Genomic DNA, 57,671 nt, shown 5'->3' with positions numbered 1-57,671 from the left:
TCCTCCTCGACGTCGACGCGCTCGCGGCCGCCGAGGACGAGAAGTGGGTGTGGGCCGGCGCGCGGGTCCGCCGCCCCGACCTCGACCGCGCCCTGGTCATGCTCTCGCGCGACGGAGGCGACGCCGTCGTGGTGCGCGAGTTCGACCTCGCCACCCGTGCCTTCGTCGAGGACGGCTTCCAGGTCCCGGAGGCCAAGACGCGCATCGGCTGGATCGACGCCGACACCGTCCTCCTCGGCACCGACCACGGACCGGGCTCGCTCACCGACGCCGGCTATCCCCGGACGGTCCGCCGGTGGCGGCGCGGCACCCCCCTGGAGGAGGCCGAGACCGTCTTCGAGGCCGAGGCCTCGGACGTCTCCGCCTGGGGCCGGTACGACACCACGCCCGGGTACGAGCGCGCGTTCGTCGGCCGCTCCCTGGACTTCTACCGCAGCGAGACCCACCTGCTGCGCGAGGACTCCACCCTCGTCCGCCTCGACGTCCCCGAGGACGCCGAGGCGTACGCGCACCGCGACCACCTCGTCGTCACCCTGAAGTCCCCCTGGCTCGGACAGCCGGCGGGCGCGCTCCTCGCCTTCGGTTTCGACGCCTTCCTCGCCGGCGACCGCACGCCCCGGGTCCTCTTCACCCCGGACGAGCGGACCGCGCTCGCCGGCCACGTGTGGACCCGGCACCACCTCGTCCTGGAGGTGATGCGGGACGTCAGCACCCACATCGAGGTGCTCACCCCCGTCCCCGGGGGCGAGTGGACCCGCGAACCCCTCGCGGACGTACCGCCCTTCTCCGCCGTCGGCGTCGTGGACACCGACCCGGACGTCTCGGACGAGTACTTCCTCGACGTGTCCGGCTTCCTCCAGCCGTCCACCCTCCACCACGGGCACATCGGCGGCGGTTCGGAGGTCCTCAAGCAGGCCCCCGCCCGCTTCGACACGTCGGGCCTCTCCGTCCGCCAGCACTTCGCGCGCTCCGCCGACGGCACGCGCGTGCCGTACTTCGTGATCGGCCCGGACCCCACCGCCACCGGGCCGGGCCCCACCCTCCTGTACGGCTACGGCGGCTTCGAGGTCTCCCTCACCCCCTCCTACGGGGCGGTCACCGGCCGCGCCTGGCTGGAGCGGGGCGGCACCTACGTCATCGCCAACATCCGGGGCGGCGGCGAGTACGGGCCGGCCTGGCACCAGGCCGCGCTCCGCGCCGAACGCCCGCGCGCCTTCGAGGACTTCGCGGCCGTCGCCGGCGACCTCGTGGCCCGCGGCATCACCACCCCGGCCATGCTCGGCGCCCTGGGCGGCAGCAACGGCGGCCTGCTCATGGGCGCGATGCTCACCCGGTACCCCGAGCTGTTCGGCGCGATCGTCGCCCAGGTACCGCTCCTCGACATGCTGCGGTTCCACAAGCTCCTCGCCGGAGCCTCATGGACCGCCGAGTACGGCGACCCCGACGTGGCGGCCGACCGTCCGCACCTGCGGGACCTCTCCCCGTACCACCAGCTGACGGCGGACCGGAGCTTCCCGCCGGTGCTGCTGATGACGTCCACCCGCGACGACCGGGTGCACCCGGGGCACGCCCGCAAGGCGGCGGCCCGGCTCCGCGCCCTCGGCCACCCCGTGCTGTTCCACGAGAACACGGGGGGCGGCCACGCGGGAGCGAGCGACAACGAACAGGCCGCCCACAACCGGGCCCTGGTCCACACCTTCCTGTGGCGCCACCTGGCGCCGGCCGGGGCGTAGGCACGGAACCGGCCCCGGGGCGCACGAGGCCGCAGGGGGCGGAGGACGGCGGAAGGGGCGGCCCCGGCACCGGGGACCGCCCCTTCCGCCGCGGCGGCCGTCAGCTCGTCGGCACCGCGGCCGCGTTCCGCCAGACGGTCAGGTCGAGCGTCAGGTACTTGCTGGGGGAGTCCTTCGAGGAGAAACCCCTGATGGTGACCAGGCCCATGTGGCCCGAGCCCGTGGTGACGCAGATCTGGCGCCCTTGGGACAGGCTCTTGACGTAGACGTCCTGCGCGAAGCGGGTCTCCGGGCGTCCGTCGGTCCGCGTCCGCCCCGCCCCTCCGAGGCCGCTCCCGGCCGGGCACCCCGCGCCCGTTCCCGTACGGACCGGGAGACAGGCGCCGCGCCTGCCCCGCCCCTCCCGGCCTCCCGGCGTCGGCCGCCCCGCCCGGCCCGGGGTCCTCCGTGAGCCGTGTCTCACCGGTCCGCCCTCCCTTGCTATGCAACTCGTTGCATAGCAAGATCGGGGCCATGGCGCTCGAACACGCGATCCTCGTGTCCCTGCTCGAGAAGCCGGGCTCCGGCTACGAGCTGGCCCGGCGCTTCGAGCGGTCCATCGGATACTTCTGGACCGCCACCCACCAGCAGATCTACCGCGTCCTCAAGCGCATGGAGAGCGACGGCTGGATCGACGTGCGCGACGTGGCGCAGCAGGGCAGGCCGGACAAGAAGGAGTACTCCGTCGCCGGCCCCGGCCGGGACGCGCTCGCCGCCTGGCTGCACGCGCCCATCGAGCCCGAGAGCGTCCGGCACGACCTCGCCGTCAAGATCCGCGGTGCCGCCTTCGACGACCCGGCCGCCCTCATCCGCGAGGTCGAGCGGCACCGGCAGGCCCACACCGACCGGCTCGCCCACTACCTCTCCGGCGAGGTCCGCGACTTCACCGGCCCCGAGGCGCGGGCGGCGGTGGACCCCCTCGGTCCGCCCGACCCCGAGCGGGAGCTCCAGCACGTCGTCCTGCGCGGCGGCATCGCCTACGAACGCATGATGATCGCCTGGCTGGACGACGTCCTCGCCACCCTGGCCCGCTTCGACGCGCCCGGCCGCTGACCCGCGGGCCACCGGCCGGGCCCGCACCCCGGAGCTCCCCGCCCCCGCCTCTTCACTTTCCGCCCTCCACCCGTACCTCCCAGCCGAAAGGCGGCGCCATGACCGACCCGCTGCTGTTCAACCCGCGCACCTACGACCCCGCGCACTTCGACCCGGAGACCCGCAGGCTGCTGCGCGCCACCGTCGACTGGTTCGAGGCGCGCGGCAAGCGGCAGATCATCGAGGACTACCGGACCCGGGCCTGGCTCGGCGACTTCCTCGCCTTCGCCGCGGAGGAGGGGCTGTTCGCGACCTTCCTCACCCCCTCCTCCGCCGCCGGCGAGGACGGGACCGACAAGCGCTGGGACACCGCTCGCATCGCCGCCCTCAACGAGATCCTCGGCTTCTACGGGCTCGACTACTGGTACGCCTGGCAGGTCACCATCCTCGGCCTCGGCCCGGTCTGGCAGAGCGACAACGCCGCCGCCCGCGCCCGCGCGGCCGAACTCCTCTCCCAGGGCGAGGTGTTCGCCTTCGGCCTCTCCGAGAAGACCCACGGCGCCGACATCTACTCCACCGACATGCTCCTGGAGCCCGACGGCCGGGGCGGCTTCCGCGCCACCGGATCCAAGTACTACATCGGCAACGGCAACGCCGCCGGCCTCGTCTCCGTCTTCGGCCGCCGCACCGATGTCGAGGGCCCCGACGGTTATGTCTTCTTCGCCGCCGACAGCCGTCACCCCGCCTACCACCTCGTGAAGAACGTCGTGGACTCCTCCAAGTACGTCAGCGAGTTCCGCCTGGAGGACTATCCCGTAGCCGCCGAGGACGTCCTGCACACCGGCCGCGCAGCCTTCGACGCCGCCCTCAACACGGTCAACGTCGGCAAGTTCAACCTGTGCACCGCGTCGATCGGCATCTGCGAGCACGCGATGTACGAGGCCGTCACCCACGCGCAGAACCGCATCCTGTACGGCCGCCCCGTCACCGCCTTCCCGCACGTGCGGCGCGAACTCACCGACGCGTACGTCCGCCTCGTCGGCATGAAGCTGTTCAGCGACCGCGCCGTCGACTACTTCCGCACCGCGGGGCCGGACGACCGCCGCTACCTCCTCTTCAACCCGATGACGAAGATGAAGGTCACCACCGAGGGCGAGAAGGTCATCGACCTCATGTGGGACGTCATCGCGGCCAAGGGCTTCGAGAAGGACAACTACTTCGCGCAGGCGGCCGTCGAGATCCGCGGCCTGCCCAAGCTGGAGGGCACGGTCCACGTCAACCTGGCGCTGATCCTCAAGTTCATGCGCAACCACCTCCTCGACCCGGTCGCCTACGAGCCCGTCCCCACCCGGCTCGACGCCGCCGACGACACCTTCCTCTTCCGCCAGGGGCCGGCCCGCGGCCTCGGCTCCGTGCGCTTCCACGACTGGCGTCCGGCCTTCGACGCGTACGCCCACCTGCCCAACGTGGCGCGCTTCCGCGAGCAGGCCGACGCCCTCTGCGCGTTCGTCGCCACCGCCGCCCCGGACGAGGAGCAGAGCCGCGACCTCGACCTCCTCCTCGCCGTCGGCCAGCTGTTCGCGCTCGTCGTCCACGGCCAGCTGGTCCTGGAGCAGGCCGCCCTGACCGGGCCCGACACCGATGTCCTGGACGAACTGTTCGCCGTCCTCGTGCGGGACTTCTCCGCGCACGCCGTCGAGCTGCACGGCAAGGACTCCGCCACCGGGCCGCAGCAGGAGTGGGCCCTCGGCGCCGTCCGGCGCCCGGTCGTCGACGAGGCGCGCTCGGGCCGCGTCTGGGAGCGCGTCGAAGCCCTCTCCGGCGCCTACGAGATGAAGCCGTAACGGGTCACTCCGCACGGGTTCGCGGCCGGGGCCGGCCGGGACGTCCACCGTCCCGGCCGGCCCCGGCCGCCACATCTCCACGCCACCCTTCGTGAGAGCGCGCCACCCTTTGCGAAAGAAGGGCGAGTGCCCCGGAGAAGTCGGGGTACGCGAGGCGACACAGGCCAACGTTCGGCTAGGAACAGGAGGTTGTCCCCGTGCGGACCGAGGTGGCGAAGGCGACGACGACGGACACCGAGCGCGAGACGACCGGCGGCCTGCCCGTGGTCGAGGCTCCGCACGAGGTCGCACCGCGCGATGCGCGCGAACTGTCCAAGGTGTTCTTCCGCGAACTCGCGGAGCGCGAGGAGGGGACGGCGGAGTACCAGTACGTCCGCAACACCCTCATCGAGATGAACATGTCCCTGGTCCGGTACGTGGCCCGGCGGTTCCGCGGCCGCGGTGACGACATGGAGGACATCGTGCAGGTAGGCCTGGTCGGCCTGATCAGGGCGATCGACCGCTTCGACATCTCGCGCGAGGTGGAGTTCACGACCTTCGCGGTGCCGTGCATCGTGGGGGAGATCAAGCGCTTCTTCCGGGACACGACCTGGGCCGTACATGTCCCGCGCCGCCTCCAGGAGGCCCGCGTCGAACTGGCAAGGGCCACCGAGGCGCTCGGCTCGCGCCTCGGCCGCTCCCCGCGCGTCGCGGAACTCGCGGAGCACATGGGCATCTCCGAGGACGAGGTGGTCGAAGCGCAGATCGCCTCGAACGGATACCACTCCACCTCCCTCGACGCCGCCGTCGGCAACGACTCCGAGGACGTGGACGCCGCCCTCGCCGACTTCATCGGTGAGGAGGACCCGGCCCTCGGCCTCTTCGAGGACTTCCACACCCTCGCCCCGCTGGTCGAGCGCCTCGGTGAACGCGACCGGCGCCTGCTCCACCTGCGGTTCGTGGAGGAACTGACCCAGGCCGAGATAGGGAAGCGGCTCGGCATCTCGCAGATGCACGTCTCCCGGCTCCTGTCCCGCAGCCTCACCCGGCTGCGCGAGGGGATGCTCGCCGGCGACGACGCCTGACGCGGCGACCGGCCCGACCCCGCCCCGCGCTCGGCTGCGACCCGCATCCCGGGACGGGCACACGGTCGGTGCCCGGACGCGCCCGTCCCCGCGATCGCCGCGGCCGCCGGAGGGCGGCCGGTGGCTCAGCCGAGCGGGGTGGCGTCCCGCGCGGCGATGAACGAGGGGCGCCGGACCGGCGCCGCGAAGGGCAGTTCGGGCCGGTTCTCGACGCTGTTGAAGACCAGGAAGACGTTGCTGCGCGGGTACGGCGTGATGTTGTCGCCCGAGCCGTGCATCGCGTTGCAGTCGAACCAGGTGGCCGAGCCCGCGGGACCGGTGAGGTGCCGGATGCCGCAGGCCTCCGCGAAGGTGGTCAGCGCCTCGTCCGAAGGCGTTCCGGCGTCCTGCATCCGGAGCGACGTCTTGTAGTTGTCCTCCGGGGTGGCGCCCGCGCAGCCGAGGAAGGTCCGGTGCGAACCGGGCATGATCATGAGGCTGCCGTTGGTGGTGTGGTTGGGCGTGAGCGCGATCGACACGGACACCGTCCGCATCTGCGGCAGTCCGTCCTCGGCGTGCCAGGTCTCGAAGTCGGAGTGCCAGTAGAAGCCGTGAGCGCCGAAGCCGGGCTTGACGTTGACGCGCGACTGGTGCACGTACACCTCGGAGCCCAGGATCTGGCGGGCGCGGCCCAGGACACGCGGGTCGGCGGCGAGCCGGGCGAAGACCTCACTGATCCGGTGCACCTCGAAGACGGAGCGGATCTCCCGCGAACGCGGTTCGAGGACGGCCCGCTCGTCCTCCCGCACGCGCGGGTCGGAGACCAGCCGGTCCAGTTCGTCCCGCAGCGCGGCCACCTCGCCGGGGGAGACCAGCTCGTCGACGGTGACGAAGCCGTCGCGTTCGTACGCCTCCAGTTCACGGGCCCAGAACGGTCCGGGAGTACCGGGCTCGGACCAGACCACGGGGTCCTTGCGGCCGATCAGCACCTCCTCGGGGCCGCGCGTGGGGTAGAGGTCGACGGGGCGGGCGGGGGCGGAGGTCATGCGGGAGTGCCTTCCTTTCTCGTACGGAGCCGGGGGAGGGCCCGGCGTGCGCGGGTCCGGGGCCGGGCGGCCCGGGTCAGGCGCGGCCGGTGCCGGGCGTGGGGCCGGGCTCGGTGAGCAGCGGGTAGACGCCGTTCGCGTCGTGGTCCTCCCGGCCGGTGACCGGCGGGTTGAAGACGCAGAGGCAGCGGAAGTCCCGCTTCACCGCGAGACTGTGGCGCTCGTGCCCGTCGAGCAGGTACATCGTGCCGGGCACGATCGTGTACGTACGGCCCGTCTCGTGGTCGGTCAGGACGGCCTCGCCCTCGGTGCAGACCACGGCCTCGACGTGGTTCGCGTACCACATGGAGGTCTCGGTGCCGGCGTACAGCACCGTCTCGTGGAGGGAGAAGCCGACCCGCTCCCGGGCCAGGACGATGCGCCGGCTCTCCCAGGTGCCCGACGCGGCCTTCACGTGCCGTTCGGTGCCGTCCAGTTCGTCGAAGGTGCGCACGATCATGGGGGTGCCTTTCCTCGGAGGGGGATGCGTGGGGGTGCCGGCCGGTTCAGGCCGCGCGGCCCGTGGTGCGGCGCTCCGCCGCGTGGCGTACGGAGCGGGCCAGGATGCCCAGGCCCTCGTCGAGTTCGTCGTCGGTGGCCGTCAGCGGCGGCAGCAGCTTGACCACCTCGCCGTGCGGGCCCGAGGTCTCCAGGAGCAGACCGAGTTCGAAGGCCCGCCGGCACACGGCCTCGGCCCGCTCCCCGTCGGCGAACTCCAGTCCCCACACCAGGCCGCGTCCCCGGCAGGCGACAGCGGAGCGGCCGTCGTCCCCGCACAGGTCGAGCAGGGCCCGCTCGACGCGGGCGGCCCGGCCCAGGGTGCGGCTCCGGAGGGCGCCGTCGCCCCAATAGGCGTGGAGCGCGGCGGTGGCGGTCACGAAGGCCGGGTTGTTGCCGCGGAAGGTGCCGTTGTGCTCGCCCGGCTGCCACAGGTCCAGTTCGGGGCGGAACAGGCAGAGGGCCATGGGCAGGCCGTACCCGCTGATGGACTTGGAGAGCGTGACGATGTCGGGGGTGATGCCCGCCTCCTCGAAGGAGAAGAAGGCACCGGTGCGGCCGCAGCCCATCTGCACGTCGTCCACGATGAGCAGCATGTCCCGGCGGCGGCACAGCTCCGCCAGTTTCCGCAGCCACTCGGCCCGGGCGACGTTGACCCCGCCCTCGCCCTGGACCGTCTCCACGATCACGGCCGCGGGGTGGTCGAGGCCCGAACCCGGGTCCTCGAGAAGGCGCTCGAACCAGAGGAAGTCCGGGACCTGGCCGCCGAGGTAGTGGTCGAAGGGCATCTGGGCGGCGTGGTTCAGGGGGACGCCCGCGCCGGCGCGCTTGGCGGCGTTGCCGGTGACGGCGAGCGAGCCGAGCGACATGCCGTGGAAGGCGTTGGTGAACGAGACCACCGTCTCGCGACCGGTGACCTTGCGGGCCAGCTTGAGCGCGGCCTCGACGGCGTTGGTGCCGGTCGGGCCCGGGAACATCACCTTGTAGGGCAGGGCGCGCGGCTCCAGGACCGTATCCCGGAAGGCCTCCAGGAAGTCGCGTTTGGCGGTGGTCGACATGTCGAGGCCGTGGGTCACCCCGTCCCGGGCCAGGTAGTCGAGGAGCGCCCGCTTGAGGACCGGGTTGTTGTGGCCGTAGTTCAGCGAGCCCGCTCCGGCGAAGAAGTCGAGGAAGGGCCGTCCGTGCTCGTCGTAGAGCCGGCTGCCGGCGGCACGTTCGAAGACGACCGGCCAGGCGCGGCAGTAGCTGCGGACCTCGGACTCGACGGTCTCGAAGACGGACGGGGCGGTGGCGATGTCGGTGAGGGTGGTCACGGTTCTCCAGGTTCGGGCCGGGCGGCGGGGGCGCGGGCGCGCGGAAGCCCGGCGCGGTGGTGGGCTGGGGGATGTGCGAGGGGGCGGGTGGACGGGCGGAGCACCCCCCGAGGGGTGCGTCAGTTCGTCAGGGGGCCGATGCGGTAGAGCACTTCGGGCTCGTGGCCGGACGCGGCGGAGGTGCCGTGCGGTGCGGAGGCACCGGGGAAGGCCTCGGCCGGGAACAGGACCTCCCGCGTCACGGCCGCGCCGTGGCGGCGCGCGTACGAACGGAACAGCCGGTCGGAGGGCGTGTTCCCGGGCGTTACGGTCGCCTCCAGCCGGTTCAGCCCGCGTTCGGCCGCCACGCGGGCGGTGAGGGCGTCGAGCAGCGCTCCTGCCGTCCCGGTTCCCCGGTGCGAAGCGTCGACGGCCACCTGCCAGACGAACAGGGTCTCCGGCGCGCCCGGCCGCAGGTATCCGGTGACGAAGCCGACGGGCCGCCCGGAGCGGTCACGGGCCACGGCGGTCGTCCCGGCGAAGTCACGGCACCACAGCAGATAGCTGTAGGGCGAATTGAGGTCCAGCCCGCCCGCGTCGCGGGCGAGCCGCCAGAGGGCGGCGCCGTCCTCGGGGCGGGCGGGGCCGATGGTGACGCCGGGGTCGGACGGCGTGATCAGGGCGGTGGCTCGGGCACTGGTCATGGGCGCCGAAGCTACCGATCCGGTCGTGGAACTTCCTCGGGCCGAGGTCTTGTGCACCGCCTGCCGCCATGATAGGTACCGCGACCGGTCCGAGGGGTGAAAACCTCCCTGCGGGCGCCCGGAAAATCAGTCGAAACCGGTTCGTAATGACCGTTTATAACGGCTGGATAACGTCTTGATCTTCTTTGGTGGCTCCGTCTCACGACGTGACGGACCCCCGCCGGAGAGGTTTGCGCCACGAGCGACGGGAAAGGCGCCCCAGTTCACGACCGGGCGGCGACCGGCTTGTTTCAGCCTGCCCCCAGGGGGCAGCCGCCTCATGCCGAGAGCCGGCCCCGGAGAGCCAAGGGGGCGAAGCGGATGTCGACGGGCACACTTCTCACCATCGTCATTGCCCTGGCGGTGGTCGTCGTGCTGATCGCCCTGGCCGTGACCCTGGACCGGCGCCGCCGTCGCCGGCTGCGGGAACGCTTCGGCCCCGAGTACGAGCGCGCGGTCGAGGACGCCGGCGGCCGGCGGGCCGCCGAGAAGGAACTCGACGCCCGGGCGAAGCGGCACGACTCCCTGGACATCCGCCCCCTCCCGGGCGAGGCCCGCGAACGGTACGCCGCGGAGTGGCGGAGCGTCCAGGAACAGTTCGTGGACCGCCCGGAGGGCGCCGTGCACGCCGCCGACCGTCTGGTCACGGCGCTCATGCGCGACCGCGGCTACCCCACCGAAGGCTTCGAACAGCGGATGCGGGACCTCTCCGTCGAACACGGCCGCACCCTGGAGCACTACCGCGCGGCGCACGCGGTCCACACCCTCGGCGCCGACCACCGGGCCACCACGGAACAGCTCCGCGGAGCGATGGTCCACTACCGCGTCCTCTTCGACGAACTCCTCTCCGAGGGCGGCCCCCCGGCCGCCGGCGACCTGTGACCCCTCCGCACCCCGCCGGGCCGACCCGGCCGAGGCGTCGTGGCAGTGGAGGCGGGGACCCGGTCGCCGCGGACGGCCGGCAGGATCTCACCGTCCCTCGCCCCGGCCGCCGGACGGGAGCCGCAGGCTCACCCCTCGACGGCCATCCGGACGCCCAGCAGGAGCAGGACGCCTCCGGACACCTGCTCCAGGCGCCTGCGCACGCCCGCGCGGGAGAGCACCGCCCGCAGCCGGCCGACGAACCACACGTACATCCCGTAGTACCCCACCTCGAAGACGGCCCAGACGGCCGCGAGCGCGATCATGGCGGGCAGCGGGGGCACTCCGGCGGGGACGAACTGCGGGAGGAAGGACATCGCGAAGACCGCCGCCTTCGGATTGGCCAGATTGAGCAACAGGCCCGAGCGGTAGGCCGCCCCGCCGGACCGGGCCACCGGTTCGTCCCGCCCGTCCTCCTCCACCCCGTGCCCCCGGCGGGCGTCCAACAGGGCCTTGACGCCGAAGACGACGAGGACGACGGCACCGGCGATCCGCAGGACGTCGTACGCCACCTGGGAGGCCGCGAGCAGCGCCGTGAGGCCGAGCGCGGCGGCGACGCCCCAGACGAAGACGCCGGTCTCGTTGCCGAGCACGGTGAGGAAACCGGCGCGCCGGCTCCGCAGCGACTGACGGATGATCAGCATCGTGCTGGGGCCGGGCGAGGCGGCGATGAGGGCGCAGGCGCCGAGGAAGGCGAGGAGGGTGCTCAGCATGCGGCCATCCTGTCGAGCGACGCCCGTCATGTCCATGCGGTGATGTCACTGCTGACGGGAGCGCGGAAGCGCGGCGTCACGGAGGCCCCGGACCCCCCGGCGGGGGCCGTCTCGATTGCGGACCCCGGCACCGGAGGGGAGAGTGCGGAGAGGACGAAAAGTGCGCGCCGGGATGTTCGGCGCGCTCGTGATCGGGCACGCGCAGAAGCACGTGCGCATCCGATCCGTCCGCGCGGCAGGCCGTGCGGACGGACGACGCGCCGCTCGACGCATCCGATCCCCACTCATGTACAGGAGCGACGCCCGTGACCGCGAATCACGCACCTCACGAGCCCACCGAGCCGCACGAGCCCCGCGAACCCCACACGCCGCTGCCCCCGCCGCCCGACCAGGAAGGCCCCGAGACGGTCAGCCCCACCGGCCAGGCGACGGGCGAGGACCCCGCCCGCGTGGCGCAGAGCGGCGCCTACCTCACCACCGCGCAGGGCGCACGCCTCTACGAGAGCGACCACTCGCTGAAGGCCGGTGCGCGCGGCCCCGTCCTGCTCCAGGACCACCACCTGCGCGAGAAGATCACCCACTTCGACCACGAGCGCATCCCGGAACGCGTCGTGCACGCCCGGGGCGCGGCGGCCCACGGCGTGTTCCGCAGTTACGGCACGGCCTCCCGGGTGACGAAGGCGGCCTTCCTCGCGCCGGACGTCGAGACACCGGTCTTCGTCCGGTTCTCCACCGTCCTCGGCTCACGCGGCTCCGCCGACACCGTCCGGGACACCCGGGGCTTCGCCACGAAGTTCTACACGGAGGAAGGCACCTTCGACCTCGTCGGCAACAACATCCCCGTCTTCTTCATCCAGGACGGGATCAAGTTCCCCGACATCATCCACGCCGGCAAGCCCCACCCCGACCGCGAGATCCCCCAGGCCCAGAGCGCCCACGACACCTTCTGGGACTTCGTGACCCTGCACACCGAGGCCACCCACCACACCCTGTGGAACATGTCCGACCGGGGCATCCCGCGCTCCTACCGCATGATGGAGGGCTTCGGGGTGCACACCTTCCGCCTGGAGGCGGAGGACGGCGGGACCACCCTGGTGAAGTTCCACTGGAAGCCCCGGCTCGGCGTGCACTCCCTGGTCTGGGAAGAGGCCCAGATCGCCGGCGGCGTGGACCCCGACTTCCACCGCCGGGACCTCTACGACGCCATCGAGGCCGGTGCCTTCCCGCAGTGGGAACTCGGCATCCAGACCTTCCCCGACACGCCCGAGCAGACCTTCGAGGGCATCGACCTCCTCGACCCCACGAAGATCGTGCCGGAGGAGCTCGCGCCCGTACAGCCGATCGGCCTGCTCACCCTCAACGCGAACCCCAAGAACTTCTTCGCCGAGACGGAGCAGGTCGCCTTCCACCCCGGCCACCTGGTACCCGGCATCGACATCACCGACGACCCCCTGCTCGCCGGCCGTCTCTTCTCCTACCTGGACACCCAGATCAGCAGGCTCGGCGGCCCCAACTTCGCCCAGCTCCCCATCAACCGGCCGCACGCCCCGGTCAACGACATGCACCGGGACGGCATGCACCAGACCGCCGTCCACACGGGCATCGCCCCGTACCGGCCCAACTCCCTCGACGGCGGCTGCCCGTTCCTCGCGAGCGCCGAACAGGGCGCCTACGTCGAGGTCCCGGTCGCCGTCCCGGAGTCGGCGAAGCGGCGGGTGGCCCCCGAGTCCTTCTCGGACCACTTCAGCCAGCCCCGTCAGTTCTGGCTGAGCATGACGCCGACCGAGCGCGAGCACATCATCGCCGCCTACACCTTCGAACTGGGCAAGTGCGCCGTCCAGGCGGTCCGCGAACGGGCCCTCACGGTCCTCGCCAACATCGACCCGGTCCTCTGCGAGGGGGTAGCCGCCGGGCTCGGCCTGCCCGTGCCGCCCGCGACCGTGCCCTTCGCCGACGTCGAACCGAGCCCCGCGCTCTCCCAGCTCGGCGCGGTGTGGCCGCTCGACGGACGTACCGTCGGCATCGTCACCGACGGCGCCACCTCCACCGACACGGTGCGCGCCGTCCACGACGCCGTCGACGCGGCCGGCATGGTGCCCCTGATCGTCGGCCCCACGGGCGGCACCCTCGACGCCACGGGCGCCCCCCTCATGGTGCGGCGCACCTTCGCCACGGCCCGGTCCGTCGAGTTCGACACCCTGTTCCTGGTCGGTGCGCCCGCCCCCGGGCTCGACGCGCGCGGCTCGCTCGACGCCAAGGCCGGCCACCTGCCCGCCGACACACCCCCGGTCGACCCCCGCGTGACCCTGCTGCTGAACGAGGCCTACCGCCACGGCAAGGCCATCGGCGGCACGGCCGGCGCCGCCGGGGCCCTGCGGGCCGCCGGACTGCCCGAGGACGCCCCCGGGGTGGTCCTCGGCGACGACACCGGCGCCGTCCTCGCCACGCTGACCGAACTGCTCGGCAAGCACCGCGTCTGGCAGCGGTTCCCCTCCGCGCTCTGACCGCGGCGGCACCCTCGACGAGCACTCCGAGACCGCACCGGCCCCGCCCCTCGCGGCGGGGCGGAAGGAGGAACACCCATGACCGACTCCGCGCCGAAGGCCGCACCCGGGCGCTTCCGCCCGCTCACCGCCGTCGTCACGGGGTCCGACTCCGGCATCGGCCGGGCGACCGCCGTACGCCTCGCCGAGGCGGGCCTCGACGTCGGCATCACCTGGCACACCGACGAGGAAGGGGCCCGCGCCACCGCCGAGGAGGTCACCCGGCTCGGCCGGCGCGCCGCGGTCGCGCATCTGGACCTGACGAAGCTGCCCGAGGCGGCGGACGTCATCGACCGGCTCGCCGACGAACTGGGCCGCATCGACGTCCTCGTCAACAACGCCGGCACCGGGACCGCCACCCCCTTCCTCGACCTCGACCTCGGCACCGTCCGCCAGGTCCTCGACGTCGACCTCGTGGGGCCGCTCCTCTGTTCCCAGCGGGCGGCCCGGCGCATGATCGGCCAAGGGGGCGGGGGCCGGATCGTGAACGTCACCTCCGTGCACGAGCACCAGCCCCGCGTGGGCTCCGGTCCCTACTGCGCGGCCAAGGGCGGCCTCGGCCTGCTCACGCAGGTCATGGCCCTGGAACTCGCCGAACACGGCATCACGGTCAACGCCGTCGCACCCGGCGAGATCGCCACCCCCATGACCGGTCAGGAGGACACCGACGTACGGGGCCAGGACAGGCCCGGCATCCCGCTCGGCCGCCCCGGGGACGCCCGGGAGGTCGCCGAGGTCATCGCCTTCCTGTCCGGGCCCGGCTCCTCCTACGTCACGGGCGCCTCCTGGGCCGTGGACGGCGGCATGCTCCGCATGGGCCCCATGGCCGGCTCCCACCTGGAAGGCAACGACTGGCGCCGGCCCTGAGGCCGGACCGCGCTCGTACCGGCGTCCCTGGTCGAACGTGACGAAAGTCGCCGGGGCCCCGGACCTCCGGTCGGCATGACCCGCCGCTTCCCGGGCACGAGCGGCTCAGGAACGAGGGATGACCTTCGCGGGACGGCGGCCAACCGGGCCGGCCGTCCCGGCGGGGGGCGGGAGCGACCATGCGCACGGTAGGAGTCGAAGAAGAGCTGCTGCTCGTCAGCGAGCGGACCGGAGAGCCCCTGGCGGTGTCCTCGGCCGTCCTGGCGTCGGCGGCCGCGGAGGGCGACGACGGGGAGGACGTCCTCGAGAAGGAGCTCCATCAGGAGCAGGTGGAGTTCGCGACCCGGCCCCTGGCCGACATGGGAGCCATGCGCGAGGAGATTGTGCGCTGGCGCGGCGAGGTCGGACGCCACGCCGAGCGGGCCGGCGCCCGGGTCGCCGCCCTCGCCACCTCGCCCCTGCCGGTGGAACCCTCCCGGAACCTGGGCCGCCGCTACCGCTGGATGGCCGAGCAGTTCGGCCTCACCACGCAGGAGCAGCTCACCTGCGGCTGCCACGTCCACGTCTCGGTCGAGTCCGACAAGGAGGGCGTGGCCGTCCTGGACCGCATGCGTCCCTGGCTGTACCTCCTCAACGCGATCAGCGGGAACTCCCCGTTCTGGCAGGGTGTCGACAGCGGGTACAGCAGCTACCGCAGCCGCGTCTGGAACCGCTGGCCCTCGGCCGGCCCGTACGAGCCGTTCGGCAGCGCGGAGGGCTACCACTCCCGCGTTCGGGACATGCTCGACACCGGCGTCCTGCGCGACCCCGGCATGATCTACTTCGACGCCCGCCTCTCCCACAACTATCCGACGGTGGAGATCCGCGTCGCCGATGTCTGCCTGGAGCCCGACACCACGGTCCTGGTGGCCACCCTCGCCCGCGGCCTGGTGGAGACCGCCGCCCGCGCCTGGCGCGAGGGCGAACCGGCCCCGGACTTCTCCGCCGGCCTCCTCCGGCTCGCGTCCTGGCGGGCCGGTCGCTCCGGACTCCAGGGCCCGCTCCTGCACCCCGTGACGATGCGCGAGACCTCGGCCGAGACGGCCCTCGGCGCCCTCCTCACGCACACCGAGGACGCCCTGCGGGACACCGGGGACCACGAGGCCGCCGTCAAGGGCATCGAGACCCTGCTCGCGCACGGAGGCGGCGCCCAGCGGCAGCGTGAGCTGTACGAGGAGGGCCGCGACCTCGCCGAGGTGGTACGGGCCTGCGCCCGCATCACCACCGGCGAACTCTGACCGCCCCGGCCTTTCGGCCGGCCGGGGCACCGCCCGTTTCGGAGCGGGCACGCGGGGCAGCCGCCCGTCGTGCCCCGCCGGGCGGCCGGGGCACCCCCGAGGACCGGCCGCCCGCCCCGGACGACCCGATGGGCCCGTGCCACCCCACGAGCCCGTACGACCCCATGAGGGAGAGACCATGACCCAGGACGAGACGCGCCACGACGACGGCGAGCAGCCGCGCACCACCCCGTCCCAGGCCGTCGGCGAGAGCGGCGACGAGGAGGCGCGGCGTCAGGCGGAGGACGCCGTCCAGCACCGCTCCCGGAAGGACGCGGCGGACGAGGGCGGCAGCACCGCCAAGGACCAGATCCCCGGCCTCGGCCGCGAGGAGCAGCGCGCCCCGCACCCCGGCGACGGCACCGGGGAACCGGCCTAGCCGAGGGCCGGCGGGCGGAGCGGCGGGCCCCACGGTGCCCGGGCGGCCGGCGCGCCGCGAGGGCACCCGCCCGGCGGCCCCGTGAAGCCTCCGGCCCCGCCACGTGACCGGCCCTCCGTACCGCCCTCCGCCTCCCGCCCTGCTCCGCCCCTTCCGACCCCTTCGGGACGGCCCCGCCCAGGCGCATACTGGGCTCATGGTCCGGCGGCCGCGGCTCCTCGGTGAACTGCGGGGGCGGGCCGGTGAGAGCCTCCTGCACCGCGTCGCGGGGCCGGACGCCCACCGGACACGCGCCCGGATCCACGGCACGCCCGGGCCCCGCTGGTTCGCCCCCGGGAGCGCCGTGCGGACCGTCCACGCCGACGCCTCGATGTACGTCGGCGGTCTGGCGGCCCTCCTGCTCCAGTCGCTGCACCCCACGGCCATGGCCGCGGTCGCCGCGCACTCCGGATACCGCTCGGACCCCTGGGGCCGGCTCCAGCGGACCAGCACCTTCCTCGCCGTCACCACCTTCGGCACCGCCGAGGACGCCGAGCGGGCGGTCGCACGGGTGCGGCGGACCCACGCGGCGATCCACGGCCGCACCCGCGAGGGCGTCCCGTACCGGGCCTCTGACCCGCACTTGCTGACCTGGGTGCACATCGCCGAGACCGAGTGCTTCCTCCGGGCCCACCAGCGGTACGGGCGCCGGCCGCTCGGCCCCCGGGAACAGGACGAGTACGTCGCCCAGATGGCCTCGGTCGCCCGGCGGCTCGGCGCCGAGGACCCGCCGGTCACCCGCGCCGGGCTGACCGCGCGGATCGCCGCGTACCGGCCGGAGCTCCGCTCCACCCCCGAGGCCCGGGCCACCACCCGCTTCCTCCTGGTGGAACCGCCCCTCCCCGCCCCCGCGCTCGCGCCGTACGCGCTCCTCGCCGCCGCGGCCGTGGAGCTGCTGCCGCCCTGGGCGCGGGGCCCGCTCGAACTGCCGTACCGCACACGGCTCCTGCTGCCCCTGGGCCGGGCGGGTGGCCGCGCGGTCACCGGGGCCGTCCGCTGGGCCGTGCCGCCCCCGCCCGCCTCCCCGGGCGCCTGACCGCCCCCTTCCCGTGCGCCCGCGTGCTCCTTTCGATGCGATCGCGTCAACTTGAGGCTGGTTCCGGTCGGAAATGCCCTCTGTTCATGGGGTGTTGCACGGCAGTCCTCACATGCGCGTATTACTCTCCATTGACCTGCTCTTGAACTTGCTTTGGTGAATTCCGGCGTCCGTGCCGTCCGAGGGGAGGGGAAACCATGTCCGCGTCCACCCGCCCCTCCGGCACGCCCCGCGCCACCGTCGCCGTCCTCGTCGGCCTGGTCCTCGCCCTCCTGTGCGGAGGCCCGGCCGTCGCCGCGACCGGAACCGCGTCCGGCGTACCGCCGCGCGCCCAGCCCGTCCTCGCCCCCGCCCCCTACGAACTCTCCCCGGCCGAGGAACGCGAACTGGCCGCCGCCCACCGGGGTGGCGGCATCCGCGACGGCGACCGCCGGCGCACCACCGGCCGGCCCGCCGCCCACCGCGCCTTCCCGTACCCGCCCGCCACCGCGGACGGGGCCGTGCCCGAGCCCGCCGCGACGCGCGCACCGCGCCGCCACCCACGGGCCGGGCCCCTCCCTTCGCTCACCCCCTCCGCGCTCCAGGTGTTCCGCTGCTGAGAGACGGCCCGCCCCCGTCGTCCTGCCCGTCCGACGCGTCCCCCACGACGCGCCAGGAGGAACTTCATGCAGCCCCTCATCGACAACGCCCGCAGGTTCGGGCAGCGCCCCGAGGAACTGGCCCCGCTCGCCGCGGGCCAGTCACCGACCGCTCTCTTCATCACCTGCTCCGACGCGCGGGTCGTCCCCGCCCTCATCACCGGGGCCCGCCCCGGCGAGCTCTTCGAACTGCGCACCGCCGGCAGCATCGTCCCGCCGTACGCCTCCGACCGCCCCACCGGCGAAGCCGCCACCATCGAGTACGCCGTCGAGGTCCTCGGCGTCCGGGACGTCGTCGTCTGCGGCCACTCCCACTGCGGCGCCGTCGGCGCCCTCGTGCGGGGCGACGACCTCAGCGGCGTCCCCGCCGTCCGCGACTGGCTCGCCCACGCCGCGCCCGACGGCGTGCCCGGCCGGCCCGACGACCCGGCCGTCGCCGACGCCGTCCGGTCCCACGTCCTCGCCCAGCTGCTCCGCCTGCGCTCCTACCCGTGCGTCGACCGGCGCCTCACGGAAGGCCGGCTGCGCCTGCGCGGCTGGTACTACGAGGTGCACACCGGCGTCGTGCGGGAGTACCGGACGCGGACCGACTCCTTCGACATCCTCTGAGGGGAAGATCCGTATGCCGTTCTCCCCTTCCGCGCTCCTCTCCCGGGCGCCGTCCACCCTCCGGTACGACTTCGCCGCCTCGCTGGTGGTGTTCCTCGTCGCCCTGCCGCTCTGCATCGGGGTCGCCGTGGCCTCGGGTGTCCCGGCCGAACTCGGCCTGATCACCGGAATCGTCGGAGGAATCGTCACCGGCCTCATGCGCGGCAGCAGCCTCCAGGTGTCCGGACCGGCCGCCGGCCTCACCGTGCTCGTCCTGGAGGCGGTCCAGGCCTTCGGCCTCGCCGTCCTCGGCGTGATCGTCCTCGCGGCCGGCCTGCTCCAGATCGCCATGGGCGCCCTGAAGTGGGGCCGCTGGTTCCGCGCCATCTCCCTCTCGGTGGTCGAGGGCATGCTCGCCGGCATCGGCCTGATCATCGTCGTCGGGCAGGTCTACGCCGCCGCGGGGCTCGCCGCCCCCGCGTCCGGCCTCGACAAGATCTCCGGACTGCCGGCCGCCGCCGTGGACGCCCTCGGCGACAGCACCGCGCTCGCCTCGGTGGCCGTCGCCGTCGCGACGATCGTGGTGATGGTGGGCTGGCGGCGGATGCCCGGCGCCGCCCGGGCCGTGCCAGGTGCCCTCGTCGCGGTCGTCCTCGCCGCCGTCGCCACCGCGCTGCTCGGCCTGCCCGTGGCCACGGTGCGGGTGGGCGCCGTCCTGGACGCCGTCCACCTGCCCGGCACCGACGCGCTGTCGGCCCTGGCCGAACCGGCGGTCATCGGCACGGTCCTCGCCTTCGCCCTCATCGCCTCGGCGGAGTCGCTGTTCAGCGCGGCGGCCGTGGACCGGCTGCACGCCGGCCCCCGCACCTCGTACGACAAGGAACTCGTCGCCCAGGGCGTCGGCAACACCCTGTGCGGTGTCCTCGGCGCCCTGCCGATGACCGCCGTCATCGTCCGCAGCTCGGCCAACGTGCAGGCCGGGGCCCGGACCAAGGCCTCCCGCGTCCTGCACGGGGTGTGGCTGCTGCTGTTCGCCGCGCTGCTCCCGGCCACCCTCACCTACGTGCCGCTGCCGGCGCTCGCGGGCGTACTGATCCACGCCGGGTGGAAACTGATCCCCTTCCGCGGGGTGGTGACCCTCTGGCGCGCCCACCGGGGCGAGGCGCTGGTGCTCGCCGCGACCGCCGTCGCGATCGTGACGGTCAACATGTTCGAGGGCGTGCTCATCGGGCTCGCGCTGTCGATCGCGAAGGCGGCCTGGGACGCCTCCCACCTGCGGGTGGAGTCCTCCGAGGACGAGTCGGGCACGGTGCACATACGGCTCTCGGGGAACGTCACCTTCCTGCGCCTGCCGAAGGTGCTGGACGCCCTGGAGTCCCTGCCCCGGGACCGGCCGGTCGAGCTGGACCTGTCCGGGATCCAGCTCGACCACGCCTGCCGCACGGCCCTGGAGAACTGGGCCGAGCGGCACTCCACGGCGGGCCCGGACGCCATCCGGCTGCACGACCTGCCGGAGCGCCCCGGCGCGGAACGGGTCAGAGCCCCGGCGGGCTGACCCGGCCGGCCTCCGGTGCCGGTGCACCACCGGCACCGGAGGCCGTCAGGCGCGCGGTCTCGCGGAGCAGCCCCGCCCGGTCGATCGCCTCGGCCCGCGTCGCCGGGACGGTGCACGCGTACGCGCCGGCCACCGCCCCGTAGAGGGCGCAGCGCGGCGGGTCCTCACCCGACAGCCGGCCGAAGAGGAACGCGGCGGCGAAGGCGTCCCCCGCGCCGTTGGAGTCGACGACCGGTCCCGCCGGGGCGACCGCCGGCACCCGGGTGAGCCCCTCGGCGGTCAGCAGGTACGCGCCCTCCGCGCCCGCCGTCGCGACCACCGCCTCGGCCCGCCCCCGCTCCATGATCCGGCGCATCGTCCGCTCCGGATCGCCGAGCGCGGCGCAGGACACGAAGACCACGTCCGCGCCGTACGCGAACGGTTCGTGATGGGGATTCTCCCCGTCCCAGTCGTGCAGGTCCGTCGAGATCGTGACGCCCGCGGCGCGCAGCACGGGCAGCGCCTGCGCGCACGCGTGGGTGATCGAGACATGGGCGTGCCGGCTCGCCGCCGCGAGGGAGCCGACCAGTTCGGCGGGCAGCCGGTCCTCCGCCGCGGCGCGGCTCCCGTCGTACAGCGAGAGCCTGCGGCCGTCCGGGCCCACGAGATTGACCGCCCGTTTGGTCCCCGCCGTGGCCGGCACACCCGTGAAGGGGAGCCCCCGGTCGCGGTGGAAGGCCCGGACGAGGTCACCGAACGGATCGTCACCGACCAGGTCCAGGTGGTGGGTCCGCAGGCCCAGAGCGCTCAGCCCGAGTGCCACGAAGTCACCGGTCTGCCCGGCGCGGGCCTCGATGCCACGCTCGACGAGATGGCTGTCCGCCCAGGGGAGGGGCAGTTCGGGGACGTACACGATCGTGTCGACCCCGCCCCTCCGAGGACCAGGACGTCGTACGTGGCGTTCATCGCCGCTCCCTCCCACCGGCCGGGCCCGCCGCCCGGACGCGACCGCCCCGGACCGACGCGGCCGCGCCGAGTCAAGCAGCCGCGAACCCCCGCCCGCAAGATCTTGCGAGATCTTTCGCAAAAGAGTGAGGGTGTGGGCCGGGAGGAGGGGGCGCCCGCCGTGCGGCGGACGCCCCCGCGCCCCCTCAGCGCAGGTCGAACCGGTCCAGGTTCATCACCTTGTTCCACGCGGCCACGAAGTCACGGGCGAGCCTCTCGCCGCCGTCGGCCGAGGCGTACACCTCCGCGAGGGCCCGGAGCTGCGAGTGGGAACCGAAGACCAGGTCGACCGGGGTCGCCGTCCACCTCGGCTCGCCCGAGGAGCGGTCCCGGCCCTCGAAGACGTTCTCCTCCTTCGCCGAGGTCTTCCACTCCGTGTCCATGTCCAGGAGGTTGACGAAGAAGTCGTTCGTCAGGGTCCCCGGCCGGTCGGTGAACACCCCGTGCGAGGACCCCCGGAACCCGGTGCCCAGCACGCGCATGCCGCCGATCAGCGCCGTCATCTCCGGGGCGGTCAGGGTGAGCAGGTTGGCCCGGTCCAGGAGCAGCGTCTCCGGGGACAGCTTCTCCCCGTCCTTCACGTAGTTGCGGAAGCCGTCCGCCCGCGGCTCCAGGACGGCGAACGTCTCGGTGTCGGTCTGCTCCTGAGTGGCGTCGGTACGGCCCGGGGCGAACGGCACCGTGAGCTCGTACCCGGCGGCGCGCGCCGCCTGCTCGACCGCGGCGCAGCCGCCCAGGACGACGAGGTCGGCCAGGGAGATCCTCTTCCCGTCCGTCCGCGAGGCGTTGAACTCCTCCTGGATGCCCTCCAGCGCCCGCACGGTCTCCTTCACCTCGGGCGAGTCGTTGACCTCCCAGTCCTTCTGCGGCGTGAGCCGGATCCGCGCACCGTTGGCACCGCCGCGCTTGTCCGTGCCGCGGAAGCTCGCCGCCGACGCCCACGCGGTGCTGACCAGCTGGGACACCGACAGGCCGGAGGCGAGGACGGTCCGCTTGAGGTCGGCGACCTCGGCCTCCCCGACGAGCTCGTGGTCGACCGGCGGGACCGGGTCCTGCCACAGCTGCGGTTCGGGAACCCACGGCCCGAGGTAGCGCGAGACCGGGCCCATGTCACGGTGCAGCAGCTTGTACCAGGCCTTGGCGAAGGCCTCCGCGAACTGGTCCGGGTTCTCGTGGAAGCGCCGCGTGATCGGCCCGTAGACGGGATCCACCTTCAGAGCGAGGTCCGTCGTCAGCATCATGGGCGCGTGCCGCTTCGACGGGTCGTGCGCGTCGGGCACGGTGTCCCGAGCCGCGGGGTCCTTCGGTTTCCACTGGTGCGCCCCGGCCGGGCTGGTCGTCAGCTCCCACTCGTACCGGAACAGGTTGTCCAGGTAGCCGTTGTCCCACTTGGTGGGCTCCGTGGTCCAGGCGCCCTCGAGACCGCTGGTCAGCGCGTCGGCGCCCTTGCCGGTGCCGTACGTGTTCCGCCAGCCGAGGCCCTGCTGCTCCATGGGGCAGCCCTCCGGCTCGGGGCCGATGTACTGGGGGTCGACGGCGCCGTGGCACTTGCCGAAGGTGTGTCCGCCGGCGATGAGGGCGACCGTCTCCTCGTCGTTCATCGCCATGCGCCCGAAGGTCTCCCGGATGTCCCGGGCGGCGGCCAGCGGGTCGGGATTTCCGTTGGGGCCCTCGGGATTGACGTAGATGAGTCCCATTTGCACGGCGCCGAAAGGACCGGTCAATTCCCGGTCGCCGCTGTACCGCTCGTCGCCGAGCCAGGTGTCCTCCGGTCCCCAGAAGATCTCCTCCGGCTCCCAGGTGTCCTCCCGGCCGAAGGCGAAACCGAAGGTCTTGAATCCCATCGACTCCATGGCGCAATTGCCCGCGAAGACGAGGAGATCGGCCCAGGAGATCTTCTGGCCGTACTTCTGCTTGACCGGCCACAGCAGCCGGCGTGCCTTGTCGAGACTGGCGTTGTCCGGCCAGCTGTTCAGCGGGGCGAAACGCTGGGCGCCCGCCCCGGCGCCGCCCCGGCCGTCGGCGATGCGGTACGTCCCCGCGGAGTGCCAGCTCATGCGGATGAACAGGGGCCCGTAGTGACCGTAGTCGGCGGGCCACCAGTCCTGGGACGCCGTCATCACCTCGAAGACGTCCCGCTTCAGGGCCTCGACGTCGAGCGAGGCGAATTCCCTCGCGTAGTCGAAATCCGCGCCCAGCGGATCGGAGAGCGGGGAGTGTTGGTGGAGCACCTGGAGGTCCAGCTGATTCGGCCACCAGTCCTGATTCGTCCGGGGACGAGTCGTCGTGGGGGTCGGAGAGGGGATCGCCGGGTTCTCGCTTTCGCTGGCGGACACGTTCGGCCTTCTTCCTGTCTCGGTGTTTCCTTCGGCTTGCAACTGTCGACGACGGCGTCTGTCCGGCTGTTCACGAGCGCGGTGTACCGCGCCAGGCGTCCGTATGGTCGCGCACCTCGGACCGCGCCGCACGGGAACACGCAGAGCGCCGCGCGGAACGGACCGACGAGCGCGCGCAGCGCCGCTCGCGTTCCCGGTGGGTTTTCCCGGCCCGCGTTCCCGGATCCGCCGCCCCCAACCCCTGCGTGCGCGCTCCGCGCGGGCGGGCTCGTCGCGCGGCCGGGGGCGGGCCGACGTAAGGTCCGAATATGCGTGACCTGCCCTCCCGCCGTGACGGGGACCGGCCGCGGGGCGCCGGCCCGGCGCGGAGCGGCCGGTGCGGATCCGCGCGCGCCGGGGCGGGGGAGTGAGCGGCGTGGGCGCCCCGGGAGGACCCACGGACGACAACGCCGCGCTGCCCGGTCCCACGGCAGGGGCTTCCGCCGACCGCGCCCTCACCGACGTGTTCGAGGACGGGCGGATGGACGCCGTCCTCGCCGACGTCATGCGGGACACCGGCGCCTCGATCGGCCTCCTCTACCTGCTGGTGCCGCGGGAGCGCTCCCTGCGTCTCGCCCTGATCTCCGGTGTCTCGCCCGAGATCGCCGCCCCGTGGGTGCGGGTCCCGGCCGACGCCCCCATCCCGGTGGCGGACGCCGTTGGGGACCGGCGCTTCGTCTGGCTCGGCAGCCGGCAGGAGATCGCCCACCGCTACCCCCGCCTGGGGATCGTCCTGCCGTACGAGTTCATGCTGGCCGCCGCCCCCGTCACCGACGGCGACACGGGCCCCGTCCACGGCGGCATCGTGCTGCTCTGGCCCGTCTGGCACCCGCCCCGGCTCGACGACCGGGAACGCGCCTTGCTCGACGACTGCTGCCGGCGTGCCGCGCGCCTGCTCGCCCCCGCGGCCGGGCAGCCCCCGCCGTCCCTGCCGGCCGAGCCCCGCGCGGTGCACGCCGCGCGCCCCTCCGAGACGGACCCCGCCCTCGGGGCCGCCGCCGTCGAGTTCGCGGAGCGGCTGTCCGTGGGCTGCTGCGCCCTGGATCTCGACGGGAGGGTCACCTTCCTCAACAGCGCGGGCGCCCGGCTGGTCCACGCGGGCGCCGCCTTCCTCCTCGGCCGGCGGCCCTGGGAGGTGCTGCTGTGGCTGGACGACCCGGCCTTCGAGGACTGCTACCGGGAGGCGGTGATCACCCGCCGCCCGACGTCGGTGACCGTCGTCCGCCGCCCGTCCACGCGGCTCCGCTTCGACCTCCATCCCGACCCCACGGGGGTCAGCGTCCAGATCACCGAGGTCGCGGGCCCGCCGCCCGCAGGGCCGTACGCGACGACCGCCGCCGCCACCGCCCCCGGCGCGGGCGGCCCGGCCACGGGCGCGGTGGAGGCGGACGCTCCGGGCCCGGCCGCGGTTTCCGGGACGGCAGCCGCGGCGGTGGTCGGGGAACGGGCGTGGGCGGTGCCGGAACCGGTCGCCGAGCCGGTCGGGGCGGGTGCGGTGTACCGCCTCATGCACCTGGCGGCGAGCCTGGCCGAGGCGGCCGGGGTCCGCGAAGTCGTGGAACTCGTCGCCGACCAGATCGTGCCCGCCTTCGGGCCGCAGGGCCTCGTCATGATGAGCGCCGACCAGGGGCGGCTGCGCATCGTCGGGCACCGCGGCTACCGCCAGGACTTCGTCGAGCGCTTCGACAACACACCCCTGACCGCGGACGTGGCCGACGCCCAGGTGCTCGCCACCGGCGTGCCCCTCTTCTTCACGGACGTCGACGACCTCCTGCGCGCCCACCCCCACGCCCCCCGCTACGAGGGCCGCAACGCCTGGGCGTTCCTCCCCCTGATCGCCTCCGGCCGGCCGGTGGGCTCGCTGATCCTCTCCTACGAGCAGCCGCGGCCCTTCCCGCCCGCCGAACGGGCCCTGCTCACCTCCCTGGCCGGGCTCATCGCCCAGGCCGTCGCCCGCGCGCGCCTCTACGACGCCAAGCAGTCCCTCGCCCACAGCCTCCAGACCGGCCTGTTGCCGCACAGCCTGAACCCACCCCCGGGGGTGAACGTCGCCGCCCGCTATCTGCCCGCCGGCCACGGCATGGACGTCGGCGGCGACTTCTACGACCTCGTCCGCGCCACCCCCACCACGGCCATCGCGGTCATCGGGGACGTCCAGGGCCACAACACGGCCGCCGCCGCCCTGATGGGGCAGGTCCGCACCGCCGTCCACGCCCACGCCACGGCCGGCGCCTCACCCGGCGACATCCTCGCCCGCACCAACCGGCTGCTCACGGACCTCGATCCCGACCGGTTCACCAGCTGCCTCATCGCCGAGCTCGACCTGGCCCAGGGCCGCCTCCGGCTCGCGACCGCGGGCCACCCGCCGCCGCTCCTGCGCGGGCCGGACGGCGGCGCCCGCGTCCTCGACGTCGAGCCGGGGCTCGTCCTCGGGATCATCCCGGACGTCACGTACCGCACCACGGAGGTGCCCTGGGAGCCGGGCTCCGTGCTCGCCCTCTACACCGACGGCCTCGTCGAGGCCCCCGGCACCGACCTCGGGACGGCCATGACGGACCTGGCCGGCCGGCTCGCCCGGTCGCGGTTCGGGGACGACCCCGACCGGCTGGCCGACGAGCTGATCCGCCACGTCGAGGACGCCACGCACCGCACCGACGACGTCGCCCTGCTGCTCGTGCACCGCTCCTTCTGACACGCCCGCCTTCTGAGACGGGCGACTTCGAAACGCGCGCGCACCACCGGACGACCCCCTTGCTTCTCCTATCGAAAATCGATAGATTCACATCGCTTCTCGATGGAAAGGTGTTTCGATGGGAAAGTTGGCCGTGCTCGCGCTGCGGGCCGTGCTCGCGGTGCTGTTCACCGGATCGGTCTTCGTGGAGGCGGTGATGGTGCCGCTCCTCGCCTCCGACCTGAACGGGTTGAACGCGACGTACGCCTATCTGCGGACGCCGCTGCTCGTGATCGTCGTCCTGGGCGTCGTGACCGCCCAGGTCGTCCTGGTCTGCGTCTGGCGGCTGGTCACGATGGTCCGGCGCGGAACGGTGTTCTCGTACGGGGCCTTCCGGTACGTGGACGTCATCACCGGTGCCTTCGCCGCGGGCGCCGCCGTGGTCTTCGCCCTCGCGGTCCTGCTCGCCCCCGGCGAGGCGGTGGCCCCCGGGATCGTGCTGTTGATCTGCGGAGCGAGCCTCGGGGTGCTCGGCGTCGCCCTGATCGTCCTCGTCCTGCGCATGCTGCTCGCCCAGGCCGTCGCCCGGGACATCGAGGCCGCCCGCATGCGGGACGAGCTGGCCGAGGTGATCTGATGCCGATCGTCGTGGAGATCGACGTGATGCTCGCCCGCCGAAAGATGTCCGTCGGCGAACTCGCGGAACGCGTCGGCATCACCCCCGCCAACCTCGCCGTCCTCAAGAACGGCCGCGCCAAGGCCGTGCGCTTCACCACCCTCGCCGCGCTCTGCCAGGTCCTCGACTGCCAGCCGGGCGACCTCCTGCGCTGGGAGGCGGACGGCCCCGAGCCCGGTGACGAGGGCCCGCCGACCGCCGAGGAGGACCCCGCGGCCGCGACCGTACCGGCGGCGGGCGGACCGGCCTGAGCCGTACGGGTGAGGCGGCGGCCCTCCGCCCGCGGACACCGCCCCGGCGCGCATGATCCGCCGGGGCGTGGGCAGCGGCGCACATGGCGGCACGCCGCGCACGCCGCCGGGGGCGCGGCGCCCCGAGGTGTGTGCCGCCAGGGAGGCGATCATGAGTTTTCCGCTGCCCGACAGCGTCGACGACCTGAAGGACCTCATCGGGCGGGAGGTCGCCTCCCTGCGCGCGTCGGTCCGCCGGACCGCGGAACAGCCCTCCGCCCCGCCACCGGGGGAGGAGGTCACCACACCGGTACAGCTGTTCGCCGCCCCGGCCCCCGCCCCCGCCTCGCGCGACGCCCGGCCCCGCTGCCTGTGCAGCACCCACGACCCGGGAGCCTCCGGCACGTGCTCCGCGCTCAGCGCGATCCCCGCCTCCGCCGTCCTCCTCGAACCCGTCTACGACGAGGCGACCCGGGGCGTACGCGACTTCCTCATCGTCGCCGGAAACCGCATCCGCTCCGCCGACTGGCTGGAGGCCCCCGACCAGCAGGTCGGACAGCGCTTCCTGGAAGCCCGCCCGGGCGCCGCCAACAGCGGACTGCTGCCGGCGCTCGCCGACCTCGTCACGCGCGGCGGAACGATGGAGGGACGGGTCGTCGACTACACCGAGCAGCGCCTCGGTCGCCTGCACCGCGCGCCGCTCCTCTACTCCGCCGCCCTCTGCGGCGAACAGGTGCTGCTCACCTGGCGGCCCGTCCAGAGCCAGACCGAACTCCTCACCATCGACGCCCAGTACCTCGCCTCGATGGGATGGGGGCACTGGGACCTGCTCTCCGGGAAGGTGACCTGGTCCGAAGGGCTCTGCAGGATCTTCCACGCCGACGTGCGCATGCCCTGGTCGCTCGAACAGCTCTGTGACGCCCTGCTGCCGGACGACCTGACCGCCCTCGCCGAGTTCCTCACCTCCGTCCTGGCCGGGGAGGAGCCCGCCTGGACCCGCATCCGGTTCGTCGTCCTCGGGGAGGTACGGACCCTCGACCTGCTGGGCCGCCCCGTCACCGGCACCGACGGCAGGCCCTGGGCCGTGAACCTGGTCGCCCGGGACCTCACGCCCCAGATCCGCAGCCGCCGGCGCCTCGCCGAGACCGAGCGCGAGTCGGACCGCCTGCGGCGCCAGACCCAGGCCGAACGACGGGTCGCCGACGCCCTGCGCGAGGCGCTGCTGCCCACGCACTCCCAGGCCCTCGCCGCCGTCGGACTCACCGTGGCCGCCTCCTACCGCCCCGCCGAGGCCGACGCGGCCGTCGGCGGCGACTGGTACAAGTGCCGGCTCCTGCCCGACGGCCGGGTCCTCGTCGCCATCGGCGACGCCGCAGGACACGGCCTCGACGCGGTGGCCCGCATGTCCCAGCAGCGCCACGCCCTCGCCGGCCTCGCCCAGACCGGCGCCTCCGCCGGGGAGATCACCACCTGGCTCAACGAACTGATCTGCAGCGAGCCCACCGGCCAGACCGCCACCGTCATCGCCGGCCACATCGACGACTCCCACACCCTCCACTGGGCCGACGCCGGACACCCCGCGCCCCTGCTGCTCCGCGACGGCCGCGCCCGGCCGCTCCACACCGGCCGGCGCGGCCCGCTCCTCGGCGCGCTCCCCGGCTACGCGTACGAGACGACCTCCACCCCCCTCCGGTCCGGCGACCTCCTCCTGCTGTACACCGACGGCATGGTGGAACGCCGCGGCGAGGACATCAGCAAGGGCATCGAGCGCCTCGCCGAGACGATGACCCGCGCCGCCGGCAGCGGCCCGCAGGAGCTGATCGACGCCGTCCTCGCCGACCCCGACCAGGCAGGACACGAGGACGACGCCTGCATGCTCGTCATCCGCGTCGACTGACCCCACGCGTCCCACCCGGCACACACGCGCCGGCCGCCCCGGGTCATGAGCCGGTCGTTCAGGGGTAGGCGCGCAGTCCGCGCGGTGCGCCGGGAGCCCTGGCGCCCGCGCGGATGGCAGGCTCGAAGCGGACGGGACACCGTGATCGGAACGAGGAGGCACGTGACGCAGCGCAGCAGTCGGAGCGCCCGGTACGACGATCTCGTGAGGAGGATGCGACGGGACCCGTTCGCGGTCCAGACGCTACGGTCGACGGCGGCGGCGACCCTCTCGTACGTCGCCGCGCTCTGGCTCAGCAGTGAACCCGCGCCGCTGACCGCGCCCCTGACGGCCCTGCTCGTCGTGCAGGTCACCCTCTACTCGACCCTCACGACCAGCCTGCGCCGGGTCAACTCGGTCGTCGTCGGCGTGCTCATCGCCATCGCCTTCAGCGTCCTGGTCGGCCTCTCCTGGTGGAGCCTCGCCCTGGTCATCCTGGCCTCGCTCGTCGTGGGCCGGTTCGTGAAGGTCGAGGAGTTCATCCCCGAGGTCGCGATCAGCGCCATGCTGGTGCTCGGCGTCACCCAGGTCGCGCACACCGCCTGGGACCGGGTCCTGGAGACCCTCATCGGCGCCGTCGTCGGCATGCTGTTCAACCTCCTCCTCGCGCCGCCCGTCTGGGTGGACACCGCCGGCGCCTCCATCGAGGACATGGCCCGCCGCATGCGGCAGCTGCTCCTGGACGTGTCCGAGGAACTGACCGGCGCGCCCCCCGTGGAGCAGGCCGCCGCCCGCCTGCACGAGGCCCGGCGGCTGGACAACGACGTGGCCGACGTGGACGCCGCGCTGCGCACCGCCGAGGACAGCCTGCGGCTCAACCCCCGCGTCAAGGAAGGGCTGCTGCACCGCATCGTGCTGCGCACCGGCCTCGACACCCTGGAGATCTGCGCGGTCGTCCTGCGCGTCCTCACCCGCACCCTGACCGACCTGGCCAAGGAGCGCGACGGCGACGACCTCCTGCCCCGCGACACCGCCCTCGCCGTGCGCGAGACCCTCCAGTATACCGCCGACACCCTCGTCAGCTTCGCCGTCCTCGTCACCGCGCGGGGCAGCGAGGACGCCGAAGCGGCGGAGAGCCGCCTGGCGGGCGAACTCCGGGCCGCCCGCGCCTGCCGTGAGCGCGCCGCCCCCCTCCTGCTCGCCCTCGCCCTGCGCGAACCGGGGCACTGGCAGCTGTACGGGGCGATGCTCGCCGAGATCGACCGCGTCCTCGACGAACTCGACCCCGAGCACCGGGGCCTGCGCCTCATGGAGGAGCTCGACCGGCACACCCGGGAACGCGCCGAACGCCGCCGGCGCCGCCGCCGGCTGCCGCCGCGCCCCGCCCGCGTCCCCGCGGAGAACTGAGCGGCGCGCCGGGCCGAGCCCGCCGGCCCGCCCCCGCGAACAGGCCGCCACCTCTCGCGCGTTACCCGTCGGTAGGGAATGATGGGGCACCATCCACACGGCGGAGGGCGGGGACAGCGGTGACGGTTTTCGGGGAACGGACCACGGTGCACGCCTTCCGGGACGACGCCCTGGGGGAGCACGACGCCGTCGGGCTCGCCGAGGCCCTCCGGCGGGGCGAGGTCGGCGCCGCCGAGGTCGCCCGGGACGCGGTCGCGCGCGTACGGGCGGTCGAGGAGCGGCTCCGTGCCGTCCACACCTTCCTCGACGCGCCGGCCGCCGCCCCCGGAACGAGCGGCCCCCTCGCCGGTGTCCCCACCTTCGTCAAGGACAACACCGACTACCGGGGACTGGCCACCGGCCACGGCAGCGCCGCCTTCACCCCGAGGCCGGCGCGGCGGCACGCCCCCTTCACGCGGCAGCTCCTCAGCACCGGCGTCACCGTGCTGGGCAAGACCCGGCTGCCGGAGTTCGGCTTCAGCCCGACCACGGAGTACGAGGACGCCCCGCCCGTCCGTAACCCGTGGAACACCGGCCACTCGGCGGGCGGTTCCTCCGGCGGCGCCGCCGCGCTCGTGGCCGCGGGGGCGATTCCGATCGCCCACGCCAACGACGGCGGGGGCTCGATCCGCATCCCGGCCGCCGCTTGCGGTCTCGTCGGCCTGAAGCCGACCCGTGGCCGGGTCATCGGCAACGAACAGAGCCGCCGGCTGCCGGTGGACATCTTCTGCGAGGGGGTCGTCAGCCGTTCGGTGCGGGACACCGCCGCCTTCCTGGCCGCGGCGGAGAGGTACTGGCGCAACCCGGCGCTGCCACCGGTGGGCCTGGTCGAGGGGCCGTCGGAGCGGCGCCTGCGCGTCGGGTTCCTGCTCGACTCCCCGAACGGCGTCCCCTGCGACCCCACCACCCGGGCGGCCGTCACGGAGACGGTGGCGACGCTCGAACGGCTCGGCCACACCGTGGAGCCGGTGACCCCCGCCATCGACCCCCGCTTCACCGACGACTTCCTCACCTACTGGGGCCTGCTCTCCTTCCTCCTCGGCGCGACCGGCCGCGGCCTGGGCGCGGACTTCGACCGGCACCGGATGGACGGCCTCAGCCGCGGCCTGCGCGAGACGTACCGGGAGAACTGGCGCTCCACCCCCGCCGTGCTGCGGCGGCTGCGACGGACCAAGGTGGCCTACGCGGCGGCCTTCCGCGGCCTGGACGTCCTGCTGTCGCCCGTCCTGGCCCACACCACACCGCTGCTGGGGCACCTCGCGCCGTCGGTGCCGTACCCGGACCTGCTCGCCCGCATCCTCGCGTACGTCGCCTTCACCCCGGTCGACAACGTGGTGGGCACCCCCTCGATCTCGCTCCCTTCCCCCGTCACCACCGGGGAAGGCCTGCCGGTCGGCGTCATGTTCGCGGGCCGCCCCGGAAGCGAGCGCACGCTCCTGGAACTCGCCTTCGCCCTGGAGGCGGACCGCCCCTTCCGGCGCCTCCAGGACGCGTGACGCGGCCCGTACCGGCCGCGATGTGAAGCTTCTGCGGAGATCCCATAGAGGAGTTCCGAGGTGATCGTGAGTTTTTGACGCCAATTCACGACATCCGTCATGTGGCCGGAACGGCCGCCGTCGAGCGAACTGATCAGTAACCCCATTCTGGCCTGCCGGAATTCCCCGACGAGGGCCTCCCGGCCCCGGGCAAGGCGTCACGGAGCCGGGGTATGGTCGGCCCGGTTCACCCATCCGGGTGAACATCGCGTGGGGGAGGTGACCACGGCCCACCGGCTTCGATGGAATGCTGTGCATCATTTCCCTCCCGATGGGTACGCGGCGTCGGGGCGTCAGGGTCTTCCGCGCGCCGAGACCGACCGAAGACGTTCGAGGCGAGGCACAACGATGGATGGTCCGACCACCACGTCCGCCGAAGGCGGCAGTCGGGGCGGAGGCTGGTTCGACGGCGGCCCCGAGGCGCACGACGGGGCACGTACCGACGAGCCCGGCGACGCGGGCTGGTTCGGACGGAGCCCCCGGACCGACCGGGTCCCGAACCAGCGGCAGAACGCGCAAGCGGCGTCCCCCGGCCCGGTCCACGGCCCGGCACCCGCTCCCGGCCCCGCGCCGACCCAGGCCCCGGCTCCCGCCCAGGCGCCGGCTCCGGCCCCCGCCCCGGAGCCCGAGGACACCTCCGACGTCGCGCTCCTGCGCCGTACGATGGCCGAGATCGAGCCCATCGCCGACAAGGTGACCTCCTACTTCTACGCCCGGCTGTTCCTGGGCCACCCCGAGGTGCGCGACCTCTTCCCGGCCGCCATGGACGCCCAGCGCGACCGCCTCTTCAAGGCCCTGCTGACCGCCGCCACGCACGCCGACGACACGGCCACGCTGACGGCCTACCTCAGCCGGCTCGGCCGCGGCCACCGGAAGTACGGCACCCTCCCCGCGCACTACCCGGCCGTCGGCGAAGCCCTCATCGGCGCCCTCTCCCGGTACGCCACCAAGACCTGGGGACCGCGCACCGAGGCCGCCTGGGTCAGCGCCTACACCACGATCTCCCAGATCATGATCGACGCCGCCGCCGAGGACGAGCTCCTCTCACCCGCCTGGTGGCAGGCCGAAGTGGTCGCGCACGAGATGCGCACCCCGGACATCGCCGTCGTCACGGTCCGGCCCGACCAGCCGTACCCCTTCCTCGCCGGCCAGTACGCCGCGCTGGAGACCCCGTGGTGGCCGCGCGTCTGGCGGCACTACTCCTTCGCGTCCGCCCCCCGCTCCGACGGGCTGCTCTCCTTCCACGTGAAGGCCGTGCCGGCCGGCTGGGTCTCCAACGCCCTCGTCCACCGCGCGCGGCCCGGCGACGTCATCCGGCTCGGACCGCCCGCCGGTTCCATGACCGTCGACCACGCCACCGACGCCGGTCTGCTCTGCCTCGGCGGCGGCACCGGCATCGCCCCCATCAGGGCGCTCGTCGAGGACGTGGCCCGGCACGGCCGACGCCGGACCGTGGACGTGTTCTACGGCGCCCGCCGCGACGACGACCTGTACGACATCGACAGCATGCTGCGGCTCAAGCAGTCGTACCCCTGGCTCTCGGTGCACCCCGTCGTGGACGAGGGGCCCGCCGGACTTCCCACCGACGGCCTGCCGCGGGCCGTCCGCGAGTCCGGGCCCTGGCACGCCCACGACGCCTACCTGTCCGGCCCGCCCGGCATGATCCGCCGCGGCGTCGACGCCCTCGTCGGCCTCGGCATCCCCGCGCACCGCATACGGCACGACTCCATCGACGAACTGGTCGGGGCAACCAATTGAGCACTTTCGAACAGACCGGGCACCTCTACGCGACGCCCGTCCGCACCACCCGCCCTGGCAGCGACGGCGAACACCACGTCCAGCAGCGCATGGGCACCACCGAACGCGCCGACAAGTTCTACGCCGACCAGGTCCTGGACCGGCTGAACACCCGCATGCGTGAATTCGTGGCGCGCCAGGAGATGTTCTTCCTCGCCACCGCCGACCGGCACGGCGAATGCGACAACACCTTCCGCGCCGGCCCGCCCGGCTTCCTGCACGTCCTCGACGAGACGACCCTCGCCTACCCCGAGTACCGGGGCAACGGCGTCCACGCCAGCCTCGGCAACATCGAGGAGAACCCGCACGTCGGCATCCTCATGATCGACTTCCTCCAGGACCGCATCGGCCTCCACGTCAACGGCCGCGCCCGCGTCGTCGGCGACGACGAGATGCGCCGCGCCCACCACGGGCTGGCGGCCGACCCCGTACCGGGCCGCCGCGCCCTCGTGTGGGTGGAGATCGACGTCGAGGAGGCGTACGTCCACTGCGCCAAGCACATCCCGCACCTTCAGAAGGTCCCCCGGCAGAGCCGCGGCGAGGGACGCCCCTGGGGCACCGACGACTTCCGGCGCAAGGGCGGCGACTTCTTCGGCGCCGCGGCCGAGGCGCCCGAGCGGGGCCCTTTCGTGCCGCCGCCGCGCGCCGACGCCGGAACCTGGCGGGCCGAGGCCCAGCGGATGCTGGAAAGGGCCGAGCGGCGCCCCCGCGCCACCCTCACCGGCAGTGGACCGGATCCCGAATCGCCGGAGTTCAGCGGCTGGTTCAGCCGGAGCGCCGGCGCCTGATCCGGCGTGCGGGGAAGGCCCGGGTCCTCACGGAGCGGGCCTCCTCCGTCACCCCGGTGCCCGGCGGCGCCGGCCCCATGGCCGCCGCCGTACTCCTCGCGCGGACGACCGAGGCGGCGCAGCGCCGGCGGGTCCCGTAGCACGCCGGACGGCGGGGGAGGGGCGCCTCCGGCGCCGGAGTTGGTCACGATTCGGTACAGGGCCCGGTCAACGGCCCGAGATCGCTCGCCACATGGCCGAGAACAGGCGACGCTGGACCCGTGCCGCACCAGCCGATCGTTCCTCCACCGCCGGGCCGCGGGCCGGGCGTGTCGGACGCCTCCGACTCGACACCTCCCGCCCCGCGCGCGCCGTACCGCGTCTCCGTCCCGGACGGCGCGTCCGTACCCGCAGGGACGCCCTCCGTTCCCTCCCGCGCGGCGCGCCGGGCACGCCGCGTCGGCGTTCCCCTCGTCCCGCTCCTGGTGGCGGGACTGGTCGTGGCGGCCTTCACGGCGCTCGGCGGCGAGGCGGAGCGGGGCACGGCTGCCGCACCGTCGGCGGCCGGCGACGCGCCCACCCCGACCACCGGCCCGGCGGAGGCCGACACGCCGGTGACCGGCACTCCCGTGCCGCCGCCGGCGGACCGGCGCGCCGACCCGCACGAGGAGAGGGCCGTCCCGATGCCCTCCCCGACGCCCACCGCCACCGTCCCCGCCGTCGCCACGACCGCCCCGGCTACCGCCCGCCCGCACCGGGGCGGCTCCACCCCGGCCTCCCGGACCGGCACCCCCGCACCGACCCACCGGACGCCCCGCGCCCCGGTCGACGCCCCCGCCCCCGGCCGTGGTGTCTCCTTCGAGGACCTGCGGGTCGGCGACTGCTTCGACATCGACCGCGCCGCGCCCGGCACCGTCGTCCGCCGCGCCTGCGACGCGCCCCACGACGCCGAGGTCGTCGCCCGCCCGCTCCTGCCCGGCCCCTACGCCGACGACGGCGCGGTACGGGAGGCGGCGACCGCGCTCTGCCGCCTCCCCCTGCGTCACAAGGCGGACCTCCAGCCGGTGGGCACCCGCTGGACCACCTTCGTCCAGTACCCCTACCGCACCAGCCACCTCCTGGGCTCGGACCGGGCGGCCTGCAGCCTCGCCACCCCCTCGGGCACGGAGACCCGCCTGACGCGGCCGCTCCGGTAGCCGGGCCCCGGCGGGTGGCCCCGGGGGCCGGGCGCGGTTCGTGACGCGGCGGCGGGCCCGGCCGCGTCCGACGCCGGGAGATCCCCCGCCGCCGGACCGGCACCCGTCCGTCAGCCCGTGCCCGGCTCCCCCGCCAACACGGTGAACGCCACGGCCGGATCGTGGTCCGGCGGGCCCGCGGGGGTCCAGCGCGTCCCCGTCCTCCGGTACGGCCACCAGCGGCCGTCCGGGCCCAGGCGGAGCTGCGCGTCCGCACCCGTCACCGTCCAGCGGGCGCCGCCCGTCCGGCGCAGCGGCGGGCGCTCACCGTCCTCCCAGGCCCGCGCCAGCCGCGCCGCGGCACCCGCCAGGGTCTCCGCGTCCGGGTTCCACTCCTCCTCCAGTACGGCGAGGCCCGCCGCGCCCCCGAGCCGCCAGGCGCGCGCGGCCAGATCCAGCTCCGCCGGTGTCCGGCCAGAACCGGCGGCGAGACGCGCCGCCACCCACGGTGCGGGGGAGGCGGCGGCGGCCAGGCGGGCCGCGTCCTGCGCCACCGTCAGCGTCTCCGCGCCGGCAGCGGCACCGGCGCCGCCGCCGTCCGCCCCCGCTCCGCCGAGGAGTTCCCCGAGCAGGCGGTGCGCGCGGGCCGCCGCGTCCGCCGCGAGGAACTCCAGGGCGGCGGGCTCGACGCCCGGCTCCGGGTCGGTCCCGGTGTCGAGCGAGGGCGGCTCGCCCGGTTCCGCGCGGCCGGCCGGCGGGGCGGGCAGCGGCGGCAGGATGTCCCGTGCCGCGTACGCCTCCGCAGCCGGCACGCCCGGCGTGCCGTCCGATCCGGCCACGGGGCCGGACCCGCCGGCCGTGCCCGCCGCCGCGGCCGCACGGCGTGTGCCCCGCGCCTGGAGTTCGTCGAGAACGGCCCGCTCCCCGCGCCCGCGCATCAGGAGCAGCACGAACGGGTCCTCGTCGAGCAGCCGTGCCACCTGGTAGCAGAGCGCCGAGGTGTGGGCGCAGTGGTCCCACGCCTCGCACCCGCACTCTGGTTCCAGGTCGCCGATGCCCGGCAGCAGTTCCAGTCCGGCCGCCGCCGCGTCCTCCACGAGGTGTGGCGGCATCTCCCGTTCGAGGAGCGCCGCGACGTGCCCGGCGCTGTCCACGGCCAGGTCGAGCAGCCGCTCCCACTCCTCCCCGGAGAGTTCCCGCACCAGCACGTCGGCGCGGTGCGCCGTGCCGTCGCGATCCTGCACCAGGGCGGTGATCCGCCCCGGCCGCACCGACACCGCGCCGACCGCCCCGGCCCGGGCGTGCCGCCGCCCCGCCTTGAGCTGCTGCCCGTCGAGCGCCGTGTCCTCCAGTGCCTTCAGCCACGCCCGGCCCCACCAGGTCCGGGCGAACGCGGCGCCCCGCGCGGCAGGCAGCGCCGCGAACGTCCGCTCGTCGCCCCCGTTCCCGTACGCGCTCATCGCCCGTCCCCTCCGTCCCCTCGCAGTCGTACGAGCTCCGCCAGTTCGGCGTCGGTCAGTTCGGTCAGCTCGGTCGGCGTGTCGCCGCCGCCGAGCACGGCGTCGGCCAGCTCGCGCTTCCGGTCCAGCATCGCGGCGATCCGGTCCTCGATCGTCCCCTCCGCGATCAGCCGGTGGACCTGGACCGGCCGGTCCTGTCCGATCCGGTAGGCCCGGTCGGTGGCCTGGGCCTCCACGGCCGGGTTCCACCAGCGGTCGTAGTGCACGACGTGTTCGGCCCTGGTCAGGTTGAGTCCCGTGCCGGCCGCCTTCAGGGAGAGCAGGAAGACCGGCACCCCTCCGTCCTGGAAGCGGGCGACCATCGCCTCCCGCTCGGCCACCGGCGTGCCACCGTGCAGGAACTGGGTGCGCACGCCGCGCGCGGCGAGATGCGTCTGCAGAAGCCTCGCCATCGCCACGTACTGGGTGAAGACGAGGGTGCTCGCCCCTTCGGCGAGGATCGTGTCGAGCAGTTCGTCGAGCAGTTCGAGCTTGCCCGACCGGCCCTCGATGCGGGGATCCTCCTCCTTCAGGTACTGGGCGGGGTGGTTGCAGATCTGTTTGAGCGCGGTGAGCAGCTTCACGACCAGGCCGCGCCGCTCCATGCCCTCGGCCGCGGCGATCGCCTCCAGGTTCTCCCGGACGACCGCCTCGTACAGGCCGGCCTGCTCGGGGGTGAGCGAGACGGTCCGGTCGGTCTCCGTCTTCGGCGGCAGCTCGGGCGCGATGCCCGGGTCCGACTTGCGCCGGCGCAGGAGGAAGGGGCGGACGAGCGCGCCGAGCCGCTCGGCGGCGGCCGGGTCGCGTCCGCCCTCGACGGCGGAGGCGAAGCGCGTGCGGAAGGCGCCGAGGGAACCGAGCAGCCCCGGCGTCGTCCAGTCGAGGATCGCCCACAGCTCGGAGAGGTTGTTCTCCACCGGCGTGCCGGACAGCGCCACGCGCGCGCGTGCCCGGAGGGTGCGCAGCTGCCGGGCCGTCGCCGAGTAGGGGTTCTTGACGTGCTGGGCCTCGTCCGCGACGACGAGCCCCCAGTCCTGCCGGGCCAGCCGCTCGGCGTCCAGCCGCATGGTGCCGTACGTGGTGAGGACGACGGTGCCGGCGGCCAGTCCGTCCAGGTCGCGCGTGGCGCCGTGGAAGCGGCGCACCGGCGTGCCGGGCGCGAACTTCTCGATCTCCCGCTGCCAGTTGCCCATGAGCGACGTCGGGCAGACGACGAGCGTCGGCCCCGCCGAGGCGGGGTCGGTCTGCCGGTGCAGGTGGAGGGCGATGACCGTGATGGTCTTGCCGAGGCCCATGTCGTCGGCGAGGCAGCCGCCGAGGCCCAGGGAGGTCATGCGGTGCAGCCAGTTCAGGCCCCGCAGCTGGTAGTCGCGCAGGGTGGCCGCGAGCGCGGCGGGCTGCTCGATCTCTCGCAGGCCGCCCTCGGGGTCGGCCAGGCGTTCCCTCAGCCGCTCCAGCGGGCCGGTCGCGGTCACCTCGACGGTCCGGCCGTCGACCTCGGTGGTGCCGGTGAGGACGGCCGCGAGGGCGTCGACCGCCGTGACCTTCCGGTCCTGTCGGCCGGCGGCGCGCCGCACCTCGCCGGGGTCGACGAGGACCCACCGGTCGCGGAGCCGCACCAGGGGCCGCCCCGCCTCGGCGAGCTGGTCGAGCTCGGCCCGGGTGAGCCGGTGGCCGCCCACGGCGAAGCGCCAGTTGAAGGCGAGCAGCGCGTCGGCGGAGAGCAGCGGCGGCGGACCGGAGGAACGTCCCTCCCCGGACCCTTCGCCGCCGACGCCTCCACCGGCCGGGGCGTACGGTTCCCCGGCCGCGTCCCGCGCTCCGGTGACAGCCCCGTGGCCGGCCGTCCCGGCGTCCCCGTCGCCTTCCCCGTCCGGGGGGCCGATGACCGCCACCGCGGTGAGTCGGTCCGTCAGACCGCGCGGCCAGTGGACCCGTACCCCCACCGCGGCGAGCGCGTGCGACGCGGGCCCGAGGAGCTCCGTGACCTCCTCGTCGGCCAGTTCGACGGCGTCGGGCACGGCCGCCGCGAGCAGCGGGGACAGCGGCGCCCAGGCCCGTGCGGCCCGGCGCAGCGCGAGCAGGGCGTCCATGCGGGCGCGCGGCCCGAACGACGCGGCGGCCCGGCCGGAGCCCGTCCACAGGTCGGCCGCGTCCGCGACGAGGGCGGGGTCGGCCGCGCCGTGGACCTGGAGGACGGCCCGGAACGTAGGTGCCTCCCGCGACTCGTCGGTGAACCCGGGCAGTTCGAGGCGGAGGGACAGCCGTACGCCGGCGTCGTGGACGGCCGCCACCTCGGCGGCCCAGGCCCGCTGTCCGGGGACGGTCTGCGGGGCCTCGTCCGCGAAGGCCGGACCGCCGGCCACCAGCGGGGCGGCGGGGGTACGGGGGAGGGTGTCGGCGACCGCGTCCGCGAAAGGGCGCAGCAGCGCCTCGGGTTCGGGCAGCAGCGGCGGCCCGTCGGCCGTCAGGGGCACGGCGTGCGCGTCCGGCGGCATCGAGGCGGCGAGCGTCCGCAGCTCCGTCAGCTCGCCGGGGCCCAGTGGTCCGGCCCGCCAGGCGTCGTGGTCCGCCGGACTCAGACCCGGGAGGACGAGGCCCCGGGCCACCAGGTCCAGGGCGAGGAGCGCGGCGGCTCCCCAGAACGCGGTCGCGGCCGGCGCGCCCCCGGCGAGGCGGGCGGAGGCGAGGAGCGGCAGGGCGTCCCGCACCGCGAGGAAGCGGGCGGGTACGGTCACCGGGCGCAGGCCGTCCCCGTCCACGACCGTCATCTCCCCGGCGGTGAACGGCGCCGGGAGACCGGTGTCGTTCGCGGGGGAGCGGGACGGGTCAGGGGCGTCGGGCAGGGGTGCGCCCTCCGGTGACCAGAAGGCGATCCGGCCGGCGCGCGGCGGGTCGGAGGGCAGGAAAACGGCGGAGTGGCAAGCGAGTTCGCGGGCGGATTCGAGGGGACCGTGCGACAGCGACAACGCATTCCTCAAATTTGACTACTGGGCGGAGCCGCCGACCTTACCCCACCCGTGACGCCCGCGGGGATGCCCGAGGAGTGATCCGCGCCACACCTCCGTGGGCCGGGTGGGGCGGGCCCCACCCCCGCACCCGGGCGCGCCCCCCGCCGGGGCCGGGTGGTGCCGTCATGGCTCCGGCCGGGCCGGGATCCGTACGTTCTGAGGAGCCGGCGCACCGCGGTGCGGACCGCCGCCCCACCCCACAGAAACCGGAGCCCGCCCATGTCCCAGGCCACCGCCCCGCCCCCGCTCCCGGCGCCCGCGCCGCCCCGGCACGGCACCCGCGCGCCGTCCGCGCCCACCGCCCCGCCCGGGGCCGCGCGCGGCAGCGAGTTCGCCCCGCTGCTGCGCACGGTCAGGGAGCAGGGGCTCCTGGACCACCGGCCGGGCTGGTACGCCCGGGCGATCGCGGTCAACCTGCTGGGCATCGCCGCCGTCGTCGCCGGACTCGCCCTGCTCGGGCCCTCCTGGTGGGCCCTCCCGCTCGCCGTCCCCCTCGCCCTGTTCTCCGCCCGCGCCGCCTTCGTCGCCCACGACGCCGGCCACGCCCAGATCACCGCCGACCGCCGCACCGGCAGGATCATCCAGCTCGTCCACGCCAACCTGCTCCTCGGTATGAGCCGGGAGTGGTGGAACGACAAGCACAACCGCCACCACGCCCACCCCAATCACCTCGACAAGGACCCCGACGTCGCCGCCGACGTGCTGGTCTTCGCCGCGCACCAGGCCGCCGACCGCCGTACCGCCCTGCGCCGCTTCCTCACCCGCCACCAGGCGTGGCTGTTCTTCCCGCTGACGACGCTGGAGGGCATCGCCCTCAAGGTCTACGGGATCCAGGCCCTGCTCGCGAAGGACGGCCCCTACCGGGGCCCGCGTGAGCGCCGCGTCGAAGGAGCCCTCATCGCCGCTCACCTCCTCGGCGGCGCGGCCCTGCTCCTGCTCCTCCTCACCCCCGCCCAGGCGCTCGTCTTCGCCCTTCTCCACCACATGGTGCTCGGTGTCCACCTCGGCCTCGCCTTCGCCCCGAACCACAAGGGCATGGACCGGCCCGACGAACACGCCGACGGGGACAGCTGGGGCCATCTGCGCCGCCAGGTGCTGACCTCGCGCAACATCCGCGGCGGCGCCCTGACCGACTGGTTCCTCGGCGGACTCAACTACCAGATCGAGCACCACCTCTTCCCCAGCATGCCGCGCCCCCACCTGCGCCTCGCCCAGCCCGCGGTACGCGCCCACTGCCGGGCGCTCGGCGTCCCGTACACGGAGACCGGCTTCGTCGACTCCTACCGGCAGGCTCTCGGACACCTCCACGACGTGGGCGCGCCGCTCCGCGCGGACCGGGACGAGTAGGGTGCGAGGGGATCACATGAGGTGATCATCCGGCCGGGCAGGGTGCGGTGCGCACGCCCCCGGACAGGGGAGAAGGGGACTCCGACATGAGCGACGCCATGGTCCTGGCGGTCAGCAGCAACGGTACGTACGCGTTCACCAAGCCCAACCGGGAGGCCGTCACCCTCCTCGCCGGGCTCGGTGTGGAGGGCGACGTCCACGCGGGCGAGACGGTCAAGCACCGGTCCCGCGTCGCCCAGGACCCGACGCAGCCGAACCTCCGCCAGGTCCACCTCATCCACGCCGAACTCTTCGAGGAGGTCGCGGGCGCCGGATTCGAGGTGGGCCCCGGCGACCTCGGCGAGAACATCACCACCCGCGGGATCGACCTCCTCTCCCTGCCCACCGGCACCCGGCTGCACCTCGGGGCGGAGGCCGTGGTGGAGGTCACCGGCCTGCGCAACCCCTGCGTGCAGATCGACCACTTCCGCGGCGGACTGCTCAAGCAGGTCCTCGGCCGTGACGAGGACGGCGGGGTCGTCCGCAAGGCCGGGATCATGAGCATCGTCCTGACCGGCGGAGAGGTGCGGCCCGGCGACCCGATCCGGGTCGAGCTCCCGGAAGGCCCCCACCGCCCCCTCGAACGGGTCTGACCCCGCCCCCACCGGACCCCCTCACGCCCCCGACCCCTCCTCCAAGGCGCAGGAGTTGACGACGTCGCCGTGGGCCGGCCGGGCGATCGTCCGGTCACGCGGCGGTGCCTCGCCCCGCTCGACCCAGCCGAGCAGCGCGTCGAAGGCGGAGCGGTAGCAGGGCAGGATCGGGCGCAACCGGTCCGGATAGGTGTCGTACAGGCCGTCCGTGTGGGTCCCGTCCCGCACCGTGTAGTACCGGTGCAGCCCGCCCCGGCCCCCGGCCTCCACCATCCGCGCGTACACGTCGGAGCCGGTCGCCACGGGCAGCAGCGAGTCCAGGTCTCCGTGGAGCGTGATCAGCGGCTTGCCGATGCGGCCGGTCAGCGCGATCCCGGCGACCGCCCGGTGGACGGACGCCGGTCGCGACGCGTAGTCGTAGGAGGCGTCGGAGAGGCACGGCGCGAGGATCTCCTCGACCGTCCGCCCCGCGGTGGCCCCCGGGCAGCCCGGGTCGTACGCCGGGTCGAACTCGGCCCGGAAGATCTTCTGCGTCAGCCCCCAGTACCCCTTCTCGTGGTACGGCCAGAGGAACCGCGAGCCGGGGGCGAAACCGGCGCCGATCAGATCCTCGTCGGTGGCCCGCCCGAACGTACGGGCCACCGTCACCGGCAGCCCGGTCAGCGGGTTCGGCCCCTTCGCCGTCCACAGCACCCCCTCCCAGTCGACCCCGCCGTCGTACAGCTCCGGCCGGTTCTCCAGCTGCCAGCGCGTCAGATAGCCGCCGTTGGAGATCCCCGTCATGTACGTCCGCTCCGGGGCGTGCCGGTACCGCTGCCGTACCGCCTTCTTCGCGGCCCGGGTCAGCTCGGTCACCCGGCGGTGCCACTCGGCGACCGCGTCGCCCGGCGCCCGTCCGTCGGTGAAGAAGTCCGGGCCGGTGTTGCCCTTGTCGGTGGCGGCGTAGGCGAATCCCTGGGCCAGCACCCGGTCCGAGATCAGCGCGTCCGTGGCGTACTGGCGGCGCGTTCCGGGCGCGCCGGTGACGACGAGACCGCCGTTCCACCGGTCGGGCAGCCGGATGACGAACTGCGCGTCGTGCGTCCAGCCGTGCGTGGCGTTGAGGCGCGAGTCGTCCGGGAAGTACCCGTCGATCTGGATGCCCGGCACGCCCGAGGGGTGACGCGAGCCCCGGGCGGCGAGACCGGCCTGGTCCGCCATGTCCGTGTACCGGGTCCCGGCGAGAGCGGCGGTGGTCAGATCGGGCAGGCAGGCCACCTCCTGGTGCGCGGCGCCGGGCACGCGCACCCGCTCCTGCCCGGCACAGTGCGCGGCCTCGGGCGCGCCGCGCGCCGCCCCGGCGGGATTCGCCGGTGCCAGGACGCCGACGCCGGTGAGCAGCACGGTGAGCAGGGCGACGCCTGGGAACAGGCGCATGGGGGCCTCCGGGGGACGGCGGTACGAGGTCGTGGCGCCCCATCCTCCGGCGCGCCCCCGCCCCGGACCATGGGCCGGGACCACACCCCTGGCCGCTGAGCCCTGTGGGCCGGGCGGAGGTCAGGACGGGCGTACCGCGATCGCGTCCAGGGCCTGCAGGAGCGAGGGGAGCCGCGGCCCCCGGGCCACCGGGAAGACCTCGCGGGGCCGGTCGTCGAGAAGCACGAAGGCCATGTCGTCGGTCCGGGCGACGAACGACCAGCCCGGCCCGTCCGCGCGCAGGACGCGGGCGTCCGCCGTGGCGAAGGAGGACCTCACCCGCCCCACCGGAGGGGGTGATTCCAGATAGCCCCGCAGTTCGGCCAGCGCCCGGCGCACCCCGTCGTACGGATCGGGAGCGGCGATTCCCGGCACGCCGCCGCCGTCCCCCGTGCCCGTGCCGCCGTGTACCGCAGGGTCCTGCTCGGTGCCGCGCTGTGCCGTACCGCCGTCCCCGGGGCCGCCCGCCGCCGCACCGTGCTGTCCCCGACCGCCCGTGCCTGCGCCCGCGCGCGTCTTCAGCCCGGCCGGGGCCGGGTCTGCCCCGGGACCGGCCTGTGTCCCGGTACCGAAGGCCGTGGCGACGCCGGCCCGCCAGTCCGCCCACCGCAGGGCCACCTCGTCGGCTCCCAGCCGCCGCTGGGCCGGTCCCCACGCGTCACCGGACGGCGGGACCAGCGGAGGCGGATCGCCTTCCTCCGGTTCCGGGTCGTGCGGCGCGGGGACCCCCGGGGCGCGCGAGACGACCGCCAGCGGCCAGCCGGGAAGTCCGGCCACCACGGAATCCTCGTCGGGGGAGAGGTCGTAGGGCATGCCGCAGTCCCACGCGGAGACGGCCGTCGCGACCAGCGACACGTCCTCCACGACCACCGTCCACCGCGCGCCGAGCCCGTCCTGGCCGAGGACGAGCCCGTACCCCTCCTCGTACGGCTCCAGACCGAGCGCCGCGCAGGCAGCCGGGTAGTCGTCGCCCAGGACGCTCGGGAAACGCGCGGGCGTGAGCAGCGCCGCGGTCAGCACGAACAGCGCGTCGGCGTCCGCCGCGGCAACCGCGTCGGCGGTCGGTTCCGTCCCACCCACGGTGGCCTCCCATCGGGTCGTCGGCGCACCTTAACCAGTGAGTAACCCGCGCGTCGAGGAGTCTTCGGCGCCGACCGGGACCCGTCCCGCGCGGCGGCGAGGTCCGTCCTGGGGCGGGTGATGATCGTTCCGGGGCGGGGTGAGACCGTTCCGGGGGCGGGCGGGCCCTCATTCCTCCCGCAGACCGAGCAGCGACCGGGCCACCGTCCCCGGCGATTCGTTCCGCTCCCGGGCGAGCGCGATGACCGCCCGGCAGGCGAGCTCGTTCACGCCGAAGGTGAGCGCGCCCGGTGAGACCCAGCCGGCGGCCTCGTCCGCCCGCGCCTGATCGTCCTCGGCACACGCCGCCACGTACACGGCCGCCGCCTCGAACAGGTTGTGCCCCTGCCGGGCGCGGGGCGCGGGCGCCGCCCGGGAGGGGCCCCCGGCCCGCCGTGCGGAGGGAAGGAGCCGGCGGAGCCGCTCCGGGAGCAGTCGCTCCTGTATGCCTGCCACGACCTGCCGCCTTTCCCCGGGCACGGCTGCCCGGCGCTTCCACGGTAGGCGGCGAAGTGCCGGGGCAGAAGGGGGCGTTGACCTCCTCACCCGTGGCTGGCGGGGGAGGCCGGTCCGGTGACGGACATCGCCGGGGAGGAGCGGTGTCCCACGGCTGCCGGCACGGCGCCGAGCCGCCACGAGGAGGTACCGGCCGGGTTCCGGCGCCGTACGGCAGCGCGCGCCGGTCGCCGGGCTTCCGGCCGCCCGTGTCCGTGCGACCTGGTGCCCGGCAGAGACCTCCCCGCCTCAGGCCGGCCGTTGTGTCATCGCCCGGCCCCCGGACGCCCCCGGTCCTCACGGACGGCGAGGGCCAGGTAGCGCGCGTCCTCGTCCACGTACTCCGTGAGACGCCAGCCCGCGTCGGCGAGCAGGGAGCGCAGCCGGGGTTCGGCCCGCAGGTCGTCCGGCGCGATCCGGCGGCCGTGGCGGGCCGCGAGGGCGGCGCGCCCGATCGGGTGGAACAGCGCGAGCCGGCCGCCGGCCCGTACCACGCGGGCGAGTTCGCGCAGATCGGCGGCGGGGTCGGCCAGGTGTGAGATCAGACCGGCGCCGAAGACCGCGTCGAGGGCTCCGTCGCGCAGCGGCAGGCGTGCCACGTCGGCGAGGAGCAGGGCCGCCGGGCCGCCGTGGCCGCCGCGCCCGGCCCGTACGGCCTGGTCGAGCATCTCCGGCGTGAGGTCGGCCCCGAGCACCGTCCCTCCGGGGCCGACCGCGGCGCGCAGCGGCGGCAGAGCGCGGCCGGTCCCGCAACCGGCGTCGAGCACGGTGTCACCGGGGCGCAGTCCGAGCGCGGCGACGGCCTCGGCGTAGGCCGGCCCGTCGTCGGGGAAACGACTGTCCCAGTCGGCCGCGCGGATGCCGAAAAAGGCTCGGACATGTGTGGGGTCATCGCTCATGACGTCATGATGGCCCACCCGGAGGAGTGAACCATCGGTGCGCATGTTCGAGCCCGCTGTGATCGTTCAGGACCATCTCTCTGTCATATTCCAACAGCTTTCGAAATGCGCCCCCAATGCGCCCCCTTGTGCGCACTAGCGTCCCGGGGCCATGGGACACCTGGACCACGCCACCTTCGGCTGGCTTACACCTGTGCTGTCGTACGCGATGGCCTGCATCGGCGCGGCCCTCGGCCTGCGCTGCACCGTACGCGCCCTCGACGCGACCGGCCGGTCCCGGCGGAACTGGCTGCTCACCGCCGCGTCCGCCATCGGCACCGGCATCTGGACGATGCACTTCGTCGCGATGCTCGGTTTCGGCGTCACGGGCACCGACATCCGCTTCGACGTCCCGCTCACCCTCCTCAGCCTGCTCGCCGCCGTCGGGGTCGTGGGCGTCGGCGTCTTCGCCGTCGGTTACGGACGCGATCGCATGCGTTCACTCCTGATCGGTGGAGCGACCACCGGGGTCGGGGTCGCGAGCATGCACTACATGGGCATGGCGGCCCTCCACCTCCACGGCCGGATCACGTACGACCCGCTGTACGTGGCCCTGTCGGTCCTCATCGCGGTCGTCGCCGCCACGGCGGCCCTCTGGGCGGCCCTCAACATCCACGCGCCGGTGGCCGGAGTCGCCGCCTCGCTGGTGATGGGCGCGGCCGTCACGAGCATGCACTACACCGGCATGCTCGCGGTACGGGTGGAGGTCGTGCCGTCCACGGCCCCGCTGGCGGGCGTCACGGTCATGCAGTTCATCTTCCCGCTCGCCGTGGGCCTCGGCTCCTACCTCTTCATCACCTCCGCGTTCGTGGCGCTGTCCCCGACGGCCTCCGAACGGGCCGCGTACGCCTCGGCCGAGCGCCTCACGGAACCGGACGAACGCGCCGTGGACGTCGCCCCGCCCGGCTTCCGCGCCCACAGCGGCACAGCGAAGGCCGTGGGCGTCCCCGGTGGGTCCTGATCCACGGCCGGACGGGAGCGGGAGGGCTGTCCGTCCCCGGAGGGTGCGACGCCCCCCGCCGCCGGGCCTCGTGCCGGGTCCCGCCCCGGCAGCCTCACCGTGTCACCGGCCGCGGGGCTTCGGGGACCCGGCCACCGGACCCGGCGGCCGTCCCTGACCCCGGCGCCGCCCCTCCCCGTACGCCACTCCTTTCCCACCCACCCCACCGACCGACCAGAACCGCCAGCCGGAACGAGGAGGCCATGCGAACTCCGCGCACACCCCAGGACGCCGGGGCGACACCGCCCACACCCGCGACGGCGGCCGCGCGCGGGCGGCGCGCTCACGCCGGGCAGCCCGCCGAGGAACCACGCGAGCGGCCCACCGGAGCATCTGGTTCCCCGGAGTCCTCGGCCGGCCGGGAGCCCCTCGCCGGGCCCCGCGCCCCGCGGCTCCCGCGCCTCCGCCTGCGACCCCGCACCGTCCGTGCCAAGATCGTCTCGCTCCTCATGGTCCCGGTCGTCTCCCTCCTCGCGCTGTGGGGCTTCGCCACCGTCACCACCGCCCAGGACGTCGCCCACCTCCGCCGGCTCCAGCGGGTCGACGCCGAGATCCGTGAACCGGTCACCGCCGCCCTGACCGCGCTCCAGACCGAACGGCGCGCCGCCCTCCACCAGGCGGCGGCTCCCACGCCCGCGCGGGCCGCCGACCTGAAGGAGCGGATCCGGCACACGGACGAGGCCGTCGACCGCCTCCGGCTCGACGCCACGCACACCGTCGCCGACACCGGGCACCTTCCCGGCGACCTCGCCGCCCGGGTGAACGGATTCGTCGGCTCGGTCGAGGGCCTCACCCGGCTCCGCGCCGCCGCCGTCGCCGGCCACGCGCGCGTGGACCAGGTCCACACGGCCTACACCGACACCGTTTCCGCCGCGTTCGCCGTCCACGGTGCCCTCACCGGCATGCAGGACGCCCGGCAGGGCACCCAGGGCCGCGTGCTCCTGGAACTCGGCAGGGCCGGGGAGATGCTGGCCCGCGAGGACGCGCTCCTCGGCGCGGCGCGGCTCACCGACCGACTCCCCCCGGAACACCTCCGCGCCTTCGCGGGTGCCGCCGAGACCCGCCGGACCCTCACGGCCTCCGCCACCACCGACCTGCCCGCCGCCGAGAGGAGCACCTGGGAACGGTTCGCCGCCGGAGGCGAACTCGCCGGACTCACCCGGGCCGAGGACCGGATCCTCGCCGCCGCTCCGGGCCGCCCGGCCGCCCGTGCGGTCCCGCCGGCCGCATGGGACGCGGCCGTGACGGCCGTACGCGGCGGTCTCGCTGCCGTCGAGTCCGACGCGCGCGCCGCCGCGGCCGACCGCACCGATCCGTTCACCGGCGGTGCCCTCACCACGGGCGGAGCGGCCGTCGTCCTCGGTCTCATGGCCGTCGCCTCCTCCCTCGTCATCTCCGTCCGCATCGGCCGCGGCCTCGTCGTGGAACTCGTCGGCCTCCGCAACACCGCCCTCGGCATCGCCCGCCGCAAACTCCCCGCAGCGATGCGCCGGCTGCGCGCGGGCGAGGAGATCGACATCAGGTCCGAGGCGCCCCCCGGCCCGGTCTCCCCGGACGAGATCGGCCAGGTCCACCAGGCCCTCACCACCGTCCACCGCGCCGCCCTCGAATCCGCCGTGGAACGCGCCGAACTCGCCGACGGCATCTCCGGTGTGTTCGTGAACCTCGCCCGCCGCAGCCAGGTCCTCGTCCACCGCCAGCTGAACCTCCTCGACAGCATGGAACGACGCGTCGACGACCCGAACGAACTCGGCGACCTCTTCCGGCTCGACCACCTCACCACCCGCATGCGCCGCCACGCCGAGAGCCTGATCATCCTGTCCGGCGCCGCACCCGGCCGCGCCTGGCGCATGCCGGTCCCGCTCACCGACGTCGTCCGCGCCGCCGTCTCCGAAATCGAGGACTACGCGCGCGTGGAGGTCCGCCGGCTGCCCGGGACGGCGGTCACCGGCGGCGCCGTCGCCGACCTCACCCACCTCCTCGCCGAACTGATCGAGAACGCCACCCAGTTCTCCCCGCCGCACACCAAGGTCCGTGTCAGCGGCGAACCCGTCGGCAACGGCTACGCCCTGGAGATCGAGGACCGGGGACTCGGGATGGGCAGCGAATCCCTCGCCGAGGCCAACGCCCGCATCGCCCGGTCGGAGGCGCTCGACCTCTTCGACAGCGACCGGCTCGGACTGTTCGTCGTCAGCCGCCTCTCCGCCCGGCACGACATCAGGGTCCACCTCCGGACCTCGCCCTACGGCGGCACCACGGCCGTCGTCCTGCTCCCCACGGACCTGCTCCAGAGCGCCCCGCCCGAGGGCGTCGACGCCCGGCGCGCCGACACCCCCCACGCCGCCGGCGCGCTCGTGCCCGGCCCCGAGGGACCCGCCGACTCCCGCGCCGGCACGCGTACCGACCACGGAGGGGACGGGAAGAGGGACGGCGGTACGGGGCAGGCCCGGCGCGCCGCACAGGAAGCGGCGGAGGCCCGCCGCGCCCAGGCCCGCCGCTTCGCCCGCGCCCAGGACCCGCCGCCGCCCACCGGCCCGTCCGACGCCAACCCGCCCAGGACGGGCCCCCGGCCCCTGCCGCGGCCCGCCGCCGTCCCCGCACCCCCCGCGCCGGAGCCCGCGTCCCCGCGACGCCCGCGGCCGACCGGGCCGGCCGGCGTCACGGCGCTGCGCCGGCCCGGCTCCTCCGCCACGGCGCCCGACGAGCGCCCCGCCGCCCCGGCGGCTCCCACCGACCCCGGAACGGAACTGCCCCGACGTGTACGGCAGGCCAGCCTCGTCCCGCAGCTGCGGAAGACACCGGTCCCGGCGCCCGCCTCCCCGGCGACGGTGGCGGTCGAACGCACGCCGGAACAGGTCAGGGAACGGATGACCGCCTACCACGACGGCTGGCGGCGCGGCGGCGGCCCCACCCCGGGCAGCCGCCGTCCCCCGGGCGCCGCCCCCGAGCCGTACGACAGCCCGCGCCCCGGCCCGTACGAGAGCCCGGCCGCCGACACGAACAGCGAGGCCACCGCTCCGTACACAGGAACCCCTTCCGTCCCGTACGAGGGTTTCGCCCCCGACGCGCACAGAAGCGCGGCTTCCGCCCCGGGCGACGGCCTCGCCTCCCACCCCGACACCCCGGCGGACCACGGCCGGGCGACCGCTCGTACCTCCGCCCGCCACTCACGATCCGCGCGACCCGAAGGAGACGACGCATGATCGACCACCGGACGCCCGCCGCTCCGCACCGCTCCGTCGAACTGGACTGGCTCCTCGACGACCTCGTCACGCGCGTCAGGGAGGTCCACCACACCGTGGTCCTCTCCGGCGACGGCCTGGCCGTCGGCTCCTCCAGCGGCCTCAGCAGGGAGGACGCCGAGCACCTGGCTGCCGTCGCCTCCGGTTTCCACAGCCTCGCCAAGGGCGCCGGACGCCATTTCCACACCGGCGGCGTCCGGCAGACCATGGTCGAGATGGACGACGGGTTCCTCTTCGTCGCCGCGGCGGGCGACGGCTCCTGCCTCGCCGTCCTCAGCTCCGCCGGCGCCGACATCGGCCTCATCGCCTACGAGATGGCCCGCCTCGTCAAACGCGTCGGCGAGCACCTCCACACCCCGCCGCGGCTCACCGTGCCGCCGCCCACCACCGGCTGAGCGGAGGCCCCATGAACGAGGACATCACCGGCGAGGGCCGGCCGGGCGGGGACACCACCGCACCGGGCGGCCACTGGTACGACTCCGAAGCGGGCCCGCTGGTCCGCCCGTACGCGATGACGGGGGGCCGGACCAGACCAGGACCCAGCAACGTACGGTTCGACCTCATCGCCCTGGTCGTCGTGGACGACGACCCGCCCGGTCCCGCCGAGGAGTCCCTCCTCGGCCCCGAACACCGGTCCCTGCTCGCCCGCTGCCGGGCCGAGACCCAGTCCGTCGCCGAACTCGCCGCCGACGCCGACCTGCCCGTCGGCGTCGTCCGGGTGCTCCTCGGCGACCTCCTCGAATCGGGCTTCGTCCGCGTCAGCAGACCCGTACCCCCCGCGCAGCTCCCCGACGAACACATCCTGAGAGAAGTCATCGATGGCCTACGAGCCCTCTGAGAGCACCGGCGACGGCGACGGCACCGACACCACCGCTCTCGCCCTGAAGATCCTGGTCGCCGGAGGCTTCGGCGTCGGCAAGACCACGCTGGTCGGCGCGGTGAGCGAGATCCGGCCGCTCCGCACGGAGGAGCGGCTCAGCCGGGCCGGGGAACTCGTCGACGACACCGGGGGAGTGGACCGCAAGAGCACCACGACCGTCGCCATGGACTTCGGCCGCATCACCATCCGCTCCGGCCTCTCCCTCTACCTCTTCGGCACCCCGGGCCAGGACCGTTTCTGGTTCCTCTGGGACGAGCTCTCCCAGGGCGCCCTGGGGGCGGTCGTCCTCGCGGACACCCGGCGTCTGGAGCACTGCTTCCCGGCGGTCGACTACTTCGAGCACCGCGAGATCCCCTTCGTGGTGGCCGTCAACTGCTTCGCCGGCGCCCGCGCCTACGGGGCGCACGACGTCTCCCGGGCGCTCGACCTGGACCCGGGCACCCCGGTGGTGCTGTGCGACGCGCGGGACCGGGACTCCGGGAAGGAGGTGCTGATCCGGCTCGTCGAGCACGCGGGGCGGACCTACGCCGCACGGCTCCTCGACAGCGTCGGCTGAGACCGCTCCCGCGTCCGCGTGGCGCGCGGGACGACTGGATGCTTGCCCTGTCCACGACAGTGCGTAAGGCTTGCCGCGACACGCGGACCACGACGGTACGGCGACAGGCCGCACACGGCACGGAGCACGGGGCTTCCGGTCGACGGCCGTCGGGCGACGCACCATCGAGGGGGAGGACCAACATGGCGCTGGACAAGGAACTCGACTGGCTCCTGGACGACCTGACCCAGCGGATCGGCTCCATACGGCACGCGCTCGTGCTGTCCAACGACGGCCTGGTGACGGGCGCGAGCAGCGGACTCCCGAGGGAGGACGCCGAGCACCTCGCGGCCGTCTCCTCCGGACTCCACAGCCTCGCCCGCGGAACGGGCCGCCACTTCAAGGCCGGGCGGGCCCGTCAGACGATGGTCGAATTCGACGACGCGCTGCTGTTCGTGACGGCGGCGGGCGAGGGCAGCTGCCTCTGTGTGCTGAGCGCCGCCGAGGCGGATGTCGGCCAGGTGGCGTACGAGATGACGCTTCTGGTCAATCGCGTCGGGGAGCACCTGAGCGTGGCCGCCCGCCACCCCGGCGGGCTGGACGGCGACCTGTTCTGACCGGCCCGGGGTGCGTCACCGGACGGTTGTCCACAGGCAGCTGTCCACAGGTTGTCCCCACGCCGTCGCTCTCCGTTACCGTGGTGTGGAGGGGAAGGGCTGATCGGGCCGGGATTCCCCCATTGGGACAGAGGGACGCACGGGGGAGGACCGGGACCATGACCGGCGACGAAAGCGGTATCCGCACGGTGACGGCGGCGCAGGCCGCCCGGCTACTGGAGCTGCGGCGGGACGAGTTCCGCCTCGCGGCCCAACTGGGTCTGGTACGGACGGTGGCGCCGGGCGCCGCTTCCGGTACGGGAGTGGGCGCGGGCGGCCGCGCGGCGGTCGGGGCCGGGCCGCCGGAGCGCGGCAGGGTCGAGGTGCGCGAACTCGACCGGCTGAAGGGCGCACCGGACTTCCCGGGCGGCCTGCGGGAACGCGTCCGGGCGGTGGGGACGCGGGAGGCCGCCGCCCTCCTGTCGGTCACACCCGAGCGGTTCACCAAGCTGGCCAGGACCGGCCACGTGAGTCCGGTGCGCTTCTACCTGAACCGCTACCGGGCCGTGGTGTGGCTCTATCTCGCGGGTGAGGTGAGCGAGTTCGGGCGCGCCCACCCGGAGCTGCTCACCGGACGGCTGCCGCCGGACGTCCGTGAGCGGCTGGCAGCGGGCGAGGACAGCCGCCCGAGGAACTGGCGGTCCCGACGGCTCTCCCTCCTCCTGCGGGCCACCACCGACCTGTGGGAGCGGGCCGCGGCCATCGCCTCGCTGCTCGACCCGGACGAGCTGCCCGCACTCGTCGCCGACCCGTACGAGCGCTCCCACCTGGACCGGCTGCGCCCGTCCCCGCCGTCCGCCGGGCTCCCCGCCTCCCCGGCCGCCCGCGAGATCGTGGAGCACCTGTCCCTCGCCGACCGGGCGGACGAGATCCTCTGGTTCCGGGGCGCCCTGGCCGACGCCCTGACGGAGGCCCGCACCGCCGCTCCCCTCGCGGGCCTCCCCGCACCCATGCCGGTACCCGCGCCGGCGCCTTGGCCCACGGGCGTGCGCGATCCGCTCCCGGCGGACTCCCTGTCGTGGGCGGCGACGGGTCGGGTCCTGACGCCGACTCCGACGGGATCCGTCCCGCGCGCCGTCCCCCGGTCCGTGCCCCCGCCCGGGAACACCCCCGAACCCGCCCGGGCGATGACTCCGCCAGGAGCCGCGCCCCTTCCGGCCCCGTCGGCCCCCACCCCTCCGGCCGCGCCGGGGCCGACGGGCGGCCCGAGGGCCCGCACCCGCCCGCCGGGGCGCCGGGCCGGGAGCCGGTGGCGCGAGCTGCTGCGGCGCCGAGGGGCGAAGGCCCGGGTGGGGGAGCGGGGCTGGGGGCGGCCCTCGGCCTGGCCGTGACAGGGGGCCCGCCACCCGGGACCGGGGTGACGCGCCGGGAGCCGGAGGGGAGCGCGCGCGTGCCCCCGCGACGTCCGCCGGCCGGAGTGCGGCACGGGTGCGGCACGGGCAGGATGGGCGCATGCTGCTCGCCCGTGTCGCCGAGGTTTCCCAGGAGGTGACGGCCGCCTCCGCGCGGTCGCGGAAGACGGCCCTGCTCGCGGACCTCTTCGCCGAGGCCGGACCGGAGGAGAGCCCGCTCGTCATCGCCTACTTGTCGGGCCGGCTCCCCCAGGGGCGGATCGGCGTCGGGTGGAGCACGCTCAAGGAGGTCGCTCCGCCTTCCGTGCCGCCTGCGGCGGAACCCGCGCTGACCCTCGAAGAGGTCGACCGGGCGATGACCGAGCTGGCGGCCGTCGGGGGAGCGGGGTCGCAGGCGGAGCGGACCCGCCGTCTCGGCGCCCTCTTCGCCGCCGCCACCCTGGACGAGCAGCAGCTCCTGCTGCGGCTCCTCTCCGGAGAGGTCCGCCAGGGCGCCCTCGACGCCATCGCCCTGGAAGGGGTGGCGAAGGCCGCCGGGGTGCCGGCGACCGAGCTGAGGCGGGCCGTCATGCTCGCGGGTGCGCTGCCTCCCGTCGCCCAGGCCGTGCTCGCCGAGGGGCCGGGAGCCCTCGCCCGGTTCACCCTGCGGGTCGGCAGCCCCGTCCAGCCCATGCTGGCCCACAGCGCGGGCACCGTCGCCGCGGCGATCTCGGCGCTCGGCCCCTGCGCCGTCGAGGAGAAGCTCGACGGCGTCCGTATCCAGGTGCACCGACTCGGGGAGGAGGTCCGTGTCCACACCCGTTCGCTCGACGACATCACCGACCGGCTCCCCGAGGTGGTCGCGGCGGCCAGGTCCGTTCCGGCCGACGCGTTCGTCCTCGACGGGGAGGTGCTCGCTCTCGACCCGGCCACCGGCCGCCCGCTTCCGTTCCAGGTCACCGCCGCCCGCGTCGGCTCCCGGACCGACGTGGCCACCGCCCACGCCGCGCTGCCGCTCACGCCGGTCTTCTTCGACGTCCTCGCCGTGGACGGCGAGTCCCTGATCGACCGGCCCGGCCGCGAACGGCACGCCGTTCTCTCCCGGCTCCTCCCCGAGGACCGGCGGGTCCGGCGGATCCTGGTCACGGATCCCGACGACCCCGCACAGGTCGAGGCGGCCGAGCGGTTCTCCACCGAGACGCTCGACCGCGGACACGAGGGCGTCCTCGTCAAGGGGCTCGACGCCCCCTACGTGGCGGGGCGGCGCGGCCGGACCTGGCTGAAGGTGAAGCCCGTTCACACCGTCGACCTCGTCGTCCTCGCCGCCGAACGAGGCCACGGGCGCAGGACCGGAACGCTGTCCAACCTCCACCTCGGCGCCCGTGACGCGGACGGGGGCTTCGTCATGCTGGGCAAGACGTTCAAGGGACTCACCGACGAGATGCTGCGCTGGCAGACCGAGCGGCTGCGGGAACTCGCCGTCTCCGACGACGGCTTCACCGTACGGGTCCGGCCCGAACTCGTCGTGGAGATCGCCTACGACGGACTGCAGCGGTCCACCCGCTATCCGGCCGGCATCACGCTCCGCTTCGCACGGGTCGTCCGCCACCGCCCCGACAAGCCGGCGGCCGAGGCCGACACCGTCGAGCGGATCGCCGGCACCGGCTGAAACGGTCACCGGACATCGCGGGACCCGGCATCAGGGGGGATCCTGGATACGTGCCCCGACCGGCGCGTGGCACGAGGAGCGACCTCGGGACACGAGGAGATGAGCGACCGTGTACGACTTGCACATCGACACCGACGTCACCGTGCAGCTGAGCGAATGCTGCCGGGAGGACGCCAAGGCCGTCCTGGGCGTCCTCGACGGCTTCTACCAGCTCGAGGACGTGACGGTCCCCGGCCCCGACGACGCGCCGGGACCCGCCACCACCGTCTGGACCGCCACCTTCGACACGGCGGGCGGCGGGCGCCAGGAGGTGCGGCCCCCACACCTCACGGACAAGGTGGAGGCGGTCCTCACCGGCGGCTACCACGCCGTGGCAGAGGTCGAGAAGGTCCTCGCCCAGGCTTCGACATCCAGTCCCTGCAGTCGGTCTCCGGGGACCAGGAAACCGAGGCCAGACTCGTGCTCGCCTCCCGCTGAGCGGAAGGCGCCCGGCCCCCGGGCGGAGCGGACGGGCCCCGCCCGGGGTCGCCCACGCCCGCCCCCGGCCCCGACCGGCCCCGCGTCCCGGCCCGCACGCCTCCCGAGCCCCGGGTCACACGCCCCTGCCCCAGCAACCACCCGCGCATGTCCGCACCCCTGTCCGTACCCACCCGTACCCCGCCCGCACCCCCGGTATACACCGTGTGTAGAGTGCCGTGAGCGGCCGGACGGCACCGCCCTGACCAGGTGGTCGATGGCCTCCGGCGAAGCCACCATCGGGGAAAGCGGGTATCCACATGTTCCGATTCGGCACGGGCCTTCGCGGGCGCACTCTCGCCGCGCTCGCCGCGGCGTCACTGATGCTGACGCTCGGCGGCTGCGGCGTCGACGCCGTCACTCCGCAGGACGCGCGGGAGGACGCGCGGGAAGAGGCCGGAACGGACGGCAAGCCGGGCACGGTGGCGCGCCGCGTCGACTGCGAGAAGGTGAAGTGCATCGCCCTCACCTTCGACGCGGGGCCCGGCAAGGACACCCCCCGGCTCCTGGACATCCTCAAGGAGAAGGACGTCCCCGCCACCTTCTTCCTCCTCGGCAGGAAACACGTCGACCGCTACCCCAAGGTGGTCAAGCGGATCGCGGACGAGGGCCACGAGGTCGCCAACCACACCTGGACCCACCGGATCCTCACCGACCTCGACACCGCCGAGGTGCGGGAGGAACTTCTCCGTACCCAGGAGGCCGTCGAGCGGATCACCGGCCGCAAGCCCACGCTGATGCGCCCGCCCCAGGGCCGTACCGACGACAAGGTCTCCGAGGTCAGCCGGGAGCTCGGACTCGCCCAGATCCTCTGGAGCATCACCGCCAAGGACTACGCGACGACCGACACCGCGCTCATACGCCGGCGGGTGCTCGACCAGGCGCACGGGGACGGCATCATCCTCCTCCACGACATCTACGACGGCACCGTTCCCGCCGTCCCCGGCATCATCGACGAGCTCAAGAAGCGGGGCTTCACGTTCGTGACGGTGCCCGAACTGCTCGCGCCCGGCACCGCGGAGCCGGGGACCGTCTACCGGCCCGAGAAGGACTGACAGATCCGCCGAAAAGGCGTGAGGTGACTCACACCGGGCGCGGGCGGTACGCGGAACACCCGGAAAAGGTTTATCGTTCATCTGTATGTGACTGCGAAGGGGCCCGGTCCCCAGGTCCCCCCCTCGAGGTGACCGCCCTCGCGTCACGCTGCCGAGTCCCGGTTGGAACCCCCCGTCCACCCGGGGCTCGGCCTTTTCCGTCGGCTCACACGGCGCCCGAGCGGCGCGCACGACGGCGCACAGGACACCTTCGGGTGACTCCCCGCATGACGGTCCCTCCCCCGGGCAGTGATCATCCGGGCCGGCGAAGAACTCCCGCCGGCCCCTCTGACCGGGCACGACCGTAGGGGCACCCATGCACCACCACTCCCCGCCCACCCGCCGGGCCCTCCTGACCGCCGCCTCCGCGCTGAACCTCGGCGACCGCGCCTCCGTGGCCCCCGCCGCCCCCGGCGGCCGGGCCGCCCGGGACCGCCTCCCCGGGACCGCCGTGCACCGGCTGACGACCGAGCGTCCGGCCGAGCGGGGCCGCGCCCTCCCGGCCAGGGCCCGCGCGCCGGACGAGCACCCGGCCCTCCGGGCCGGCCTCGTCCACGCCGGCCCCGGCGAGCTGTCCCGCACGCTCGCCACGGGCGCGACCCTCCGCGCCCACGGCGACGGCTGCCTCGCCGTCGCCCCCGACCGGCACCGCGGCGACCGGCACCGCCGGCCCGGCCCCCGGTCGCCGCAGGCCATCTCCGCGCCGGGGGGGGGGGGGCCCCCCCCCGGGCCCCCGGCGCCGACCACCCCCCCTCCGTGCCCCCCCCCCACCCCCCCAGCCCCCGCGCCGCCCCACCCCGGCCGGGGGCGGTGGTA

45 protein-coding genes and 2 pseudogenes (1 of these 47 running past the window's edge) are annotated in these 57,671 nt (G+C 74.5%); 34 read left to right on the top strand and 13 right to left on the bottom strand.

The window, feature by feature from the left end:
- The 4 genes from ABTY40_RS11765 to ABTY40_RS11750 all read left to right on the top strand — a co-directional run.
- Positions 1–1,733, top strand: partial view of a prolyl oligopeptidase family serine peptidase gene (locus ABTY40_RS11765; RefSeq protein ID WP_352059372.1) — the 3' portion only. 301 nt of this gene lie to the left of the window's left edge; 1,733 of the gene's 2,034 nt are visible here — the last part of the coding sequence; its start codon lies beyond the left edge, outside the window; its stop codon occupies positions 1,731–1,733.
- 513 nt (positions 1,734–2,246) lie between these two features.
- A complete protein-coding gene (locus ABTY40_RS11760) occupies positions 2,247–2,825 on the top strand; it encodes a PadR family transcriptional regulator (protein ID WP_352059371.1) in 579 nt (192 codons plus the stop codon).
- Between the two features lie 98 nt (positions 2,826–2,923).
- Positions 2,924–4,648, top strand: coding sequence for an acyl-CoA dehydrogenase family protein (locus tag ABTY40_RS11755; protein ID WP_352059370.1), 1,725 nt, complete (start codon positions 2,924–2,926; stop codon positions 4,646–4,648).
- 197 nt (positions 4,649–4,845) lie between these two features.
- Entirely contained in the window at positions 4,846–5,712 is an 867-nt protein-coding gene (locus ABTY40_RS11750; RefSeq protein WP_425578507.1) for an RNA polymerase sigma factor SigF, read from the top strand.
- A gap of 125 nt (positions 5,713–5,837) precedes the next feature.
- On the opposite strand, the gene thpD is transcribed toward ABTY40_RS11750, so the two are convergent.
- The 4 genes from thpD to ectA all read right to left on the bottom strand — a co-directional run bounded on the left by thpD (position 5,838) and on the right by ectA (position 9,270).
- Positions 5,838–6,737: an ectoine hydroxylase gene (thpD, locus tag ABTY40_RS11745; RefSeq protein ID WP_352059369.1), complete on the bottom strand. Its 900-nt coding sequence runs from the start codon at positions 6,735–6,737 to the stop codon at positions 5,838–5,840.
- A gap of 76 nt (positions 6,738–6,813) precedes the next feature.
- The gene (locus tag ABTY40_RS11740; protein WP_352059368.1) at positions 6,814–7,236 is read right to left on the bottom strand and encodes an ectoine synthase; all 423 of its coding nucleotides are present in this window, start codon (positions 7,234–7,236) and stop codon (positions 6,814–6,816) included.
- A gap of 46 nt (positions 7,237–7,282) precedes the next feature.
- Entirely contained in the window at positions 7,283–8,587 is a 1,305-nt protein-coding gene (gene ectB / locus ABTY40_RS11735; protein ID WP_352059367.1) for a diaminobutyrate--2-oxoglutarate transaminase, read from the bottom strand.
- A gap of 119 nt (positions 8,588–8,706) precedes the next feature.
- On the bottom strand, positions 8,707–9,270 hold the full coding sequence (gene ectA, locus ABTY40_RS11730) for a diaminobutyrate acetyltransferase (RefSeq protein WP_352059366.1): 564 nt from the start codon (positions 9,268–9,270) through the stop codon (positions 8,707–8,709).
- A gap of 360 nt (positions 9,271–9,630) precedes the next feature.
- Between ectA and ABTY40_RS11725 the strand changes: the two genes are divergently transcribed.
- Entirely contained in the window at positions 9,631–10,191 is a 561-nt protein-coding gene (locus ABTY40_RS11725; protein WP_352059365.1) for a hypothetical protein, read from the top strand.
- 128 nt (positions 10,192–10,319) lie between these two features.
- Here the strand turns inward: ABTY40_RS11725 and ABTY40_RS11720 are convergent, their stop codons facing one another.
- Entirely contained in the window at positions 10,320–10,943 is a 624-nt protein-coding gene (locus ABTY40_RS11720; protein ID WP_352059364.1) for a LysE family translocator, read from the bottom strand.
- 305 nt (positions 10,944–11,248) lie between these two features.
- Here ABTY40_RS11720 and ABTY40_RS11715 point away from each other — a divergent pair, with 305 nt between their 5' ends.
- The 8 genes from ABTY40_RS11715 to ABTY40_RS11680 all read left to right on the top strand — a co-directional run bounded on the left by ABTY40_RS11715 (position 11,249) and on the right by ABTY40_RS11680 (position 19,904).
- A complete protein-coding gene (locus tag ABTY40_RS11715) occupies positions 11,249–13,447 on the top strand; it encodes a catalase (RefSeq protein WP_352059363.1) in 2,199 nt (732 codons plus the stop codon).
- A gap of 78 nt (positions 13,448–13,525) precedes the next feature.
- Positions 13,526–14,353 (top strand): SDR family oxidoreductase, encoded by an 828-nt coding sequence (locus ABTY40_RS11710; protein ID WP_352059362.1) that lies wholly within the window; start codon positions 13,526–13,528, stop codon positions 14,351–14,353.
- 179 nt (positions 14,354–14,532) lie between these two features.
- Entirely contained in the window at positions 14,533–15,630 is a 1,098-nt protein-coding gene (locus ABTY40_RS11705; protein WP_352059361.1) for a glutamate--cysteine ligase 2, read from the top strand.
- Positions 15,631–15,808: 178 nt separating this feature from the next.
- Complete coding sequence (locus ABTY40_RS11700) at positions 15,809–16,048, top strand: hypothetical protein (RefSeq protein ID WP_352059360.1); 240 nt, start codon at positions 15,809–15,811, stop codon at positions 16,046–16,048.
- Positions 16,049–16,244: 196 nt separating this feature from the next.
- Positions 16,245–17,123: an oxygenase MpaB family protein gene (locus ABTY40_RS11695; protein WP_352059359.1), complete on the top strand. Its 879-nt coding sequence runs from the start codon at positions 16,245–16,247 to the stop codon at positions 17,121–17,123.
- Between the two features lie 197 nt (positions 17,124–17,320).
- Entirely contained in the window at positions 17,321–17,722 is a 402-nt protein-coding gene (locus ABTY40_RS11690; RefSeq protein WP_352059358.1) for a hypothetical protein, read from the top strand.
- 66 nt (positions 17,723–17,788) lie between these two features.
- Entirely contained in the window at positions 17,789–18,370 is a 582-nt protein-coding gene (locus ABTY40_RS11685) for a carbonic anhydrase (protein ID WP_352059357.1), read from the top strand.
- Positions 18,371–18,383: 13 nt separating this feature from the next.
- Positions 18,384–19,904, top strand: a complete 1,521-nt coding sequence (locus tag ABTY40_RS11680; RefSeq protein WP_352059356.1) for a SulP family inorganic anion transporter — start codon at positions 18,384–18,386, stop codon at positions 19,902–19,904.
- Here ABTY40_RS11680 and ABTY40_RS11675 read toward each other — a convergent pair.
- Together ABTY40_RS11675 and katG are read right to left on the bottom strand one after the other, a co-directional pair.
- Positions 19,885–20,849, bottom strand: a pseudogene (locus tag ABTY40_RS11675) (PfkB family carbohydrate kinase). The gene ABTY40_RS11680 and the pseudogene ABTY40_RS11675 overlap by 20 nt on opposite strands.
- Before the next feature lie 185 nt (positions 20,850–21,034).
- Positions 21,035–23,224, bottom strand: coding sequence for a catalase/peroxidase HPI (gene katG / locus ABTY40_RS11670; protein ID WP_352059355.1), 2,190 nt, complete (start codon positions 23,222–23,224; stop codon positions 21,035–21,037).
- 520 nt (positions 23,225–23,744) lie between these two features.
- Here katG and ABTY40_RS11665 point away from each other — a divergent pair.
- The 9 genes from ABTY40_RS11665 to ABTY40_RS11625 all read left to right on the top strand — a co-directional run bounded on the left by ABTY40_RS11665 (position 23,745) and on the right by ABTY40_RS11625 (position 35,457).
- The gene (locus ABTY40_RS11665) at positions 23,745–25,955 is read left to right on the top strand and encodes a SpoIIE family protein phosphatase (RefSeq protein WP_352059544.1); all 2,211 of its coding nucleotides are present in this window, start codon (positions 23,745–23,747) and stop codon (positions 25,953–25,955) included.
- Positions 25,956–26,073: 118 nt separating this feature from the next.
- The gene (locus ABTY40_RS11660) at positions 26,074–26,571 is read left to right on the top strand and encodes a DUF2975 domain-containing protein (protein WP_352059354.1); all 498 of its coding nucleotides are present in this window, start codon (positions 26,074–26,076) and stop codon (positions 26,569–26,571) included.
- A complete protein-coding gene (locus ABTY40_RS11655) occupies positions 26,571–26,861 on the top strand; it encodes a helix-turn-helix domain-containing protein (protein WP_352059353.1) in 291 nt (96 codons plus the stop codon). Before ABTY40_RS11660 ends, ABTY40_RS11655 begins: the two co-directional genes overlap by 1 nt.
- Positions 26,862–27,012: 151 nt before the next feature.
- Positions 27,013–28,737: a PP2C family protein-serine/threonine phosphatase gene (locus ABTY40_RS11650; RefSeq protein ID WP_352059352.1), complete on the top strand. Its 1,725-nt coding sequence runs from the start codon at positions 27,013–27,015 to the stop codon at positions 28,735–28,737.
- Positions 28,738–28,950: 213 nt separating this feature from the next.
- On the top strand, positions 28,951–30,123 hold the full coding sequence (locus ABTY40_RS11645; protein WP_352059351.1) for an FUSC family protein: 1,173 nt from the start codon (positions 28,951–28,953) through the stop codon (positions 30,121–30,123).
- A 119-nt stretch (positions 30,124–30,242) separates the two neighbouring features.
- Positions 30,243–31,658 carry an amidase gene (locus tag ABTY40_RS11640; RefSeq protein WP_352059350.1) on the top strand — a complete coding sequence of 472 codons (1,416 nt, stop codon included), beginning with the start codon at positions 30,243–30,245 and terminating at the stop codon, positions 31,656–31,658.
- A 387-nt stretch (positions 31,659–32,045) separates the two neighbouring features.
- Entirely contained in the window at positions 32,046–33,455 is a 1,410-nt protein-coding gene (locus ABTY40_RS11635; RefSeq protein WP_352059349.1) for a globin domain-containing protein, read from the top strand.
- Between the two features lie 89 nt (positions 33,456–33,544).
- On the top strand, positions 33,545–34,282 hold the full coding sequence (locus ABTY40_RS11630; protein ID WP_352059543.1) for a pyridoxamine 5'-phosphate oxidase family protein: 738 nt from the start codon (positions 33,545–33,547) through the stop codon (positions 34,280–34,282).
- Positions 34,283–34,542: 260 nt separating this feature from the next.
- Positions 34,543–35,457, top strand: coding sequence for a hypothetical protein (locus tag ABTY40_RS11625; RefSeq protein WP_352059348.1), 915 nt, complete (start codon positions 34,543–34,545; stop codon positions 35,455–35,457).
- A gap of 110 nt (positions 35,458–35,567) precedes the next feature.
- Here ABTY40_RS11625 and ABTY40_RS11620 read toward each other — a convergent pair whose 3' ends face one another.
- Both ABTY40_RS11620 and ABTY40_RS11615 read right to left on the bottom strand, forming a co-directional pair.
- On the bottom strand, positions 35,568–36,896 hold the full coding sequence (locus ABTY40_RS11620) for an SWIM zinc finger family protein (protein WP_352059347.1): 1,329 nt from the start codon (positions 36,894–36,896) through the stop codon (positions 35,568–35,570).
- Positions 36,893–39,904 carry an SCO1167/SCO6262 family helicase gene (locus ABTY40_RS11615; RefSeq protein WP_352059346.1) on the bottom strand — a complete coding sequence of 1,004 codons (3,012 nt, stop codon included), beginning with the start codon at positions 39,902–39,904 and terminating at the stop codon, positions 36,893–36,895. The genes ABTY40_RS11620 and ABTY40_RS11615 overlap by 4 nt, the downstream gene beginning before the upstream one ends.
- Before the next feature lie 261 nt (positions 39,905–40,165).
- On the opposite strand from ABTY40_RS11615, the gene ABTY40_RS11610 reads away from it, so the two are divergent.
- Positions 40,166–41,293, top strand: coding sequence for a fatty acid desaturase family protein (locus tag ABTY40_RS11610; RefSeq protein WP_352059345.1), 1,128 nt, complete (start codon positions 40,166–40,168; stop codon positions 41,291–41,293).
- 86 nt (positions 41,294–41,379) lie between these two features.
- Complete coding sequence (locus ABTY40_RS11605) at positions 41,380–41,925, top strand: MOSC domain-containing protein (protein WP_352059344.1); 546 nt, start codon at positions 41,380–41,382, stop codon at positions 41,923–41,925.
- Positions 41,926–41,946: 21 nt separating this feature from the next.
- On the opposite strand, the gene ABTY40_RS11600 is transcribed toward ABTY40_RS11605, so the two are convergent.
- From ABTY40_RS11600 to ABTY40_RS11585, 4 genes are all read right to left on the bottom strand, one after another.
- Positions 41,947–43,341 (bottom strand): tannase/feruloyl esterase family alpha/beta hydrolase, encoded by a 1,395-nt coding sequence (locus tag ABTY40_RS11600; RefSeq protein WP_352059343.1) that lies wholly within the window; start codon positions 43,339–43,341, stop codon positions 41,947–41,949.
- A 120-nt stretch (positions 43,342–43,461) separates the two neighbouring features.
- The gene (locus ABTY40_RS11595; protein ID WP_352059342.1) at positions 43,462–44,460 is read right to left on the bottom strand and encodes a hypothetical protein; all 999 of its coding nucleotides are present in this window, start codon (positions 44,458–44,460) and stop codon (positions 43,462–43,464) included.
- 168 nt (positions 44,461–44,628) lie between these two features.
- Positions 44,629–44,946 (bottom strand): hypothetical protein, encoded by a 318-nt coding sequence (locus ABTY40_RS11590; protein WP_502990558.1) that lies wholly within the window; start codon positions 44,944–44,946, stop codon positions 44,629–44,631.
- Between the two features lie 314 nt (positions 44,947–45,260).
- Positions 45,261–45,893 carry a class I SAM-dependent methyltransferase gene (locus ABTY40_RS11585; protein WP_352059340.1) on the bottom strand — a complete coding sequence of 211 codons (633 nt, stop codon included), beginning with the start codon at positions 45,891–45,893 and terminating at the stop codon, positions 45,261–45,263.
- Positions 45,894–46,044: 151 nt separating this feature from the next.
- Between ABTY40_RS11585 and ABTY40_RS11580 the strand changes: the two genes are divergently transcribed.
- From ABTY40_RS11580 to ABTY40_RS11535, 10 genes and pseudogenes are all read left to right on the top strand, one after another.
- Positions 46,045–46,893, top strand: coding sequence for an MHYT domain-containing protein (locus tag ABTY40_RS11580; protein ID WP_352059339.1), 849 nt, complete (start codon positions 46,045–46,047; stop codon positions 46,891–46,893).
- A gap of 242 nt (positions 46,894–47,135) precedes the next feature.
- A complete protein-coding gene (locus ABTY40_RS11575; RefSeq protein WP_352059338.1) occupies positions 47,136–50,135 on the top strand; it encodes a sensor histidine kinase in 3,000 nt (999 codons plus the stop codon).
- Positions 50,132–50,569 (top strand): roadblock/LC7 domain-containing protein, encoded by a 438-nt coding sequence (locus ABTY40_RS11570; protein WP_352059337.1) that lies wholly within the window; start codon positions 50,132–50,134, stop codon positions 50,567–50,569. Before ABTY40_RS11575 ends, ABTY40_RS11570 begins: the two co-directional genes overlap by 4 nt.
- A gap of 11 nt (positions 50,570–50,580) precedes the next feature.
- Complete coding sequence (locus ABTY40_RS11565) at positions 50,581–51,012, top strand: DUF742 domain-containing protein (RefSeq protein WP_352059336.1); 432 nt, start codon at positions 50,581–50,583, stop codon at positions 51,010–51,012.
- Positions 50,993–51,610, top strand: a complete 618-nt coding sequence (locus tag ABTY40_RS11560; RefSeq protein ID WP_352059335.1) for a GTP-binding protein — start codon at positions 50,993–50,995, stop codon at positions 51,608–51,610. The genes ABTY40_RS11565 and ABTY40_RS11560 overlap by 20 nt, the downstream gene beginning before the upstream one ends.
- 182 nt (positions 51,611–51,792) lie before the next feature.
- Positions 51,793–52,206, top strand: a complete 414-nt coding sequence (locus ABTY40_RS11555) for a roadblock/LC7 domain-containing protein (RefSeq protein WP_352059334.1) — start codon at positions 51,793–51,795, stop codon at positions 52,204–52,206.
- Positions 52,207–52,364: 158 nt separating this feature from the next.
- Positions 52,365–53,576 (top strand): DUF6397 family protein, encoded by a 1,212-nt coding sequence (locus tag ABTY40_RS11550; RefSeq protein WP_352059333.1) that lies wholly within the window; start codon positions 52,365–52,367, stop codon positions 53,574–53,576.
- Between the two features lie 121 nt (positions 53,577–53,697).
- Positions 53,698–55,245 (top strand): ATP-dependent DNA ligase, encoded by a 1,548-nt coding sequence (locus ABTY40_RS11545; protein ID WP_352059332.1) that lies wholly within the window; start codon positions 53,698–53,700, stop codon positions 55,243–55,245.
- 776 nt (positions 55,246–56,021) lie between these two features.
- A complete protein-coding gene (locus ABTY40_RS11540) occupies positions 56,022–56,816 on the top strand; it encodes a polysaccharide deacetylase family protein (RefSeq protein WP_352059331.1) in 795 nt (264 codons plus the stop codon).
- A gap of 355 nt (positions 56,817–57,171) precedes the next feature.
- Positions 57,172–57,671, top strand: a pseudogene (locus ABTY40_RS11535) (hypothetical protein); the annotation flags it as partial.

Source organism: Streptomyces sp. NPDC126503, assembly GCF_040302405.1.
Lineage (GTDB): Bacteria > Actinomycetota > Actinomycetes > Streptomycetales > Streptomycetaceae > Streptomyces > Streptomyces gulbargensis.
This window is presented reverse-complemented; position numbering and strand designations above follow the sequence as displayed.

What these genes read in the sequence shown, in the direction of transcription:
- ABTY40_RS11540 (WP_352059331.1), top strand. Translation starts at nt 56,022, where the DNA reads ATGTTCCGATTCGGCACGGGCCTTCGCGGGCGCACTCTCGCCGCGCTC.
- ABTY40_RS11650 (WP_352059352.1), top strand. Translation starts at nt 27,013, where the DNA reads ATGAGTTTTCCGCTGCCCGACAGCGTCGACGACCTGAAGGACCTCATC.
- ABTY40_RS11700 (WP_352059360.1), top strand. Translation starts at nt 15,809, where the DNA reads ATGACCCAGGACGAGACGCGCCACGACGACGGCGAGCAGCCGCGCACC.
- ABTY40_RS11550 (WP_352059333.1), top strand. Translation starts at nt 52,365, where the DNA reads ATGACCGGCGACGAAAGCGGTATCCGCACGGTGACGGCGGCGCAGGCC.
- ABTY40_RS11610 (WP_352059345.1), top strand. Translation starts at nt 40,166, where the DNA reads ATGTCCCAGGCCACCGCCCCGCCCCCGCTCCCGGCGCCCGCGCCGCCC.
- ABTY40_RS11665 (WP_352059544.1), top strand. Translation starts at nt 23,745, where the DNA reads ATGGACGCCGTCCTCGCCGACGTCATGCGGGACACCGGCGCCTCGATC.
- ABTY40_RS11725 (WP_352059365.1), top strand. Translation starts at nt 9,631, where the DNA reads ATGTCGACGGGCACACTTCTCACCATCGTCATTGCCCTGGCGGTGGTC.
- ABTY40_RS11620 (WP_352059347.1), bottom strand. Translation starts at nt 36,896, where the DNA reads ATGAGCGCGTACGGGAACGGGGGCGACGAGCGGACGTTCGCGGCGCTG.
- ABTY40_RS11630 (WP_352059543.1), top strand. Translation starts at nt 33,545, where the DNA reads ATGGGCACCACCGAACGCGCCGACAAGTTCTACGCCGACCAGGTCCTG.
- ABTY40_RS11645 (WP_352059351.1), top strand. Translation starts at nt 28,951, where the DNA reads ATGCGACGGGACCCGTTCGCGGTCCAGACGCTACGGTCGACGGCGGCG.
- thpD (WP_352059369.1), bottom strand. Translation starts at nt 6,737, where the DNA reads ATGACCTCCGCCCCCGCCCGCCCCGTCGACCTCTACCCCACGCGCGGC.
- ABTY40_RS11705 (WP_352059361.1), top strand. Translation starts at nt 14,533, where the DNA reads ATGCGCACGGTAGGAGTCGAAGAAGAGCTGCTGCTCGTCAGCGAGCGG.
- ABTY40_RS11690 (WP_352059358.1), top strand. Translation starts at nt 17,321, where the DNA reads ATGTCCGCGTCCACCCGCCCCTCCGGCACGCCCCGCGCCACCGTCGCC.
- ABTY40_RS11565 (WP_352059336.1), top strand. Translation starts at nt 50,581, where the DNA reads ATGAACGAGGACATCACCGGCGAGGGCCGGCCGGGCGGGGACACCACC.
- ABTY40_RS11685 (WP_352059357.1), top strand. Translation starts at nt 17,789, where the DNA reads ATGCAGCCCCTCATCGACAACGCCCGCAGGTTCGGGCAGCGCCCCGAG.
- ABTY40_RS11660 (WP_352059354.1), top strand. Translation starts at nt 26,074, where the DNA reads ATGGGAAAGTTGGCCGTGCTCGCGCTGCGGGCCGTGCTCGCGGTGCTG.
- ABTY40_RS11740 (WP_352059368.1), bottom strand. Translation starts at nt 7,236, where the DNA reads ATGATCGTGCGCACCTTCGACGAACTGGACGGCACCGAACGGCACGTG.
- ABTY40_RS11545 (WP_352059332.1), top strand. Translation starts at nt 53,698, where the DNA reads ATGCTGCTCGCCCGTGTCGCCGAGGTTTCCCAGGAGGTGACGGCCGCC.
- ABTY40_RS11605 (WP_352059344.1), top strand. Translation starts at nt 41,380, where the DNA reads ATGAGCGACGCCATGGTCCTGGCGGTCAGCAGCAACGGTACGTACGCG.
- ABTY40_RS11680 (WP_352059356.1), top strand. Translation starts at nt 18,384, where the DNA reads ATGCCGTTCTCCCCTTCCGCGCTCCTCTCCCGGGCGCCGTCCACCCTC.
- ectA (WP_352059366.1), bottom strand. Translation starts at nt 9,270, where the DNA reads ATGACCAGTGCCCGAGCCACCGCCCTGATCACGCCGTCCGACCCCGGC.
- ABTY40_RS11655 (WP_352059353.1), top strand. Translation starts at nt 26,571, where the DNA reads ATGCCGATCGTCGTGGAGATCGACGTGATGCTCGCCCGCCGAAAGATG.
- ABTY40_RS11575 (WP_352059338.1), top strand. Translation starts at nt 47,136, where the DNA reads ATGCGAACTCCGCGCACACCCCAGGACGCCGGGGCGACACCGCCCACA.
- ABTY40_RS11580 (WP_352059339.1), top strand. Translation starts at nt 46,045, where the DNA reads ATGGGACACCTGGACCACGCCACCTTCGGCTGGCTTACACCTGTGCTG.
- ABTY40_RS11600 (WP_352059343.1), bottom strand. Translation starts at nt 43,341, where the DNA reads ATGCGCCTGTTCCCAGGCGTCGCCCTGCTCACCGTGCTGCTCACCGGC.
- ABTY40_RS11585 (WP_352059340.1), bottom strand. Translation starts at nt 45,893, where the DNA reads ATGAGCGATGACCCCACACATGTCCGAGCCTTTTTCGGCATCCGCGCG.
- ABTY40_RS11635 (WP_352059349.1), top strand. Translation starts at nt 32,046, where the DNA reads ATGGATGGTCCGACCACCACGTCCGCCGAAGGCGGCAGTCGGGGCGGA.
- ABTY40_RS11570 (WP_352059337.1), top strand. Translation starts at nt 50,132, where the DNA reads ATGATCGACCACCGGACGCCCGCCGCTCCGCACCGCTCCGTCGAACTG.
- ABTY40_RS11695 (WP_352059359.1), top strand. Translation starts at nt 16,245, where the DNA reads ATGGTCCGGCGGCCGCGGCTCCTCGGTGAACTGCGGGGGCGGGCCGGT.
- ABTY40_RS11720 (WP_352059364.1), bottom strand. Translation starts at nt 10,943, where the DNA reads ATGCTGAGCACCCTCCTCGCCTTCCTCGGCGCCTGCGCCCTCATCGCC.
- ABTY40_RS11760 (WP_352059371.1), top strand. Translation starts at nt 2,247, where the DNA reads ATGGCGCTCGAACACGCGATCCTCGTGTCCCTGCTCGAGAAGCCGGGC.
- ABTY40_RS11555 (WP_352059334.1), top strand. Translation starts at nt 51,793, where the DNA reads ATGGCGCTGGACAAGGAACTCGACTGGCTCCTGGACGACCTGACCCAG.
- ABTY40_RS11710 (WP_352059362.1), top strand. Translation starts at nt 13,526, where the DNA reads ATGACCGACTCCGCGCCGAAGGCCGCACCCGGGCGCTTCCGCCCGCTC.
- ABTY40_RS11755 (WP_352059370.1), top strand. Translation starts at nt 2,924, where the DNA reads ATGACCGACCCGCTGCTGTTCAACCCGCGCACCTACGACCCCGCGCAC.
- ABTY40_RS11560 (WP_352059335.1), top strand. Translation starts at nt 50,993, where the DNA reads ATGGCCTACGAGCCCTCTGAGAGCACCGGCGACGGCGACGGCACCGAC.